Source organism: Burkholderia lata (genome assembly GCF_902499335.1).
Classification (GTDB): Bacteria; Pseudomonadota; Gammaproteobacteria; order Burkholderiales; family Burkholderiaceae; genus Burkholderia; species Burkholderia lata_B.
This window is the reverse complement of the sequence record NZ_CABVQK010000017.1, coordinates 115,344-172,380: the sequence shown is the minus strand read 5'-3', so window position 1 is coordinate 172,380 and position 57,037 is coordinate 115,344. Positions and strand designations below refer to the sequence as shown.

General features: G+C 66.2%; 55 protein-coding genes (2 of these 55 only partly in view). 19 read left to right on the top strand and 36 right to left on the bottom strand.

The window, feature by feature from the left end; genetic code table 11:
• A protein-coding gene (locus BCO18175_RS33800) for an RNA methyltransferase (protein WP_174987367.1) crosses the window boundary here: on the bottom strand, positions 1–106 show its start. 719 nt of this gene lie to the left of the window's left edge; the window shows 106 of its 825 coding nt (coding positions 1–106); it begins with the start codon at positions 104–106; the stop codon falls past the left edge of the window.
• A gap of 280 nt (positions 107–386) precedes the next feature.
• On the opposite strand from BCO18175_RS33800, the gene BCO18175_RS33795 reads away from it, so the two are divergent.
• The 6 genes from BCO18175_RS33795 (at position 387) to BCO18175_RS33770 (ending at position 9,079) form a co-directional block, all read left to right on the top strand.
• The gene (locus BCO18175_RS33795; protein WP_174967325.1) at positions 387–1,190 is read left to right on the top strand and encodes an inositol monophosphatase family protein; all 804 of its coding nucleotides are present in this window, start codon (positions 387–389) and stop codon (positions 1,188–1,190) included.
• Positions 1,191–1,496: 306 nt separating this feature from the next.
• Positions 1,497–3,119 (top strand): NAD(P)/FAD-dependent oxidoreductase, encoded by a 1,623-nt coding sequence (locus BCO18175_RS33790; RefSeq protein WP_174987365.1) that lies wholly within the window; start codon positions 1,497–1,499, stop codon positions 3,117–3,119.
• Positions 3,120–3,207: 88 nt separating this feature from the next.
• Positions 3,208–3,402, top strand: a complete 195-nt coding sequence (locus tag BCO18175_RS33785; protein WP_174987363.1) for a hypothetical protein — start codon at positions 3,208–3,210, stop codon at positions 3,400–3,402.
• A gap of 121 nt (positions 3,403–3,523) precedes the next feature.
• Complete coding sequence (locus BCO18175_RS33780) at positions 3,524–3,919, top strand: hypothetical protein (RefSeq protein ID WP_174987361.1); 396 nt, start codon at positions 3,524–3,526, stop codon at positions 3,917–3,919.
• 1,250 nt (positions 3,920–5,169) lie between these two features.
• Positions 5,170–7,827 (top strand): DNA mismatch repair protein MutS, encoded by a 2,658-nt coding sequence (gene mutS, locus BCO18175_RS33775; RefSeq protein ID WP_174987359.1) that lies wholly within the window; start codon positions 5,170–5,172, stop codon positions 7,825–7,827.
• Positions 7,808–9,079, top strand: a complete 1,272-nt coding sequence (locus BCO18175_RS33770; RefSeq protein WP_174987357.1) for a hypothetical protein — start codon at positions 7,808–7,810, stop codon at positions 9,077–9,079. Before mutS ends, BCO18175_RS33770 begins: the two co-directional genes overlap by 20 nt.
• Here BCO18175_RS33770 and BCO18175_RS33765 read toward each other — a convergent pair.
• Positions 9,059–9,601, bottom strand: a complete 543-nt coding sequence (locus tag BCO18175_RS33765; protein WP_174918552.1) for an FKBP-type peptidyl-prolyl cis-trans isomerase — start codon at positions 9,599–9,601, stop codon at positions 9,059–9,061. The two genes, BCO18175_RS33770 and BCO18175_RS33765, sit on opposite strands and share 21 nt — an antisense overlap.
• Positions 9,602–9,633: 32 nt before the next feature.
• Here BCO18175_RS33765 and BCO18175_RS33760 point away from each other — a divergent pair, with 32 nt between their 5' ends.
• Genes BCO18175_RS33760 through BCO18175_RS33755 form a run of 3 tightly spaced genes read left to right on the top strand, consistent with a single transcriptional unit; the run spans position 9,634 to position 11,349 of the window.
• The gene (locus tag BCO18175_RS33760) at positions 9,634–10,854 is read left to right on the top strand and encodes a cupin domain-containing protein (RefSeq protein WP_174987355.1); all 1,221 of its coding nucleotides are present in this window, start codon (positions 9,634–9,636) and stop codon (positions 10,852–10,854) included.
• 56 nt (positions 10,855–10,910) lie between these two features.
• Positions 10,911–11,156, top strand: coding sequence for a hypothetical protein (locus BCO18175_RS41055; protein ID WP_075122947.1), 246 nt, complete (start codon positions 10,911–10,913; stop codon positions 11,154–11,156).
• Positions 11,086–11,349 carry a hypothetical protein gene (locus BCO18175_RS33755; RefSeq protein WP_034195863.1) on the top strand — a complete coding sequence of 88 codons (264 nt, stop codon included), beginning with the start codon at positions 11,086–11,088 and terminating at the stop codon, positions 11,347–11,349. Before BCO18175_RS41055 ends, BCO18175_RS33755 begins: the two co-directional genes overlap by 71 nt.
• A gap of 113 nt (positions 11,350–11,462) precedes the next feature.
• Here the strand turns inward: BCO18175_RS33755 and BCO18175_RS33750 are convergent, their stop codons facing one another.
• The 10 genes from BCO18175_RS33750 to BCO18175_RS33705 form a co-directional block, all read right to left on the bottom strand.
• On the bottom strand, positions 11,463–12,239 hold the full coding sequence (locus BCO18175_RS33750) for an MBL fold metallo-hydrolase (protein WP_174918550.1): 777 nt from the start codon (positions 12,237–12,239) through the stop codon (positions 11,463–11,465).
• Positions 12,240–12,243: 4 nt separating this feature from the next.
• A complete protein-coding gene (gene bamC, locus BCO18175_RS33745) occupies positions 12,244–13,389 on the bottom strand; it encodes an outer membrane protein assembly factor BamC (protein ID WP_174987353.1) in 1,146 nt (381 codons plus the stop codon).
• 111 nt (positions 13,390–13,500) lie between these two features.
• A complete protein-coding gene (gene dapA / locus BCO18175_RS33740) occupies positions 13,501–14,406 on the bottom strand; it encodes a 4-hydroxy-tetrahydrodipicolinate synthase (RefSeq protein WP_089445923.1) in 906 nt (301 codons plus the stop codon).
• Between the two features lie 48 nt (positions 14,407–14,454).
• Positions 14,455–15,057, bottom strand: coding sequence for a class I SAM-dependent methyltransferase (locus tag BCO18175_RS33735; protein WP_174987352.1), 603 nt, complete (start codon positions 15,055–15,057; stop codon positions 14,455–14,457).
• Positions 15,058–15,065: 8 nt separating this feature from the next.
• Positions 15,066–16,268 (bottom strand): tryptophan--tRNA ligase, encoded by a 1,203-nt coding sequence (locus BCO18175_RS33730; RefSeq protein WP_011352534.1) that lies wholly within the window; start codon positions 16,266–16,268, stop codon positions 15,066–15,068.
• A gap of 8 nt (positions 16,269–16,276) precedes the next feature.
• Positions 16,277–16,939, bottom strand: a complete 663-nt coding sequence (locus BCO18175_RS33725) for a site-2 protease family protein (RefSeq protein WP_174918547.1) — start codon at positions 16,937–16,939, stop codon at positions 16,277–16,279.
• A 49-nt stretch (positions 16,940–16,988) separates the two neighbouring features.
• Positions 16,989–17,621, bottom strand: a complete 633-nt coding sequence (locus BCO18175_RS33720; RefSeq protein ID WP_174918546.1) for an L-threonylcarbamoyladenylate synthase — start codon at positions 17,619–17,621, stop codon at positions 16,989–16,991.
• Positions 17,622–17,694: 73 nt separating this feature from the next.
• Positions 17,695–18,525, bottom strand: coding sequence for a 3',5'-nucleoside bisphosphate phosphatase (locus tag BCO18175_RS33715; RefSeq protein WP_174987409.1), 831 nt, complete (start codon positions 18,523–18,525; stop codon positions 17,695–17,697).
• 81 nt (positions 18,526–18,606) lie between these two features.
• Positions 18,607–19,497, bottom strand: coding sequence for an alpha/beta fold hydrolase (locus tag BCO18175_RS33710; protein ID WP_174987350.1), 891 nt, complete (start codon positions 19,495–19,497; stop codon positions 18,607–18,609).
• Between the two features lie 177 nt (positions 19,498–19,674).
• Positions 19,675–20,532, bottom strand: coding sequence for a ferritin-like domain-containing protein (locus tag BCO18175_RS33705; protein ID WP_174987348.1), 858 nt, complete (start codon positions 20,530–20,532; stop codon positions 19,675–19,677).
• Between the two features lie 148 nt (positions 20,533–20,680).
• On the opposite strand from BCO18175_RS33705, the gene BCO18175_RS33700 reads away from it, so the two are divergent.
• The 3 genes from BCO18175_RS33700 (at position 20,681) to BCO18175_RS33690 (ending at position 22,678) form a co-directional block, all read left to right on the top strand.
• Entirely contained in the window at positions 20,681–21,205 is a 525-nt protein-coding gene (locus BCO18175_RS33700) for a gamma carbonic anhydrase family protein (RefSeq protein ID WP_071334714.1), read from the top strand.
• A 25-nt stretch (positions 21,206–21,230) separates the two neighbouring features.
• The gene (gene hslO / locus BCO18175_RS33695; protein WP_174987346.1) at positions 21,231–22,181 is read left to right on the top strand and encodes an Hsp33 family molecular chaperone HslO; all 951 of its coding nucleotides are present in this window, start codon (positions 21,231–21,233) and stop codon (positions 22,179–22,181) included.
• Positions 22,182–22,315: 134 nt separating this feature from the next.
• Entirely contained in the window at positions 22,316–22,678 is a 363-nt protein-coding gene (locus BCO18175_RS33690; protein WP_174987344.1) for a hypothetical protein, read from the top strand.
• A gap of 89 nt (positions 22,679–22,767) precedes the next feature.
• Here the strand turns inward: BCO18175_RS33690 and ftsB are convergent, their stop codons facing one another.
• The 9 genes from ftsB to BCO18175_RS33645 all read right to left on the bottom strand — a co-directional run bounded on the left by ftsB (position 22,768) and on the right by BCO18175_RS33645 (position 33,890).
• Positions 22,768–23,193: a cell division protein FtsB gene (ftsB, locus tag BCO18175_RS33685; RefSeq protein WP_174987342.1), complete on the bottom strand. Its 426-nt coding sequence runs from the start codon at positions 23,191–23,193 to the stop codon at positions 22,768–22,770.
• A gap of 81 nt (positions 23,194–23,274) precedes the next feature.
• On the bottom strand, positions 23,275–24,558 hold the full coding sequence (gene eno / locus BCO18175_RS33680; protein WP_011352544.1) for a phosphopyruvate hydratase: 1,284 nt from the start codon (positions 24,556–24,558) through the stop codon (positions 23,275–23,277).
• A gap of 106 nt (positions 24,559–24,664) precedes the next feature.
• Complete coding sequence (kdsA, locus tag BCO18175_RS33675; RefSeq protein WP_085039266.1) at positions 24,665–25,519, bottom strand: 3-deoxy-8-phosphooctulonate synthase; 855 nt, start codon at positions 25,517–25,519, stop codon at positions 24,665–24,667.
• A gap of 2 nt (positions 25,520–25,521) precedes the next feature.
• Positions 25,522–27,174, bottom strand: a complete 1,653-nt coding sequence (locus BCO18175_RS33670; RefSeq protein ID WP_089431257.1) for a CTP synthase — start codon at positions 27,172–27,174, stop codon at positions 25,522–25,524.
• A gap of 180 nt (positions 27,175–27,354) precedes the next feature.
• Positions 27,355–28,200 carry an alpha/beta fold hydrolase gene (locus tag BCO18175_RS33665; RefSeq protein WP_174987340.1) on the bottom strand — a complete coding sequence of 282 codons (846 nt, stop codon included), beginning with the start codon at positions 28,198–28,200 and terminating at the stop codon, positions 27,355–27,357.
• Between the two features lie 288 nt (positions 28,201–28,488).
• Positions 28,489–30,972 (bottom strand): DNA internalization-related competence protein ComEC/Rec2, encoded by a 2,484-nt coding sequence (locus tag BCO18175_RS33660; protein WP_174987338.1) that lies wholly within the window; start codon positions 30,970–30,972, stop codon positions 28,489–28,491.
• A 57-nt stretch (positions 30,973–31,029) separates the two neighbouring features.
• Positions 31,030–31,818 carry a TatD family hydrolase gene (locus BCO18175_RS33655; RefSeq protein ID WP_174987336.1) on the bottom strand — a complete coding sequence of 263 codons (789 nt, stop codon included), beginning with the start codon at positions 31,816–31,818 and terminating at the stop codon, positions 31,030–31,032.
• Positions 31,819–31,885: 67 nt separating this feature from the next.
• Entirely contained in the window at positions 31,886–32,644 is a 759-nt protein-coding gene (lolD, locus tag BCO18175_RS33650) for a lipoprotein-releasing ABC transporter ATP-binding protein LolD (protein ID WP_027784854.1), read from the bottom strand.
• Entirely contained in the window at positions 32,637–33,890 is a 1,254-nt protein-coding gene (locus BCO18175_RS33645; protein WP_043190315.1) for a lipoprotein-releasing ABC transporter permease subunit, read from the bottom strand. Before BCO18175_RS33645 ends, lolD begins: the two co-directional genes overlap by 8 nt.
• Positions 33,891–34,052: 162 nt before the next feature.
• Here BCO18175_RS33645 and BCO18175_RS33640 point away from each other — a divergent pair, with 162 nt between their 5' ends.
• From BCO18175_RS33640 to BCO18175_RS33620, 5 genes are all read left to right on the top strand, one after another.
• Positions 34,053–35,117 (top strand): regulator, encoded by a 1,065-nt coding sequence (locus BCO18175_RS33640; protein WP_254608216.1) that lies wholly within the window; start codon positions 34,053–34,055, stop codon positions 35,115–35,117.
• Positions 35,118–35,131: 14 nt separating this feature from the next.
• The gene (gene recJ / locus BCO18175_RS33635) at positions 35,132–36,829 is read left to right on the top strand and encodes a single-stranded-DNA-specific exonuclease RecJ (RefSeq protein ID WP_174987332.1); all 1,698 of its coding nucleotides are present in this window, start codon (positions 35,132–35,134) and stop codon (positions 36,827–36,829) included.
• A gap of 152 nt (positions 36,830–36,981) precedes the next feature.
• A protein-coding gene (gene prfB, locus BCO18175_RS33630) for a peptide chain release factor 2 (RefSeq protein WP_122945782.1) occupies positions 36,982–38,086 on the top strand; the annotation gives its coding sequence in 2 pieces (ribosomal slippage) (positions 36,982–37,062 and positions 37,064–38,086; 1,104 coding nt in all).
• 82 nt (positions 38,087–38,168) lie between these two features.
• Positions 38,169–39,695 carry a lysine--tRNA ligase gene (gene lysS / locus BCO18175_RS33625; protein ID WP_174918533.1) on the top strand — a complete coding sequence of 509 codons (1,527 nt, stop codon included), beginning with the start codon at positions 38,169–38,171 and terminating at the stop codon, positions 39,693–39,695.
• A gap of 348 nt (positions 39,696–40,043) precedes the next feature.
• A complete protein-coding gene (locus tag BCO18175_RS33620) occupies positions 40,044–40,778 on the top strand; it encodes a glycine zipper 2TM domain-containing protein (RefSeq protein ID WP_174918532.1) in 735 nt (244 codons plus the stop codon).
• A gap of 126 nt (positions 40,779–40,904) precedes the next feature.
• On the opposite strand, the gene iscX is transcribed toward BCO18175_RS33620, so the two are convergent.
• The 12 genes from iscX to BCO18175_RS33560 form a co-directional block, all read right to left on the bottom strand.
• Entirely contained in the window at positions 40,905–41,114 is a 210-nt protein-coding gene (gene iscX, locus BCO18175_RS33615; protein ID WP_034183561.1) for a Fe-S cluster assembly protein IscX, read from the bottom strand.
• A 19-nt stretch (positions 41,115–41,133) separates the two neighbouring features.
• Positions 41,134–41,475 (bottom strand): ISC system 2Fe-2S type ferredoxin, encoded by a 342-nt coding sequence (gene fdx / locus BCO18175_RS33610; protein WP_122945786.1) that lies wholly within the window; start codon positions 41,473–41,475, stop codon positions 41,134–41,136.
• 88 nt (positions 41,476–41,563) lie between these two features.
• Positions 41,564–43,432, bottom strand: coding sequence for a Fe-S protein assembly chaperone HscA (gene hscA / locus BCO18175_RS33605; protein ID WP_174987330.1), 1,869 nt, complete (start codon positions 43,430–43,432; stop codon positions 41,564–41,566).
• Positions 43,433–43,486: 54 nt separating this feature from the next.
• Complete coding sequence (gene hscB / locus BCO18175_RS33600; protein WP_174987407.1) at positions 43,487–44,014, bottom strand: Fe-S protein assembly co-chaperone HscB; 528 nt, start codon at positions 44,012–44,014, stop codon at positions 43,487–43,489.
• 97 nt (positions 44,015–44,111) lie between these two features.
• Entirely contained in the window at positions 44,112–44,435 is a 324-nt protein-coding gene (gene iscA / locus BCO18175_RS33595; RefSeq protein WP_014896627.1) for an iron-sulfur cluster assembly protein IscA, read from the bottom strand.
• A gap of 65 nt (positions 44,436–44,500) precedes the next feature.
• Positions 44,501–44,908 (bottom strand): Fe-S cluster assembly scaffold IscU, encoded by a 408-nt coding sequence (gene iscU, locus BCO18175_RS33590; protein WP_006481982.1) that lies wholly within the window; start codon positions 44,906–44,908, stop codon positions 44,501–44,503.
• A 68-nt stretch (positions 44,909–44,976) separates the two neighbouring features.
• A complete protein-coding gene (locus BCO18175_RS33585) occupies positions 44,977–46,200 on the bottom strand; it encodes an IscS subfamily cysteine desulfurase (protein ID WP_174918529.1) in 1,224 nt (407 codons plus the stop codon).
• Between the two features lie 64 nt (positions 46,201–46,264).
• The gene (gene iscR / locus BCO18175_RS33580; protein ID WP_174918528.1) at positions 46,265–46,804 is read right to left on the bottom strand and encodes a Fe-S cluster assembly transcriptional regulator IscR; all 540 of its coding nucleotides are present in this window, start codon (positions 46,802–46,804) and stop codon (positions 46,265–46,267) included.
• Between the two features lie 114 nt (positions 46,805–46,918).
• The gene (locus tag BCO18175_RS33575; RefSeq protein WP_174918527.1) at positions 46,919–47,401 is read right to left on the bottom strand and encodes a low molecular weight protein-tyrosine-phosphatase; all 483 of its coding nucleotides are present in this window, start codon (positions 47,399–47,401) and stop codon (positions 46,919–46,921) included.
• A 101-nt stretch (positions 47,402–47,502) separates the two neighbouring features.
• Positions 47,503–47,730, bottom strand: coding sequence for a hypothetical protein (locus BCO18175_RS33570; RefSeq protein ID WP_174967305.1), 228 nt, complete (start codon positions 47,728–47,730; stop codon positions 47,503–47,505).
• A gap of 129 nt (positions 47,731–47,859) precedes the next feature.
• Complete coding sequence (locus tag BCO18175_RS33565) at positions 47,860–49,272, bottom strand: lactate utilization protein B (protein ID WP_174918525.1); 1,413 nt, start codon at positions 49,270–49,272, stop codon at positions 47,860–47,862.
• 35 nt (positions 49,273–49,307) lie between these two features.
• Positions 49,308–50,030 (bottom strand): (Fe-S)-binding protein, encoded by a 723-nt coding sequence (locus BCO18175_RS33560; RefSeq protein ID WP_069248359.1) that lies wholly within the window; start codon positions 50,028–50,030, stop codon positions 49,308–49,310.
• 183 nt (positions 50,031–50,213) lie between these two features.
• Between BCO18175_RS33560 and BCO18175_RS33555 the strand changes: the two genes are divergently transcribed.
• Complete coding sequence (locus tag BCO18175_RS33555) at positions 50,214–51,023, top strand: IclR family transcriptional regulator (protein ID WP_034183553.1); 810 nt, start codon at positions 50,214–50,216, stop codon at positions 51,021–51,023.
• Positions 51,024–51,116: 93 nt separating this feature from the next.
• On the opposite strand, the gene pbpG is transcribed toward BCO18175_RS33555, so the two are convergent.
• Positions 51,117–52,283 (bottom strand): D-alanyl-D-alanine endopeptidase, encoded by a 1,167-nt coding sequence (pbpG, locus tag BCO18175_RS33550; protein ID WP_174967303.1) that lies wholly within the window; start codon positions 52,281–52,283, stop codon positions 51,117–51,119.
• Between the two features lie 653 nt (positions 52,284–52,936).
• On the opposite strand from pbpG, the gene BCO18175_RS33545 reads away from it, so the two are divergent.
• Positions 52,937–53,503 carry a phasin family protein gene (locus BCO18175_RS33545; RefSeq protein ID WP_174918823.1) on the top strand — a complete coding sequence of 189 codons (567 nt, stop codon included), beginning with the start codon at positions 52,937–52,939 and terminating at the stop codon, positions 53,501–53,503.
• A 202-nt stretch (positions 53,504–53,705) separates the two neighbouring features.
• Here the strand turns inward: BCO18175_RS33545 and lpdA are convergent, their stop codons facing one another.
• A complete protein-coding gene (lpdA, locus tag BCO18175_RS33540; RefSeq protein WP_174918824.1) occupies positions 53,706–55,472 on the bottom strand; it encodes a dihydrolipoyl dehydrogenase in 1,767 nt (588 codons plus the stop codon).
• Between the two features lie 277 nt (positions 55,473–55,749).
• Positions 55,750–57,037: the 3' portion of a dihydrolipoyllysine-residue acetyltransferase gene (gene aceF / locus BCO18175_RS33535; RefSeq protein ID WP_174987328.1), read on the bottom strand. It continues 362 nt past the right edge of the window; only the last 1,288 of its 1,650 coding nucleotides appear in the window; the start codon falls outside the window, past its right edge; it ends in the stop codon at positions 55,750–55,752.

Genomic DNA, 57,037 nt, shown 5'->3' with positions numbered 1-57,037 from the left:
TCGGCTCGACGAGCACGAAACGGGTGGACGTGAAGCCGCCGGACGGCGGCCGGGACGAGGCCGCGCCCGGCTCGGACGGCGCGGCGGTGATCTGCGGGGTTTCCACTACGATGCGACTCGGTTCATCAGAATGGCAGTATGGTATCGCCATCGCCGCGGCAAACCCACTCGTCCGGACGGATAGTGGGGGTTTCCCCGTATCCCGATCGCCTGAAACCGCCAAAAATCGGGTAAAATCATGCCTTTACGCGTCGCGCACCGTGCGGCGCGGGTCGTACCCCGTTCTTTGTCAATTCGCGTCTCACCTCGCCTGCCACGCTTGCGCCGTGCCGGGCGGTTGTTCCACTTCGTGGCGGCCCGTGCCGCCGGCTACAGGATCCAGGCTCATGCATCCCATGCTCAACATTGCTGTCAAGGCTGCGCGCCGCGCCGGACAGATCATCAATCGCGCGTCCCTCGATCTCGACCTGATCGAGATCCGCAAGAAGCAGCAGAATGACTTCGTCACCGAAGTGGACAAGGCCGCCGAAGAGGCGATCATCGAGACGCTGAAGACCGCCTACCCCGACCACGCGATCCTCGCGGAAGAATCGGGCGAATCGGAGAACGAATCCGAATTCAAGTGGATCATCGATCCGCTCGACGGCACGACCAACTTCATCCACGGCTTCCCGTACTACTGCGTGTCGATTGCGCTCGAGCACAAGGGCGTCGTCACGCAGGCTGTCGTCTACGACCCGAACAAGAACGACCTGTTCACGGCCACCCGCGGCCGCGGCGCGTACCTGAACGACCGCCGCATCCGCGTCGGCCGCCGCGACCGCCTGTCGGACGCACTGGTCGGCACGGGCTTCCCGTTCCGCGAAAAGGACGGCCTCGATGCCTACGCGCGCCTCTTCACCGAAATGACGCAGGCCTGCACGGGCCTGCGCCGTCCGGGCGCTGCGGCACTCGATCTCGCGAACGTCGCGGCCGGCCGCCTCGACGCGTTCTTCGAGCAGGGCATCAACGTGTGGGACATGGCGGCGGGCAGCCTGCTGATCACCGAAGCCGGCGGCCTCGTCGGCAACTACACGGGCGACGCCGATTTCCTGCATCGCCATGAAATCGTCGCTGCGAACCCGAAGATCTACGCGCAGATGATCCCGATCCTGAAGGGTTACACCCGCGTGCATCCGGCAGCGGAGTAAGCCCCGGCCGCGCCTGCATGGCGCGGCTTTCGCGCATACCGCTCGCGGGCATCGTCACGACGGCGCGCCGTTCGGTTGCCGGGAGGCGGGACAATCTTCCCGCACAAGGGTCGCGTCGTGCGCCTATCCTGAAGTTGCTTGAGTTGTTCGGGCCGGCCAGCGTACTGCCGCTTGCACCGCCTGCCCCGCAATGACAATGAATGGTTTGCGTCCGGCATGCCCGCACGGCGGACAACACTGCCGGCCTGCCGGCCCCCGCCCGTATCAACACCGCCACGACGCCGTGGCAATCGCATCCGAGTCCCCATGTTACGGCTAAGCGAAATTAAACTCCCCCTCGACCACCCCGAAAGCGCGCTCGAGGCCGCAATTCGCGAGCGCCTCGCGGAGCTCGGTGTGGCCGCAGACGGGCTCCTCCGTTACACCGTGTTCCGTCGCGCACACGATGCGCGCAAGCGCGCCGACATCAAGCTCACGTACATCGTCGATGTCGAAGTCACGGACGAAGCGGCCGCGATCAAGCGCCTCGCCGGCAAGCCGCATTGCGGCGTGACGCCCGACATGGCGTACCACTTCGTCACCAAGGCGCCCGAGCACGGCAATTTCCTGCGCCCGGTCGTGATCGGCATGGGGCCGTGCGGCCTGTTCGCGGGGCTGATCCTCGCGCAGATGGGTTTCCGCCCCATCATCCTCGAACGCGGCAAGGCCGTGCGCGAGCGCACCAAGGACACCTTCGGACTGTGGCGCAAGAGCGTGCTCAATCCCGAATCCAACGTGCAGTTCGGCGAAGGCGGCGCCGGGACGTTTTCCGACGGCAAGCTGTACAGCCAGATCAAGGATCCCAACCACTACGGCCGCAAGGTGCTGGACGAATTCGTCAAGGCAGGCGCACCGGAAGACATCCTGTACCTGAGCCGGCCGCACATCGGCACGTTCCGCCTCGTCAGCATGGTGGAAAAGATGCGTGCGTCCATCCATGAGCTGGGCGGCGAAGTGCGCTTTGAAACCCGGGTCGACGACATCGAGATCGATCAGGGCAAGGTGCGCTCGCTGAAGCTCTCGAATGGGGAAACGCTGCGGTGCGACCACGTGGTGCTGGCCGTGGGCCACAGCGCGCGCGACACCTTCGAGATGCTGCACGAACGCGGCGTCTACGTCGAAGCCAAGCCGTTCTCGCTGGGCTTTCGCATCGAGCATCCGCAGGGGTTGATCGATCGCAGCCGCTTCGGCAAGTTCGCAGGCCACAAGCAGCTCGGTGCGGCCGACTACAAGGTGGTCCACCACTGCAGCAATGGCCGGGCCGTCTACAGCTTCTGCATGTGCCCGGGCGGCACGGTCGTCGCGGCAACCTCCGAGCCGGGCCGCGTGGTCACCAACGGCATGAGCCAGTATTCGCGGGCTGAGCGCAACGCGAATGCAGGCATCGTCGTCGGCATCACGCCGGACGACTATCCCGGCGGCCCGCTGGCAGGCATCGCGTTCCAGCGCAAATGGGAAGAGCGCGCGTTCGAACTCGGCGGCGGCGATTACCGCGCACCGGGCCAGCTGGTCGGCGATTTCATCGCGGGCCGGCCGTCGACGTCGCTCGGCTCCGTCGAGCCGTCGTACAAGCCGGGCGTGAACCCGACCGATCTCAGCACCGCACTGCCGGACTACGTGATCGAAGCGATCCGCGAAGCCCTCCCCGAGATCGACAAGAAGATCGCCGGCTTCGCGATGCACGATGCAGTGCTCACCGGGGTCGAGACGCGCACTTCGTCGCCGATCCGGATCCGACGCAAGGACGATTACCAGAGCATGAACGTCGAAGGCCTGTATCCGGCTGGTGAAGGTGCGGGGTATGCCGGTGGCATCTATTCGGCAGCCATCGACGGGATCGAAGTCGCGCAGGCGGTGGCGCTCAGTGTGACGGCGGGGCAAACGGCCTGATATAGGAAACGAGTCGGCGCGCAAAGGTTCTCAACCTGAGCGACGCCGACTTTTGCATGGCCGCCCGGGAGCGCGGTCGGACAGCGGCGTGAGAACGACCGCCGCCGGTTGTGCAATCTCAGGCAGCCTGGTCGAATGGCGAGCTTCGCGCGTGCATGCCGAAGCCACTGGCAAACTCGGGCAACCAAAGCAACAACTTCACGCCCGACTTATGACCACGCTGTCGCCCGACGCCTTCGCCGGCCACACCCCAATGATGCAGCAGTACCTGCGCCTTATCTGACAAGGCTCGACACACAAAGCTACGCTAAGACCTACTCTCGCGCTTTTCCGGATTGGCTGTTGTCGACCAAAAGCAGCAGCTCCTGTATTTCGTGTAAATAGCGCTCCAGAGGATGCAACCAATGCCAAGAATGTTTGGGAGCAAGAAGCACGAGCAAAAGCCACACTTGTTTCGGCTTACGCTGCACATCAGGCGAGGCGTAAATCAAGAAATGCCAAGCAACATGGTCGGGGCGTATGTGCCGGTCTTTGTCGCGGGAGAAAATCACGAAGCAGGTGCAAGGAGTGCCGTGTCGGAAATCTCACGGCGTGGTTTCGAGTTCGTGGGCATTCCAGACGGCAAGATTTACGAACTCGACCCAGACATGTGGGATGAGTTCATTAAGGAAGCGTGGCCGGAGTTCACTGCGTATTTTCCCAGTCAGAGCGAAGTCTGCGACGAACTCTCGAAAGGATTCATCTTTGTAGGTCCATTTGCAGGTTATGACGCCAGCGAGTCACAATCAAGTAGCGACTGAACAGCCGCTATCGCCGGTAGCTGTCATTCGCCATCTCCAAGAACCGCCCGGATGGCGAACTTCGACCGATCCCGTGCAGGCCGCTGGTAAACTCGGGCAGCCAAAGCAACTTTTCCCGGTCACTTGAGCACCCAACCAACTGCAGCACCTGCACCCGTCACTCCAATGATGCAGCAGTACCTGCGCCTTGTCTGACAAGGCCCGAACTCGAAAACTACGCTGAGTTGTTTTGCCTGCGGCAACTACCGACCCGAAGCGGTCGGCCCTCATTCTCGATTGCGGACAGTCATCTCGACATTTGCGGAGGAACGTGTGGATTTAGCTCTATGAGTTCTCGGGCTAACTTGACAGTAACCACAACGCCGCAGCCTAGACAAACGCTATTGTTGGTCTGTTCACCACAACAGGGACAAAACCATCGCCCCAGGTGGAGCCGAGTTGATTGACCGGGCGTTCCACCGGTCCTGAGTGCTTCGAACTGCATTCGAACGGAGCGGCTAAAGAGTGCGCCCGTCGATGCACATTGAAGCTCTTCTCCCGCGACTATGACGAGTTCAGCGGAGCAATAGGGACAATGCATTAGCAGTGCGGTTGGGGTAGTGACTGGATTGCCCACAATCTTGGACGAGGCATCAAATGTCCGCATTGGCCGAGCCGATTACCGTCCCCGTGGCCCACGACCGGCTCAACCCGATCCGGAGGCACCATCAATTCGAGGCGGCCATTCGTCTTGCAACCTATCGCGGTAGAACCGTCCTGTGATTCCAGCCTCGCGCTTGTGTGAGCCATTGATCGTACATCGCTTGGCGGTCTACCATTTCCATGCTCAGCGCTGCTATGGCCATATACTCCAGCACGCGCCAGTTCGCATCGTCCCCCTTCCTGAAAGAGGCGTCGATTGCGTCCAATGCCAGTTCCAACTCGTTGTGCTTCAAGAACTCCTCAAATTCGGCGATCTCATCCGCGCAAACACCCTCGGCAGCTTCCGAGAGGTTGGCTCGCGCTTCGCGGAGATACTCTGAGGTCCTGCTCCAGCTCGAGTGGGAGTCGCGATCAGCCGGCATATGGGTTCTCTTTAGGTCGGACGTGCCCAATTGTCGGCAATTTCAACCCGAGTGTCGACCGACCGCTCCTGGCCGATAGCTAGTGACCGCCATCGCCGGCACCTGGCCGGATGGCGAACTTCGACCGATCCCGTGCGTGCCACTGGTAAACTCGGGCAACCAAAGCAACAACTTCACGCCTGACTTATGACCACGCTGTCGCCCGACGCCTTCGCCGGCCACACCCCAATGATGCAGCAGTACCTGCGCATCAAGGCCGACCATCCCGACACGCTTGTCTTCTACCGGATGGGCGACTTCTACGAGCTGTTCTTCGAAGACGCGGAGAAAGCCTCACGCCTGCTCGACCTGACCCTCACGCAACGTGGCGCGTCTGCCGGCACGCCGATCAAGATGGCCGGCGTACCGCATCACGCGGTCGAGCAGTATCTGGCCAAGCTCGTGAAGATGGGCGAATCGGTCGCGATCTGCGAGCAGATCGGCGATCCGGCCACGTCGAAGGGCCCCGTCGAGCGCAAGGTCGTGCGCGTCGTCACGCCCGGCACGCTGACCGATGCCGCGCTGCTGTCCGACAAGAACGACGTCTACCTGCTCGCGATGTGCACGGGCCACAACAAGCGCGGCGTGGCGGTGAACATCGGCCTCGCGTGGCTGAACCTCGCGAGCGGCGCGCTGCGGCTCGCCGAAATCGAACCCGACCAGCTCGCTGCAGCGCTCGAGCGCATCCGGCCGGCCGAGATCCTCACGCCGGACGGCGCGACCGACGCCGTGCCCGCAGGCGCAGGCGCAAGCAAGCGCGTGCCCGCATGGCACTTCGACATCGCATCGGGCACGCAGCGCCTGTGCGACCAGCTCGATGTCGCGAGCCTCGACGGTTTCGGTGCGCATTCGCTGACGAGCGCATGCGGTGCGGCCGGTGCGCTGCTGCTCTATGCAGCAGCCACGCAAGGCCAGCAGCTGCGGCACGTGCGCAGCCTGAAGGTCGAGAACGAAACCGAGTACATCGGGCTCGATCCGGCCACGCGCCGCAACCTCGAACTGACCGAGACGTTGCGCGGCACCGAGTCGCCGACCCTGTATTCGCTGCTCGACACCTGCTGCACGACGATGGGCAGCCGCCTGCTGCGTCACTGGCTGCATCACCCGCCGCGCGCGTCGGTCGCCGCGCAGTCGCGCCAGCAGGCGATCGGTGCGCTGCTCGATGCACCGGCCAACGCAAGCCTCGATGCGCTGCGCACCGCGCTGCGCCAGATCGCCGACGTCGAACGGATCACCGGGCGTCTCGCCCTGCTGTCCGCGCGTCCGCGCGACCTGTCGAGCCTGCGCGACACGTTCGCCGCCCTGCCGGCGCTGCGCGAGCGCATCAGCGCGATCGTCGAGAACGCGGACGCACTCACCCGCGTCGACGCAGCACTCGCGCCGCCCGCCGAATGCCTTGACCTGCTGACGAACGCGATTGCGCCCGAGCCGGCCGCGATGGTGCGCGACGGTGGTGTCATCGCGCGCGGCTACGACGCCGAGCTCGATGAGCTGCGCGATATCTCGGAGAACTGCGGACAGTTCCTGATCGATCTCGAAGCGCGCGAGCGCACGCGCACCGGCATCGCGAACCTGCGCGTCGAATACAACAAGGTGCACGGTTTCTACATCGAGGTCACGCGCGGTCAGACCGACAAGGTGCCCGACGACTACCGCCGGCGCCAGACGCTGAAGAATGCTGAGCGCTACATCACGCCCGAGCTGAAGACCTTCGAGGACAAGGCGCTGTCCGCACAGGAACGCGCACTGGCGCGCGAACGCGCGCTGTACGACGCGGTGCTGCAGGCGCTGCTGCCGTTCATCCCCGAATGCCAGCGCGTCGCATCGGCGCTCGCCGAACTCGACCTGCTCGCTGCATTCGCCGAACGCGCCCGCGCGCTCGACTGGGTCGCGCCGACCTTCACCGACGAGATCGGCATCGAAATCGAACAGGGCCGCCACCCGGTCGTCGAAGCACAGGTCGAACAGTTCATCGCGAACGACTGCCGCTTCGGCACCGAGCGCAAGCTGCTGCTGATCACCGGCCCGAACATGGGCGGTAAGTCGACGTTCATGCGGCAGACCGCGTTGATCGCGCTGATGGCTTACGTCGGCAGCTACGTGCCGGCGAAATCGGCATGCTTCGGTCCGATCGACCGGATCTTCACGCGTATCGGCGCGGCGGACGATCTCGCTGGTGGCCGCTCGACGTTCATGGTCGAGATGACCGAAGCCGCTGCGATCCTCAACGACGCGACGCCGCAAAGCCTCGTGCTGATGGACGAGATCGGCCGCGGCACGTCGACGTTCGACGGCCTCGCGCTCGCGTGGGCCATCGCACGCCACCTGCTGGCGCACAACGCGTGCTACACGCTGTTCGCGACGCACTACTTCGAGCTGACGCAACTGCCGGCCGAATTCCCGCAAGCGGCGAACGTCCACCTGTCTGCCGTCGAGCACGGCCACGGCATCGTGTTCCTGCACGCAGTCAACGAAGGCCCGGCCAACCAGAGCTACGGCCTGCAGGTCGCACAGCTCGCAGGCGTTCCGGCGCCCGTGATCCGCGCCGCGCGCAAGCACCTCGCGTATCTCGAGCAGCAGTCGGCGTCGCAGCACACGCCGCAGCTCGACCTGTTCAGCGCGCAGCCGGTGGCCGACGACGATCTGGAATGCGCTGACGCGCCGGCGCTGCCCGACACACCGCATCCGGCGCTGGAAAAACTGCGCGACATCGATCCCGACGATCTCAAGCCGCGCGAGGCGCTCGACCTGCTGTACGAACTGCGCACGCTGGTCCGGTCGCACGATGCCGACGGGCACGCGTAAGCGCATCGCGCGCGGCCTGCCGGCTCGCACGGCCGCCGCGCTCGTCGCGGCCGTGCTGGCGCTCGCGCAGGCCACTGCGCTGGCCGCGCCACCGAAGCGCAGCACCACGCCCTACTCGTTCGCGGTCGTGTCGGGTGTGATCAACGCCCCTGCGGACGAGCCGGCCGCCCAGCGGCTGCTCGATGCGATCGCGCGCGAGCGCAACCTCGCGTTCGTCGTCTATGCGGGTGACCTCAAGGGTTCGAAGGAAGCGTGCCGCGATGCACTGTATTCGCAGCGCGGCGCGATCCTGGATGCAGCACGCGTGCCGATCGTATTCATTCCCGGTCATGACGACTGGGTAACGTGCAACACCGCGACCGGCGGCGGCTACGATCCGGTCGAGCGGCTCGACTTCCTGCGGCAGACGCTGCTCGCCGATTCGGCACTGCCCGACCCCGGCGCGCTGCAGATCACGCGGGAAAGCGAAGTCGCACGGTTCCGGCCGTATCGGGAAAACACACGCTGGATGCGCGACGACATCGTCTACGTCGCACTCAACGCGCCTGCGCCGAACAACCACTACCTGACGGCCGGTGGCCGCAACGGCGAATTCGAAGACCGCATCATCGCGAACGGTTTCTGGATCGACCACGCGGCCGAATATGCGAAGCGGCGCGAGGCGCGCGCGATGGTGGTGATGTTCGAAGGCGATCCGCAGTTCGAACGCTACGAACGCGCGGAGCGCTTCGCATGGCTGCGTTTCAACCGGCCGCGCGTGCGCGACGGCTTCCGTGAATTGAAACGAACGCTGGTGAAGGCGGCGGCGACGTTCCGCGGCCCGATACTCGTGATGCACGCGAGCGGTGAACCGCTTGCGAACGGTTTTCTGATCGACCGTCCGCTACGCGCTGACGACGGTGAACTGGTAGGTAACGTGACGCGGGTCTCGATCGGGCCGCGCCATCCGACGAATCAGTGGATCAAGGTGAACGTGTCGCCGGCACGGCAGACGATCTTCAACGTGAGCCTGCAGGAAGTGCCGAAGAACCTGCCCATCCCGCCCGCGCTGCCGCTCGTGCCGCGTGACGACGTCCCGCTGCCGCAGATGCCGGAAATTCCTGCGTTGCCGGCGCTGCCCGACTCGTCGTCGGTCGCGCCGCCACTGCAGGGCGACGGCGCCGCCCCGGGCGGCGCGTCGTGGCCCGCGCCGGCCCCTGCATCGGGGCCGGTGCCCGGCCTGCCTGCGAGCTCAGTGCAGGGTACGCCCTGACGGCGCTTCGCCGTCTTCGTCTTCATCCTCGTCGACGATCTCGAGCCCTTCCGCACCGTGCGCGTGCTCATGCTCGATTTCGTCTTCGGTGGCTTCGCGGACGTCCTTCACGGTGAGATCGAAACGCAGCGCCATGCCTGCCAGCGGGTGATTGCCGTCCAGCACGACCTTGTCCTCGGCGACGTCGGTGACCGTGTAGATCAGCGAATCGACTTCCTCGTCGCCGTCTTCCGGCGTGCCTTCGAACTGCATGCCCACTTCGAGCGGCTCGGGAAAACGATCGCGCGGCTCGATCTTCACGAGTTCGGGATCGTAGTCGCCGAACGCGTCCTGCGGTTCGAGCTGAATCTGCGCCTGGTAACCCTGCTCATGGCCGTCAAGCTGTTCCTCGATCTTGGGGAACGTGCCATCATAGCCGCCGTGCAGATAGACCATCGGCTCGTCGCTTTCCTCGATCAGATTGCCCTGTGCGTCCGACAGCTTGTAAGTGACCGACACGACGGTGTTTTTTGCGATTTTCATCCAATTCTCCCAAATACAAGTCTCATTATACGATGCGCAACCGGTCTCAAGCCGAACCGCAGGATGCCGCTGCCGCCCCGCTCGGCGCGCCGCCTTCCGATCTTCCCACACCGCTGCTCGGCGGTCTTACGCCGGCGCAATTCATGCGCGGCTACTGGCAGAAGAAGCCGCTCCTGATCCGCCAGGCGATCCCCGGCATCGTATCGCCGGTCTCGCGCGACGCGCTGTTCGAGCTCGCAGCGGACTATGACGCGGAATCGCGACTGATCACCCATTTTCGTAACAAGTGGCAACTTGCGCACGGCCCGTTCGAGCCCGACGCGCTGCCTGCCGTCACGCGCAAGGCCTGGACCCTGCTCGTGCAGGGGCTCGACCTGCACGTCGATGCGGCGCGCGCGCTGCTCGATCGCTTCCGTTTCATCCCCGACGCGCGCCTGGACGACCTGATGATCTCGTATGCGACGGACGGCGGCGGCGTCGGCCCGCATTTCGATTCATATGACGTCTTCCTGCTGCAGGTCGAAGGCCGGCGCCGCTGGCGCGTCGGTGCGCAGAAGGACCTGTCGCTGCAGCCGGACGTGCCGCTGAAGATCCTCGAGAACTTCGAGCCGAGCGACGAATGGGTGCTGGAGCCCGGCGACATGCTGTACCTGCCGCCGCACATCGCGCACGACGGCGTGGCCGAAGGCGAATGCATGACCTGCTCGATCGGCTTCCGGGCCCCGTCCGCCGGCGAGCTGGGCGCCCAGTTCCTGTACTATCTCGCGGAGCGCGGCGGCCTGCGCGACGGGTGCGGCGACGATCTCTACCGTGATCCGAAGCAGCCGGCCGTCGACACGCCCGCGCAACTGCCTCCGGCGATGGTCGAGCGCGTTGCCGAGATCGTCGACGCGATCCGCTGGCGCAAGCGCGACGTCGCCGAATTCCTCGGCTGCTACCTGAGCGAGCCCAAGCCGAGCGTCGTATTCGACCCGCCTGCGCGCCCGCTGACCGAGGCCGCGTTCGTCACGCAAGCGTCACGACGTGGCGTATGTCTCGACAGAAAGGCCGCATTGATGTATAACGCGCGCTCGTACTTCATTAATGGCGAAGAAGGATCACTCGAGCAGGCCGGTGAATGGCTGCCCGAACTGGCCAATCAACGTCAGATGGAGGCGAAACGGTTTGTAACACTATCCCGGGTTCCCTCGATGACAGCCTTGTTGCACGAGTGGTATCGTGCGGGCTGGATACGGGTCGGAGACCGGAATTAGTGTGAGTCGCCCCGTATGCCCGTACGGATCAAATTCTGTATGGGAAAGACAACGTATTGACCCCGCATTTGTCGACGGTCGATAGGAAAGTGCATATAATTTCCGCCCAAGCCGTAGGGAAGATTCACGCTCTAGAAGTGCATCTCCACCAGCGGCCCAGGTCGGTGTTGGAGCACATTACCGGTATTGTTTCGCGCTGTTGCTTACCTTTAACCATAAAAGGACGTGATCATGAAGAAATCCCTCCTCGTAGCTTCCCTGTTGGCTGCTGTTGCACTGGCTGCTTGCAACAAGAGCGCTGATCAAGCTGCTTCGTCGGCTGCAAGCGACGCAGCTGCTGCTGCTTCGACGGCTGCTTCGGCAGTTGCTGGTGCTGCGAGCGACGCTGCTGCTGCTGCATCGTCGGCAACGGCTGCTGCGAGCGACGCTGCTGCTGCAGTGGCGTCGGCTGCTTCGGCAGCGACGGCTGCTCCGGCTTCGGGCGCAAGCCAGTAAGCCTCAGCGTCAGCTGAAAAAAAACCGGCCTGAGGGCCGGTTTTTTTACGCCTGTCGTTTCCGCGCCTGCCGCCGGGCAGTCGCACCGGGCCGCCGCAGCGGCCCTGCCCCGCTCAGCCGAGCGCCAGCCAGTCGAAGCCCGCGTCCTGCGTGGCCACGACCACGTCTTCCCCGCTCGTCCCCAGTACGCCGCCAAACGCCTGGCGGGCCAGTTCCGGCAGGTTGTTCTGCTGGCTCAGGTGCGCCGCGACCAGGTGCTGGAGGCGGCTGCGTTCGAGCGACGCGAGGATGTCCGCCGCCGCGTCATTGCTCAGGTGACCGTGGTTGCCGCCAATCCGTGCCTTCAGCGACTGCGGATAGCGGCTCGCGGCCAGCATTGCGGTGTCGTGGTTGGATTCGAGCACCAGCGCGTCACAGCCGCTCAGGACGGCCGTGATGTGCGGCGTGGCCATCCCGACGTCCGTCAGCACGCCGAGCCGGCTGGCGCCGTCCATAAAGACGAACTGGAGCGGTTCGCGCGCGTCGTGAGGGACCGTATAGGGCATCACGGCCAGATCGCCGATCGCGGCCGTCTCGTCGCCCCACAGTACGTGGAGGTCGACATCGGCCTCGTCCGCGCCGACCGCGCGCGCGGTGCCCCAGCTCATGTAGAGCGGCAGCGATGCGCGGCGGGCGAGCGTCAGCGCACTGCCGACGTGGTCGCTGTGTTCGTGGGTAATGAGGATCGCATCGAGATCGCCGATGCAGAGATTCAGTCGGCCGAGCCGCCGCTCGACCTCCTTGGCGGAAAAGCCGCAGTCGAGCAGCACGCGGGTGGTCGTCGTGCCGCTCGAGGCCTCGACGACCAGCGCGTTGCCTTCGCTGCCGCTTCCGAGGCTGGCGAATCGCACGCGCTCAGTTCAGCTGCGCGTGGAGCAGCGAAATGATCCGCTGCGCGTCCGACGAGTTGTCTACCTGGCCGTTTGCGCCGACCACCGCGACCTGCGTACCGCCGTTGCCCTGTGCGCGCACGTTGACGAGGTATTCCTTGCCCGGCTTCGCGGCCGCCGGGCCGCCGTAGAACAGCTTGCCGAACAGGCCGTCGCGCTTGAGCTCTTCCATCGTGTTCGCATAGCGCACGGTGTACACACCCTTCTCGCGGTCGCGATTGTCGACCGTGAAGTTGGTGCGGTCGAGCGCCAGGCCCACACGCAGCCATGCGCGGTCGAACGACTCGGCCAGTTGCAGCGTCGCCCCGCCGCTGCTCGTGTCGCTGACCTGCGCCGGCGCCGTCGCGGGACGCGCATCGGTCAGCAGCTGCTTCGCCTGCGCATCGGTCAGGCCGAACTTCTGCATCAGCTTCGACAGGAATACGGCTTCGAGCACCGGGTTGCGCGGACGCTCTTCCCAGCGCGACGACGTGCCGCCCTGCGGGCCGACCATCATTTCCTCCATCGCGCTGTGCGTGATCGAGATGTCGGTGTTGCCGTCCGACGTGCGGTTCACGAGCGTACGGAAGCGGTCGCGCGTGCCCGACGAGTACACGAAATCGATGACCTTGCCGATCGTGCGGCGGAACCAGTCGTCGGGGATGTTCGCGCGGTTTTCTGCCCAGTCGGTGGCCATGATGCCCGTCGACGGCGCATCGGTCTTCAGCGAGAAGCCGTTCTCCTGCCAGAACTCCTTCAGGATCGGCCACAGTTGCTCGGGCGTCCGGCCATCGACGACGAGCCAGCGGCGGTCGCCGTCGCGCTCGATGTGCATGCCGAGCGGATCCTGCGCGCTCGGGATGCCGTCGGTTGCGTTGCCGGCCTGCGTCGTGACCCGCGGCGGCAGCGTGCCGAGGCCCGCGTTGCTCGGCGGCGCGACGAACTGCTGCGTCGTCGGCACCGGCTTCAGGTCGCTCGGCACCGCGAGCGGCGGCGCCGACCCGGTGTTCTTGTAGTTGACCCGGTCAGGGGCCAGGTAGTCGTTCAGCGTATCGCAGCCGGCGAGCGCGCCCAGCGCCAGCGCCACCACCGACATCTGGATGGCGCGAGAAGAAAAGGCGAAACGTTTCATGAAATCCTTCGTCTTGCTAGAACGCTCGTCAGGAGCGGCGCCGGACGGAGCCGGCCGGTGCGGGTTGATCAGGGTTCGAGCCGGCGGCCGCAGGACGCGGCCGCCTCGGCATCAGGCGAGGACGCCGGCCTCGACGAGGGCCGAACGCACGGCTTCGTGGCAGCGCTCGTCGAGCGCCGTGAGCGGCAGCCGGATGCCGCCCTGCATCTTGCCCATCGCCTGCAGCGCCCACTTCACCGGAATCGGGTTCGCCTCGATGAACAGGTTCTTGTGCAGCGACAGCAGCTTCATGTGCAGCGCGCGGGCCGTCTGTACGTCGCCGGCCAGCGCGGCGCGGCACAGATCGCTCATCGCGCGCGGTGCGACGTTCGCCGTCACCGAGATGTTGCCGTGGCCGCCGAGCAGCATCAGCGCGATCGCGGTCGGATCGTCGCCGCTGTAGATCGCGAAGTGCTTCGGCGCGGCCTTGATCAGGTGCGCGGCGCGATCGATGTTACCGGTCGCTTCCTTCACGCCGATGATGCCCGGCACGTCCGCGAGGCGCAGCGTCGTCTCGTTCGCCATGTCCGCGACCGTGCGGCCCGGCACGTTGTACAGGATCACCGGCAGGTCGACCGCTTCGGCGATCGTCTTGAAGTGACGGTACATGCCTTCCTGCGTCGGCTTGTTGTAGTACGGCACGACCTGCAGCGTCGCATCCGCGCCGACAGCCTTCGCGTGCTTCGTCAGCTCGATCGCCTCGGCGGTCGAGTTGCCGCCCGCGCCCGCGATGATCGGGATGCGTTTCGCCGCATGCTCGACCGCCGTGCGGATCATCAGGATGTGCTCTTCGACGTTGAGCGTTGCCGACTCGCCGCTCGTACCGACCACGACGAGCGCATCGGTGCCTTCCGCGATGTGCCAGTCGATCAGTTTGCGAAACGCCGGCAGGTCGAGACTGCCGTCTTCGAGCATCGGGGTGACGATCGCGGGGATGCTGCCGCGGATTTGAATGCCGTCTTGGGTGCCGTTAGCCATGAAACGCGATTGAGAGTATGTACCGGTAAACGTTGAGATTGTAGCGGATTAGCCGGGCAGTTCGTAACGTGGAATTCCCGCCCCCGCCTTCGGGGTCGCGCCCTCGCGCACTGCGCAGAGACGCTGGACGAACGCCTCGCGCGGCGCGGCGACGAACCCGTCCTCGTACGCGACCACCCGCAGGTGGCCGTGCACGGCGTCCAGCAGCTCGCCCGGGGCGAGCAGGAACGCGGGGTTGGACGGTTTCCCGACCGTTTCGTTTCCTTGCGCGAAGGTTTCGTAGATGAGCACGCCGCCCGGCGCCACCGCATCGAGCAGATGGGGCCAGAGCGGACGATGCAGGTAATTCGTGACGATCACGGCCGCGAACCGCTCGCTGGCCGGCAACGGCCACGGCGCGCCTTCGAGATCGGCATCGCGGGCGTCGACGCCCGGAATCGCACGCAGCGCGGCCAGTGCGTCCGGGTTGCGGTCGAGTGCGACGACCGGATGCCCGTGCGACGCGAACCAGCGCGCATGGCGCCCGCCGCCCGCAGCGACATCCAGCACCGCGCCGCCTGACGGCACGAGCCGCGACCATTGCGCGACCCAGCGCGACGGCTCGGCCTGGGCGACGTGGCCGCCCGCGGCGGCAATGACGGATGCGCTCATGCGGTCGATCAGTTGTACGACAGGCCCATCGCGTCGCGCACGTCGCGCATCGTTTCCGTCGCGTACTTGCGCGCCTTGTCGCAACCGTCCGCGACGATCGCGCGCAGCAGCGACGGATCGTCCATGTACTTCTGCGCACGCTCGAGCATCGGCTGCTGCTCGCGCAGGATGCCTTCGACGACCGGCTGCTTGCAGTCGAGGCAGCCGATACCCGCCGAGCGGCAGCCCTTCTGCACCCAGTCGTGCGTCGCTTCGTCGGTATAGACCTGGTGCAGCTGCCACACCGGGCACTTGTCGGGATCGCCCGGATCGGTGCGGCGTACGCGCGCGGGATCGGTCGGCATCGTGCGGACCTTCTTCGTGATCGTCTCGGCGTCTTCACGCAGGCCGATCGTGTTGCCGTACGACTTCGACATCTTCTGCCCGTCGAGGCCCGGCATCCGCGATGCTTCGGTCAGCAGCGCCTGCGGCTCGACCAGGATGATCTTGCGCGCGCCTTCGAGATAGCCGAACAGGCGCTCGCGGTCGCTCATCGACAGGCTCTGCGATTCCTGCAGCATCGCGCGCGCCTGTTCGAGCGCCTCGTCGTCGCCCTCCTGCTGATACGCGTTGCGCAGCTCGTGATAGAGCTTCGCGCGCTTGCCGCCGAGTTTCTTCGCGGCGTCGAGCGCCTTCTCCTCGAAGCCCGGCTCGCGGCCGTACAGGTAGTTGAAGCGGCGCGCGATCTCGCGCGTCATCTCGACGTGCGGCACCTGGTCTTCACCGACCGGCACGAGCGAGCCGCGATACAGCAGGATGTCGGCCGCCATCAGCACCGGGTAGCCGAGGAAGCCGTAGGTCGACAGATCCTTGTCCTTCAGCTTCTCCATCTGCTCCTTGTAGGTCGGCACGCGTTCGAGCCAGCCGAGCGGTGTGCTCATGCCGAGCAGCAGCGCGAGTTCGGCATGCTCGGGCACCTTGCTCTGGATGAACAGCGTGGCCTGCGCCGGATCGATGCCGGAGGCGAGCCAGTCGATCAGCACGTCCCACACGTTCTTCTCGATGACCTCGGGAGTCTCGTAGTGCGTCGTCAGCGCATGCCAGTCGACGACGCAGAAGAAGCACGGGTACTCGGACTGCAGTTTCACCCAGTTTTTCAGCACGCCGTGGTAATGACCGAGGTGCAGCGACCCGGTGGGCCGCATGCCGGAGAAAATACGTTCAGGGAACATGATTGTCGTTAGAGGAGCGAGGCGAATGGGGACAGGATGGCGCTCAGGACGGCGTAGCCGACGTTGACGAGCGGGCGCAGCCAGAAGTTCGTCAGCACGCCCGTCGTGACCAGCACGAGGACGATGATGAAACCGTACGGCTCGATGCGCGACAGCGCGATCGATTGCTTCGTCGGCAGCAGCGCCGCCAGGATGCGGCCGCCGTCGAGCGGCGGCAACGGAAACAGGTTCAGCACGCCGAGCACGAGGTTCGCGCTGACGCCGGCAAACGCCATCCGCGTGAAGAACGGCTCGTCGATCCCGACGGCAGGCAGCACGAGGGTCAGCACGCCCCAGATCAGCGCCTGCACGAAGTTGCAGGCCGGGCCCGCGAGCGATACCCACAGGCTGCCCCAGCGCGGATTGCGCAGGTTGCCGAACGATACCGGCACCGGCTTCGCATAGCCGAACAGGAACGCGCCGCCCGTCAGGAAATACATCGCGAGCGGGATCGCGATCGTGCCGAGCGGATCGATGTGACGCATCGGGTTGAACGACACGCGCCCCATCATGTAGGCGGTGTTGTCGCCGAGCAGGCGGGCGGCGTAGCCGTGCGCGGCCTCGTGCAACGTGATCGCGAAGATCACGGGTAGCGCGTAGACGGCGATGGTCTGTATCAGAGAAGCATCCATATCGCGTTATTGTAACAAGCGCACTCGCGCAAAAAATGGAACGGCGCGCTTACGCCGCCGAGAGTCCGAATGGTTCGAGCGCGCCGCGCCCCGCGCGCACGAGCTCGGGCTCGTCGCCGGTCAGGTCGATCACCGTCGACGGCTCGCGCGGGCACGCGCCACCGTCGATCACGAGGTCGACCTGCTTCTCGAGCCGCGTGCGGATGTCTTCGGGATCGTTGAGCGGCTCGTCGTCCGGCGGCAGGATCAGCGTCGTGCCGAGCAGCGGCTGGCCGAGCGATTCCAGCAACGCGAGCGTGATCGCGTGATCGGGCACGCGCAGCCCGATCGTCTTGCGCGACGGGTGCGACAGCCGGCGCGGCACTTCCTTCGTCGCCTGCAGGATGAACACGTACGGGCCGGGTGTCACGGACTTGATCTGCCGGTACTGGCGGTTGTCGACCATCGCGAAGTTGGCAAGCTCCGACAGGTCGCGCACGAGCAGCGACAGGTGCTGCTTCTCGTCGAGGCCACGAATCCGGCGCACGCGCTCGACCGCATCCTTGTCGTCGAGATGGCACGCGAGCGCATAGCTCGAATCGGTCGGCATCGCGATCACGCCGCCCTTGCTGACGATCTCCACGGCCTGCTTGATCAGGCGCGGCTGCGGATTATCCGGATGAATCCTGAAGAACTGGGACATGGGGGGTCGTAAAGGGGGAGAAGTCGAATGTGCGTTGCCGGTGGCAACGCGGGCGGCAGTCCGCCGCCCGTTGTCAGAGCCAGCGCTCCCAGACCGGTGTCAGGTCGGGCGGCAACGGCGGCAGGCTGCCGAGCTCGACGCGGCCCTCGCCTGGCGCATGGAAATCCGAGCCGCGCGACGCTTCGAAGCCGAAGCGGCGTGCGACGTCCGCGTATTCGCGGTACTGGTCGGGCGAGTGGCTGCCCGTGACGACTTCGATCGCGCGGCCGCCCAGATCGATGAACTCGCCGAAGAACGCGTCGAATTCAACGGGCGTATAGCGGTAACGGCCCGGATGCGCGACCACGGCTTCGCCGCCGGCCGCCCGAATCCACGTGACGGCGTCGGGCAGCGTCGCCCAGCGGTGCGGGACGAACCCGGGCTTGCCGTCGCCGAGCAGGCGATCGAACACGTCGGACGTCGACGTGGCATGACCGTTCTCGACGAGAAAACGGGCGAAGTGCGTGCGCGAGATCAGGTCGGGATTCGACACGTACTTCAGCGCGCCTTCGTACGCCCCGGAAATGCCGAGCGTGGCGAGCTGATCGCCGATTGCCACCGCGCGCGCCGCGCGGCCGTGACGCGTGCGGTACAGGCCGTCGACGAGCACCGGATTCGCAGGGTCGACATTCAGGCCGACGATGTGCACGGTGCGCGACGCCCACGTGACCGAAATCTCGACGCCGCTCAGGTAGCGCATGCCGAGCGCTTCGGCCTCGCTGCGCGCCGCCGCCTGGCCGCCGATCTCGTCGTGGTCGGTCAACGCCCACAGGGTCACGCCGCCGGCATGGGCGCGGCGCGCGACGTCGGCAGGCGACAGCAACCCGTCGGAAACATTCGAATGGCAGTGGAGATCGGCGTTCATTGTCGGCATGGCAGGTAAGGCCTCATTCTACTGCAACGCGGCAATGCACCGCCCGCCTGCCCCGCCGCTGCCGCCGCGCGCCTACGCGCAGAACGCCTCGATCAGCGCCGCGATCTGCTCGGGTTGGTCGTGATGCACCATGTGGCCGGCATCCTCGACGAGCTTCTCGCGCCAGTCTGGGAACGCGTTGAAGCGCGCCTTGAATTCCGGTAGCGGAATGTCGCCGGCGATGTGCGCCAGCGTCGGCGAATTGACGGCCTCGACGTGCAGCACCTTCGCGCGCACCTGTGCCCAGGTGGCCATCACTTCGTCGAGCCGGTACAGCTGCGGGCCCGGCATCTTGTGCGCGGGGTCGGCCAGCAGGTGGTACAGGCCGTCGTCGCCGCGCTTCGACCAGTGCGCGGCGAGAAACGCCGCACGGTGCGGGTCGAGCCGCGGATTGGTCTTAGTCAGGCGTGCCGCCACGTCGTCGAGGGACGCGTAAGGGCGCAGCGCGGGCGTTTCGCGCAACTCGTCCAGCCAGCCGCGCAGCCGGCGCGGCGCCTGCTCGGCCCGCGCGGGCGCGAGCCCGAACCCCTCGAGATCGACCACGCGCCGCACCCGCTCCGGCCGCGCGCCGGCATACAGGCACACGACGTTCGCGCCCATGCTGTGCCCGACCAGGTTGACTTCGCCGGCCGGCGCATAGTGGTCGACGAGCGCATCGAGGTCGCTCAGGTATTCGTGGAACCAGTAGTGACCGCCGCCCTGCCGCGCGACCGGCCAGTCGGACAGCCCGAAACCGCGCGCATCGGGCGCGATCACCTGCCAGTCGCCCGCGAGCGCATCGACGACGAACTGGAACGACGCCGCGACGTCCATCCAGCCGTGCAGCATGAACAGCGTCGGCGCATCGGGCCGGCCCCAGCGCCGGACATGCAGCTGGACGCCGCGCACCGTGACGAAATCGGAAACTGAACTCGAGGCACTCATTGCAGCCGCCAAAAAAAGAATGGTCGTTCGATTATAGCGGCGACGCCTTCTTTCCGGTGTCCGGCAATCGAGGCACCGCTCTAGCGGCGCCACTGCGCAAGGGGCCGCCGGGAAGTGCCATCTGCCGGGCGCACGGGACGCATGGCGGTAGTCGAACCGCAGCCGAACGCGAGCCGGCTAGCGCGGCGCATTGCCGTCCGCCCCATCCTGCGCGGCCAGCTCATCGAGTTCGGCCTGCTCGAATCCGGCATCGCGGCGCGCGTCGAAATTGAACGGGCCACGCAGCCGCGGCGCATGATATTGCTCGGCGAGCTGCCGGTAGGTCGGCACGGGATCGCGGCCGGCTTCGTCGCACAAATGCCGGAACCAGCGGTTGCCGATCGCGACATGGCCGATTTCGTCGCGCAGGATCACGTCGAGGATCGCGGCCGACGCATCGTCGCCCGCCTGTACGAGCCGTGCGCGGATCGGCGGCGATGCGTCGAGCCCGCGGGCCTCGAGCGTACGCGGCACGAGCGCCATGCGCGCCAGCACATCGCCCTTGGTCCGCTCACACATTTCCCACAGACCGTTGTGCGCGGGAAAATCGCCGTACGCATGCCCGAACGCCGCCAGGCGGTCGGACAGCAGCGTGAAGTGATAGGCCTCCTCGGCCGCGACCTTCAGCCAGTCGGCGTAGAACGCGTCCGGCTGGCCCGCGAAGCGCCAGACCGCGTCGAGCGCCAGGTTGATCGCGTTGAACTCGATATGGGCAAGCGCGTGCAGCAGCACGGCGCGCCCTTCGGGCGAACGCATGCTGCGCCGCTCGAGCTGGCGCGGCTCGACGAGCGGCGGGCGCGCGGGGCGCCCGGGCAGATCGGCAGGTTCGGGCAATTCGAGCGACGGGGCGATCGCCGCCTGCCCGGCCAGCAGCGCATCGTAGAGCGCGCGCACCTGCGCGGCCTTGGCCGCGGGTTCGGCGTCACGCAGCGCGGCAAGCGCGGTGCGGCGCACGCAGGCGGGTGCATTGCCGAAAGAAGAAGACGCCATGTTCATAAACGGGGACACCCTGCGTGCGCATCGCGGGAGCGCACGCACGCGACGGTTTACAATATGCGATTGTTCCGCGGCGCATGCGAATGCGCCGGGCAAACCAGACGCGCCATTCTACCGGCGCCCTTCATCGAAGAGACAAGGAGACTCCGTGACGATCTACAAGCTGGGCGATACGGCCCCGACGATCCACGAAAGCGTATTCGTCGCCGATACGGCGGCCATCATCGGCAAGGTCGTGCTCGAGGAGAACGCGAGCGTCTGGTTCGGCGCGACGATTCGCGGCGACAACGAGACGATTACCGTCGGTGCAGGCAGCAACGTCCAGGAAGGCGCGGTCCTGCACACGGATCCCGGCTTTCCGCTGACGATTGCCGAAAACGTAACGATCGGGCACCAGGCCATGCTGCACGGCTGCACGATCGGCGAAGGTTCGCTGGTCGGAATCCAGGCGGTGGTCTTGAATGGAGCGGTGATCGGCCGCAACTGTCTGGTTGGTGCCGGCGCGGTCGTGACGGAAGGCAAGACGTTCCCGGACAACTCGCTGATTCTCGGCGCACCGGCGAAAGTCGTGCGCGAGCTGTCGGCGGAAGACATTGCGCGGCTGCGCACGAACGCGAAGACGTACGTCGAGCGGCGTGCGCATTTCAAGGAGCAACTCGTGCGGATCGGGTGATTCGCACGGATTTCAAGGAAGAAGAGTGAGCGACCAGTTACAGAAATTCATGTTCAATGCGGCGCCCGTGCGCGGCGAGATCGTTTCGCTGCGCAATACGTGGCAGGAAGTGCTCTCCCGCCGCGACTACCCCGCCCCCGTGCGCACGGTGCTCGGCGAGATGATGGCCGCGTGCGCGCTGCTGTCCGCGAACCTGAAATTCAACGGCACCCTGATCATGCAGATTTTCGGCGACGGGCCGGTCCAGATGCTGGTCGTCCAGTGCGGTTCGGATCTGTCGATGCGGGCCACCGCGAAGTTCGCCGGCGACGCCGCACAGACGATCGGCGACGACACGAGCTTCCCGTCGCTCGTCAATGCGAGCGGTCACGGCCGCTGCGTGATCACGCTCGACCCGGCCGCCAAGCTGCCGGGCCAGCAGCCGTACCAGGGCATCGTGCCGCTGAACGGCGTCGACGGCCCGCTCGAATCCGTCTCGCAGGTGCTCGAGCATTACATGCATCACTCGGAGCAGCTCGACACGCGGATGTGGCTCGCAGCGGATCGCGACCGCGCGGTCGGCATGCTGCTGCAGAAGCTGCCGGGCGACGGCGGCATCGTGCCGCGTAACGCCGAAACCGATACCGATACGTGGGACCGCGTCTGCACGCTCGGCGGCACGCTGTCCGCGCAGGAACTGCTCGAGGTCGAACCGGAGGTCGTGTTCCGCCGGCTGTTCTGGCAGGAAAACGTGCAGCACTTCGAACCGGCCGGCACGCGTTTCCAGTGCTCGTGCTCGCGCGAGAAGGTCGGCGCGATGCTGCGCATGCTCGGCCGCGAAGAAGTCGACAGCGTGATCGTCGAACGTGGCCACGTCGAGATCCATTGCGAGTTCTGCAATCAGCGCTACGAGTTCGATCCGGTCGACGTCGCGCAGCTGTTCGCCGCCCCCGGCGTCGAGACGGGCATCGCGCCCGCGACCGACCAGCGTCACTGAGCGGTGGCCCGATGCCCGCCATCCGGGCACGGGCGCATAATGACGCACGAGCGTCGCACGCACGGCTCCTGCGCCGAAGTCACGCACTTCGGCGCAAGCCGCTTCCCGTCGTCGGCGCGCTGCAGGAGAAACACATGAATCGCCCGCTTCATCGACCGTTTCGCACCATCGTCCTGACGAGCGTTGCAGCCGGTACGCTCGCCCTTGCCGGCTGCGCGATGCCGCCGCCGACTTCCACGATCCTGAGCCGCCTGCCCGAACCCGCTGCATCGGGCGGCCAACCGCGCACGCTGTCGAGCGCCGAACGCAAGCGCTATGACGAGATCGACCAGCAAGTGCTGCGCGAACAGAACAGCGCGATGGCCGCCGAGGCCGCCGCGCGCGCGTGGGCCTATTACTCGCCGCCGCCCGTGACCGTCTACGGCGGGTATTACGGCGGATGGGGCAATCGCTGGGGCACGGGTATCGGCTACGGCTACCCGGGATGGTGGTGGTGAGCGCGCCTCGCTCAGCGGATTGATTACCGGCAGGAAATAAAAAAGCGCGGCATTTCCCGCGCTTTTTCAATGGATTCGAGCAATCGTGCTCAGTGAAGCGCGGCCTTGGCCTTGTCGCCGCCATGATGCCGCGACGGCTTCGCGATCGACTGCGGATTCGGCACGACACGCACCGGTGCCGCGGATACGGCGCCGCGCGTCGACGTATTCGACGGCGTGTTGTTCAGCGGCACGGCCGGCGCATTCGGCGACACGAACTGCACGAATACCTCGCCGTCCTTCACCATGCCCATCTCGTAGCGCGCGCGCTCCTCGATGGCCGCGGTGCCGCCCTGCAGATCCTGCACTTCGCCCGCGGTGCGCTCGTTGCGCAGCTTCTCGTCCGCATTCTTCTGGAGCTGGTCGTCGAGCTGCTGACGCAATTCATGCACCCGCAGCCAGCCGCCGTGTCCCCACCATAGGGGGTACTGAATGAGCGCCAGCAAGGCAATCAGGACGACAGTGACAAGCCGCATGTAAGAACCGCAGATATAAGAAGCGCCGCTCCGCGCACATGCACAGAGCGGCGTCGATATGACGAACCCGATAGTAGCGCGTTAGCGCAGGTTATAGAAAGCCGATTTACCCGGGTAGCTTGCGATGTCGCCGAGATCTTCCTCGATGCGCAGCAGCTGGTTGTACTTCGAGATACGGTCGCTGCGCGACAGCGAACCCGTCTTGATCTGACCGGCGTTCAGACCGACCGCGATGTCCGCAATCGTCGAATCTTCCGTTTCGCCCGAGCGGTGCGAGATCACGGCCGTGTAGCCTGCGCGCTTCGCCATTTCGATTGCCGCGAACGTTTCGGTCAGCGTACCGATCTGGTTGATCTTGATCAGGATCGAGTTCGCGATGCCCTTCTCGATGCCTTCCTTCAGGATGCGCGTGTTCGTGACGAACAGGTCGTCGCCGACCAGCTGCACCTTCTTGCCGAGGCGGTCGGTCAGCAGCTTCCAGCCTTCCCAGTCGCTTTCGTGCATGCCGTCCTCGATCGACACGATCGGGAACTTGTCGGCGAGCGTCGCGAGGTAGTCGGTGAATTCGGCCGACGACAGTTGCAGGCCTTCGCCCGCGAGCTGGTACTTGCCGTCGTGGTAGAACTCGGATGCCGCGCAGTCGAGCGCGAGCAGCACGTCTTCGCCCGCACGGTAGCCAGCCTTCTCGATCGCCTGCAGGATCGTCGACAGGCACTCGTCGTTGCTGCCGAAGTTCGGCGCGAAGCCGCCTTCGTCGCCGACTGCCGTGCTCATGCCGCGGTCGCTCAGGATCTTCTTCAGTGCGTGGAACACTTCCGCGCCGCAACGCAGGGCTTCACGGAACGTCGGCTGGCTCACCGGGACGATCATGAATTCCTGGATGTCGAGGCTGTTGTTCGCGTGCGCGCCGCCGTTGACGATGTTCATCATCGGCACCGGCAGTTGCATTGCGCCCGAACCGCCGAAGTAGCGGTACAGCGGCAGGCCGGCCTCTTCGGCGGCTGCCTTCGCGACGGCCATCGACACGGCCAGCATCGCGTTCGCGCCGAGACGCGACTTGTTGTCGGTGCCGTCCAGCTCGAGCAGCGTCTTGTCGAGGAACGCCTGTTCCGACGCGTCGAGGCCCATGATGGCTTCGGAGATTTCGGTGTTGATGTGCTCGACTGCCTTCAGCACGCCCTTGCCGTTGTAGCGGCCGGCTTCGCCGTCGCGCAGTTCGATCGCTTCACGCGAGCCGGTGGACGCGCCCGACGGCACCGCCGCGCGGCCCATCGTGCCCGATTCGAGCAGCACGTCGCATTCGACGGTGGGGTTGCCGCGCGAATCCAGAATCTCGCGGCCGATGATATCTACGATTGCACTCATGGGTTTCCTCTGAGAATGACGATGGATTCTTCAAACTGCGACGGCGCGCGCGCCTGAACCGCTTTCGCTACTGACGCGCGAAGCCGTCGCAAGGTTCATTCGATCTTTAATTGAAATCGTTTTCCAGGAACGGATTGCGCTTCACCGCCTGGTCGAGCGTGACGAGGGTCTCCAGCAGCGCACCCATCCGGTTCAGCGGCACCGCGTTCGGGCCGTCCGACTTTGCCTCGGCCGGATTCGGGTGCGTTTCCATGAACAGGCCCGCGACGCCCGTCGCGACCGCTGCACGCGCGAGCACCGGCACGAATTCGCGCTGGCCGCCCGAGCTCGTGCCCTGCCCGCCCGGCAACTGCACCGAGTGGGTCGCGTCGAACACGACCGGGGCGCTCGTCTCGCGCATGATCGCGAGCGAACGCATGTCCGACACGAGATTGTTGTAGCCGAACGAGACACCGCGCTCGCACGCCATGAAGCGGTCTTCCGACAGCCCCGCCTCACGGGCCGCTTCGCGCGCCTTGTCGATCACGTTCTTCATGTCGTGCGGCGCGAGGAACTGGCCCTTCTTGATGTTGACGGGCTTGCCCGAGCGCGCGCACGCATGGATGAAATCGGTCTGGCGGCACAGAAACGCGGGCGTCTGCAGCACGTCGACGACCGACGCGACCTGCTCGATCTCCTCGATCGAATGCACGTCGGTCAGCACCGGCAGGCCGAGCTGGCGCTTCACCTCGGACAGGATCCGCAGGCCCTCGTCCATTCCGAGGCCACGAAACGACTTGCCCGAGCTGCGGTTCGCCTTGTCGTAGGACGACTTGTAGATGAACGGAACGTTCAGCTTCGCGCAGATCTCCTTCAGGCGGCCCGCCGTGTCGATCGTCATTTGCTCCGATTCGACGACGCAGGTACCCGCGATCAGGAAGAAAGGCTTGTCGAGACCGACCTCGAAATCGCACAGCTTCATGCTTACACTCCGCGCGCTTGCTTGTTGGCAAGCGCAGCTTCGACGAACGACTTGAAGAGGGGATGACCGTCACGCGGCGTGGACGTGAATTCCGGGTGGAACTGGACGCCGACGAACCACGGGTGCATCGAACGCGGCAATTCCATCATTTCCGGCAGATCCTCGCTCGGGGTACGGGCGCTGATGATAAGGCCGCCGGCTTCGAGCTGGGGCACGAAGCGGTTATTGACTTCATAACGGTGGCGATGGCGCTCGTTCACGTCCTTGCCATAGATTTCTTCCGCCATCGTGCCGGGCTTGATCGGGCAGCGCTGCGAACCCAGGCGCATCGTGCCGCCGAGATCGGATTCCTCGGTGCGCGTCTCGACCTTGCCGTCGCGGTCGTACCACTCGGTGATCAGCGCGACCACGCGTTCCGGCGTGTCCGGCTCGAATTCCGTGCTGTTCGCCTGCTTCAGGCCGACGACGTCGCGCGCGAACTCGATCACCGCGAGCTGCATGCCGAGGCAGATGCCGAGATACGGCACCTTGGCTTCACGCGCATAGCGGATCGCCGCGATCTTGCCTTCCGTGCCGCGACGGCCGAAACCACCCGGCACCAGCACGGCGTCGAGGTGCTTCAGGCTGTCGACACCGTTCGTCTCGATCTCTTCCGAGTCGATGTATTCGATGTTGACCTTGGTCGACGTGTGCAGCGATGCGTGGCGCAGCGCTTCGATCAGCGACTTGTACGACTCGGTCAGGTCGACATACTTGCCGACCATGCCGATCGTCACTTCGTGCTTCGGGTTCTCGAGCTTCTCGACGAGCTCCGACCACATGGTCAGGTCGGCGTCCTTCGGCGACAGCTTCAGTTCCTCGCAGATGATGCGGTCGAGGCCCTGGTCGTGCAGCATCTGCGGAATCTTGTAGATGCTGTCGGCGTCCCACACCGAGATCACGGCGTCTTCCGGCACGTTCGAGAACATCGAGATCTTCTTCGATTCGTCGTCCGGAATGCGGCGGTCCGCACGGCACAGCAGCACGTGCGGCAGGATGCCGATCTCGCGCAGCTTCTGCACGCTGTGCTGGGTCGGCTTCGTCTTCAGCTCGCCGGCCGTCGCGACGTACGGCACCAGCGTCAGGTGCACGAAGCACGCGCTGTTGCGGCCGAGGCGCAGGCTCATCTGGCGCGCGGCTTCGAGGAACGGCAGCGATTCGATATCGCCGACCGTGCCGCCGATCTCGACGATCGCGACATCCGGCTCACCGCAGGTGGCCGACGCGGCCCCGCGCTCGATGAACGCCTGGATTTCGTTCGTGATGTGCGGGATGACCTGCACGGTCTTGCCCAGATAGTCGCCGCGGCGTTCCTTGCGGATCACCGATTCGTAGATCTGGCCGGTCGTGAAGTTGTTGGCCTTGCGCATCTTCGTGCTGATGAAGCGCTCGTAGTGGCCGAGGTCGAGGTCAGTCTCCGCTCCATCTTCCGTCACGAACACTTCGCCGTGCTGGAACGGGCTCATCGTGCCGGGGTCGACGTTGATGTAGGGATCGAGTTTGAGGAGGGTGACTTTCAGACCGCGCGATTCGAGGATCGCGGCGAGGGAAGCGGCGGCAATACCCTTGCCAAGGGAAGAAACTACGCCGCCGGTGACGAAAACATATTTGGTCATCGCTGGATGCTCGCGGGAAAAACGGATTATACCGTAAAGCCCGCCCTTCTCTCAGCAATTGACTCGATGATCGCGCCCTTTCGCGCCGACCCGCACCGGCCGTGCGCGCCGGGACGAAACCGCCCGCCGACCACCGCGATCGAGCGCGCCGGAGGTATGCCCCGGCCGCCAGACCATGCGTCAGGCGCGCCTCGCGAGCGGGGTACCGCCCTGCGACGCATCGCCCTCCACCGCCCTCAGCGAATTCAGCATCCGCTGCAATGCGCGGGCGGTCTCGAGCGGCCGCTCCATCGGGAACAGGTGGCTGCCTTCCAGCCACTCGACGCGGCCGCGCGCTGCGCGTCGCGTCGCATCGAGCCCGACCTGGCGCACCTCGCGCGAACGCGTGCCGGCGAGAAAGCCGAGCGGCACCGGTGCGCCGTGCGCGAGCCGCGGGCCGAGCGTGTGCGGCAGCGTCCGGTAGATCAGGTATTCGACCTGCCGGTCGAATGCGAGCGCCCGCTCGCCGTCGGCGCCGGCCTGCGGAATCCCGTAGTCGATGTAGTCGGCCAGCATCCGTTCGTCCCAGCGCGCGAACGCCGGTTTCTCGCGGAAGTGCCGCCAGACTTCGTCGCGGCTCACCCAGCGCGTGCGCCGGTTGCGCGTCGCGGCGGCCGGCGACAGCCGCTCATCGAGCCCTGCCCACTGGCTCGCACGCAGTGCGCCGGCGCGCCAGCCCGCGATGATCGGCGAATCGATCATCACGACACCGCGCACCCATTGCGGCTTCTTCAGCGCGGCCATCAGCGACAGGTAGCCGCCGAGCGAATGGCCGACCAGCCAGACGGGACGCTCGTAGTGGCTGCCGATGTCGTCGAGCAGTTGCTCGACGAGATGCGGCCAGTCGCGCGTCACCGGGTAGCGGCGGTCGTGGCCGATCCGTTCGATGTAGCGCAGCTCGTAGTCGTCGGCCAGTTCGGCGAAGATCGTGCGGTACGTCGATGCCGGAAAGCCGTTCGCATGCGAGAAGTGGAGGATGTCCTTCAAACGCCGATGTCTCCTTTGTCGACGGGAGTTAGTGCTTTAGCACTTACTCCTGTCCCATGCTTCGCGGTCGACCGGAGTTGGCGCTTTAGCGCTTACTCCTGTCCCATGCTGCGCGGTCGACCGGAGTTAGCGCTTTAGCACTGACTCCCGTCCCATGCTTGGCGATCGGCCGGAGTCAGTGCTTCAGCCCCTGCTCCGGTCTCATGCTTCGCGTTCTGCCGGGCCCATGCTTCGGCATTGAGCGCGGGTCCCGGGCCTTGTTTCTCGATACGCCGGCTCCCGCCGCGCTCACCGATCCATCCAGTACCGCCGCCGAACGTCGCGATGACGCTCGAAGGCAAACCCGCCGTCGGCCGGCGCGACGTCGAACCGCACGGCGCCGTCGCGATCGGTGCGCGGCAGCGGAATCCCGCGCGCCTCGTAACGGGCGAGAACCGTCCGGTGCGGATGTCCGAAACGATTGCGATAGCCTACAGGAAATACCGCGACGCGCGGCCCGACCGAATCGAGGAAAGGCTCGACCGACGACGTGCGGCTTCCGTGGTGCGGAACGACCAGGATCTGCGCAGCCAGCGCGTCGCGCGCGGTGTCCACGAGCCGGCGTTCGCCGCGCGCTTCGACGTCGCCCGTCAGCAGTGCGGACGTATCGCCCGCGTCGATGCGCAGCACGCACGACTGCCCGTTCGACGAGCCCGTGCCCGGGCCACCCTGCGGCCACAGCATCGTGAACGTGACACCATCCCAAGCCCAGCGTTGCCCGGCCGCGCACGGCAGCCGGTCGGCGACGCCAGCGGCGGCCGCATCGCGCCACAGCCGGCTGTTCGGCGCAATGCCGGCCAGCAACTGGCGTACGTCAGCGGCCGCATAAACGGCCGGTGCACCGCCCGCGTGATCGGCATCCGCGTGACTGAGCACGAACGAATCGATCACCGTGATGCCGCGAGCACGCAACGCCGGCGCGACGATCCGTGCGCCTGCGTGGGTCGACTCCGCACCCGGCCCGGCATCGAACAGCAAGGTGCGCCGCGCGGTTTCCACCAGCACCGACGCACCCTGACCGACGTCGAGCACGGTCAGCCGGAAACCGCCCGGCGGCGGCACATCGGCTGCCGGCGCGACGAGCGGCAGCCACGTGAGCGGCGCCGCCCAGCGCAACGGCCAGCCGCGCGGCATCAGCGCCCATGCGACGCCCACGCAGGCCAGCACCAGCACCGGCCAGTCGGGCATGCGCAGCCAGAACACGCCGGCCGGCCAGTCGGCGAGGTATCCGAGCAACGTCATCATCGGTTCGAGCGCCGCGTGCGCAAGCCGGAACGCATACGCATCGAACGGCGCGGGCAGCGCGATGCCGGCCAGCACGACCGGCGTCACGACCGAGCTGACCCACGGAATCGCGAACGCATTGCCGAGCGGGCCCGACAGCGATATCTGCGCGAACAATGCAGCCGTCAGCGGCGCGAGACCGATCGTCACTGCGTACTGCACGCGCGTGGCCTCGGCGATGCGCCGCCCGGCGCGTGCGCCCCACGCGCGCAACCGGCTCGACAAGCCGACCGTGCCGTCGCCCTCCTCGCTTTCCGCATCGGTCTCACGCGCGGCGCGCCAGCCGGCCACGGCCATCAGGATCACGGCGACCGCCCCGAACGACAGCCAGAACCCGGCCGACAGCACCGCCCACGGATCGGCAAGCAGCACGCCGCCAAGCGCCGCGCACAGCACCGCGGAAGTCGGCACGCTGCGCCCGGCCAGGTACGCGATGCCGCCGGCCGCGATCATCCACCACGCGCGCTGCGCCGGCACGTTGAAGCCGGCGAGCGCCGCATAGCCGGCCGCGGCCGCCAGCGCGGCGAGCGCGGCCGCGTACGGTGCCGGCAACACGAGCGTCGCGGCCCGCGCGCGCCAGCGCAGGCGGCGCCAGACCATCGACACGAGCCCGCCCGCGATCGCGCCGACGAGCCCGACATGCAGGCCGGAGATCGCGACCAGGTGGCTCGTGCCCGTGCTGCGCAGCACGCGCCAGTCGTCGCCGCCGATGCCCGACTGGTCGCCAATCGCGAGCGCGGCGACGATGCCGCGATGGCCGGCGTCGCCGCCCAGCGTCTCGCCGATACGCGAGCGCAGCGCGTCGCGCAGCCGATCGATCGACGCACGCCATCCCGTGGCGCGCACATCGAGCAATACCGCCCGCCGGGGCGCGCTGACATAACCGATCGCGCGAATGCCTGCGGCAAGCCACGCCGCCTCGCTGTCGCGCACGCCGGGATTGGCCTCGGCATGCGGGCGCTTCAGGCGCACGACGAACCGCCAGCGCTGTGCGGCGCGCAGATCGGGAAGCGGATCGCGTGTCGCCGATGCGCCGTAGGCGCGCCACGACAGCCGGATCAACGGCGGAAAACGGGCCAGCCCCGCATCGTTCGACTCGACCGCGAACAGCAGCCGTGCGCCGCTCTCGTCGACCACGGGCAGCCCGCGAATCACGCCGGTGACGACGATGTCGCGCCCTTCCCACTCGACGGGCAGGCTGTCGCCCAGCCGCCATTCGGCCCGCGCGGCCGCGTAGCCGAACCCGACGACGCAGGCCGCGAGCGTGCACAGCATCCATCCGAATGCGACGGTCGTACGCGTACGCCGGCGACGCACACGCCACGCCCCCAGCACGACGCAGCCTGCGAACACGGCCGCACCGATCGTCCATGCGAGCGCACCCGGCAGCGCCGCCTGCCGCTGCAGCACGACCACGCCGAGCGCGAACGCGATCCACCACACGCGCATCGCCCCTCCTCGTCGACCCGGCACCGCCATTGCGAATGCGGCGCCCTCCGGCAACGATTATGCGGATGAAAGTGCGAGTCGCGGCAGCGCGGCGAGCGCGTTAGCCGAAGTGCATAGGGACACCGCACCGGCGTCGAGTCCGCGCAGTTCGGCGAGCACGTCGCCGATGCGCGGCACCTGGTCGGGCGTGTTACGGGATTTGTAGGCCCATTCGGGCGCGATGTCGGGCGCGTCGGTCTCGACGACGAGCGCGTCGAGCGGCAACTCAGTGGCGAGCCGGCGGATCTGCAGCGCGCGCGTGAAAGTCACGTTGCCGCCGAAGCCGAGATGCAGCCCTTGCGCAAGATACGCTTCGGCCTGCTGGAAACTGCCGTTGAATGCATGCGCGATGCCGCGCCGCACGCCCAAACGGCGCAGGCCGGCCAGCACGCGATCCTGCGACTTGCGCACGTGGCACAGCACGGGCAGGTCGAATTCGCGCGCGAGCTTCAACTGCCCCTGGTAGAAGAACTGCTGCCGGTCTTCGTCGAGCCCCGGCACGAAATAGTCGAGACCGATCTCGCCGATCGCGACGAAGCGCGGATCGTCGAGGCTCGCCTCGATCTCCATGCGCAGCAGATCGAGATCCTCGTCCCGTGCGCGTGGCGTATACATCGGATGGATGCCGAGCGCGTAGACCGCGCCCGGCGTGCGTTGCGCGAGCTCGCGCACCGTCGTGAAGTTGTCGCGCCCGACGCTCGGGATCACGATGCGCGACACGCCGGCCGCGCGCGCCGCGTGCGCGACCGCGTCGCGGTCGGCGTCGAACTCGGCGGCATCGAGATGGCAGTGCGTGTCGATCCACATGGCGGCAGTCCTGCGCCCCGGCGCCGCACCGGGACCAACCCGGCAGCAGGCCAAGCGCGTTCGCTTGTTACACCGGCAGCGCCGGCTCCTCGTGCAGCACGCCGTCACGCAGCCGCATGATGCGGTCGCAGCGCGCGGCGAGATCGGGATCGTGCGTGACGATCACGAAGCTCGTTTCGAGCGTCTCGGACAGTTCGAGCATCAGGTTGAACACCGTATCGGCCGTCGTGCCGTCGAGGTTGCCGGTCGGCTCGTCGGCGAGCACGCACGCGGGCTTCGTGACCAGCGCGCGCGCGATCGCGACGCGCTGCCGCTCGCCGCCCGACAGCTCGCCCGGCCGGTGCTTCGCACGCGGGCCGAGACCGACACGCTCGAGCATCGTCTGGGCCTGCTCGCGCGCGTCCTCGGTCGTCATCCGGCGAATCCGCAGCGGCATCGCGACGTTGTCGAGCGCCGTGAACTCGGGCAGCAGGTGATGGAACTGGTAGACGAAGCCGAGCGCGCGGTTGCGCAATTCGTTGCGCTCGCGCTCGGCGAGTTGCGTGAACGGCTTGCCGAGCAGCGACACCTCGCCAGCGCTCGGCTCGTCGAGCCCGCCCAGCACGTGCAGCAGCGTGCTCTTGCCGGAACCCGACGCACCGACGACCGCGAGCTTCTCGCCGCGCCGCACCGTCAGCTCGGTATTGTTGAGCACCTGCACGTTGAAGCCGCCCTGCACGAACGCCTTCGTGATCCCGCGCGCCTGAAGCACGTATTCCTGCATACCTGCCGAATCCTGTTTGTTGTGTTGTCGTGAATCCGCGAATGCGGTCGCGCGATCATTCATAGCGGAGCGCCTCCGCCGGCTTCACCTTCGCGCCGCGCCAGCTCGGATAGAGCGTCGCGACGGCCGACAGCGCGAATGCGATCAGCCCGATCCGGATCACGTCGCTCGCGACGAGTTCGGACGGCAGCTCGCTGATGAAGTACACGGACGGCGGCAGGAACTGCACGCCGAACAGGTGCTCGATCATCGGGATCAGCCACGGGATGCTCCACGCGATCAGGCAGCCGAGCGCGACGCCCGACGCCGTGCCGACGAAGCCGATCGTCACGCCCTGCACGACGAAGATCTTCATGATCGACCCCGGCTGCGCGCCGAGCGTGCGCAGGATCGCGATGTCGGCCTGCTTGTTGGTCACCGTCATCACGAGCGACGACACGAGGTTGAACGCGGCCACCGCGATGATCAGCGTGAGGATGATGAACATCATCCGCTTCTCGATCTGCACAGCCGAGAACCACGTCTTGTTCTGCTGGGTCCAGTCGCGGATGTACAGGCTGCCCGACAGCGTATGCGACAGCTCGACCGCCACGTCCGGCGCCTTCTGCATGTCCTTCAGCCGCAGCCGCACGCCGGTCGGCGCAGCCATCCGGAACAGCGCCTCGGCGTCGCGGATGTTGATCATCGCGAGCGTGCTGTCATATTCGTAGTGCCCGGACTCGAACACGCCGACGACCGTGAACTGCTTCAGCCGCGGCATCATGCCGGCCGGCGTGATCGACCCTTCCGGCGCGACCAGCGTGACCTTGTCGCCGACCGTCACGCCGAGGTTGCCCGCGAGCGCGTCGCCCAGCACGATGCCGAACTGGCCCGGCACCAGCGCGCCGAGCTGGCCCGCCTTCATGTCCTTGCCGATGTCCGACACCTGCGGCTCGAGCGTCGGCTCGACGCCGCGCAGCATCACGCCGCTCACCGCGTCCTGGCGGGTAAGCAGCGCCTGCGCGTCGACGTACGGCGCCGCGCCGATCACCGACGGATTGCGGCGCGCTTCCTGCGCGGTCAGTTGCCAGTCGGGCATCGAGCCCGTCGGCGAGAACACCTCGACGTGCGCGAGCACCGACAGCATCCGGTCGCGCACTTCCTTCTGGAAGCCGTTCATCACCGACAGCACGACGATCAGCGCCGCGACGCCGAGCGCGATGCCGAGCATCGACACGAGCGCGATGAAGGAAATGAAGCCGTTACCGGTCGTGCGTTTGCCGGCGCGCGTGTAGCGCCAGCCGATCTGCCATTCGTACGGAAGTTTCAAGCGAATCCTTTCTGCTGGTTACGGCGGGGAGGCGCCCCGCGGCCGGACCGCCGCCCGGTGGCGGCCACCGGCCCGGGCACGGTCGAAAAACGGCCGCCGGACGCGAACGGGCCGTCAGCCGGCCCGATCACGCGCGCAGTTTGCCATACAATGCGCACCATCATGCACGACCGACGCCTCCATTTTCTCGTTCCGTTCGCGCTGCCGTCGGCGGCCGATGCGGCCTCGTCCCTGCACACGCTGGACAGCCCCGCGCTCGAAAAGTTGCTCGCCCGCGCCAACCTCGTCGAGCGCGTGGCCGGCGAAGACTTCCAGCGCACGCTGCCGCACGAGCGCTGGCTGGCCCGCCAGTTCGGCGCAACCCAGGGCAACGCCGCGGACGAGGCGCCGCTCGCACCCTACATGCTGCTGGCGGACGGCGGCACCCCCGGCACACACGCGTGGGCCTGCGTCGAGCCAGTCCACGTCGAAATCGCGCACGATCACCTGGTGCTCGTCGATCCGGCGGCCCTCGCGCTCGACGAAGGTGACGCAGCCGCGCTGCTCGCAGTCGCGCGGCCGCTGATCGAGGAACTCGGCGTCCGGCTCGAGGCGCCGAACCCGTCACGCTGGTATCTGTCGAGCGAGCAGCTCGCCCGGCTCGCCGGCGCTGCACCGCTGCGCGCGAGCGGCCGCAACATCGAAATCTGGCTGCCGCACGAAGCCCATACGGGCGAGCGCTCGCGGATGTGGATGAAGCTGCAGAACGAAGTGCAGATGGCGTGGTTCCAGCACCCGGTCAACGAGGCCCGCGAGGCGCGTGGCCTGCCGGCCGTCAATTCGATCTGGTTCCACGCGCAGGGCACGCTGAAGCCGGTCGGCAAGCCGTTCGCATGCGTGCTGTCCGCGTCGCCCGCCGCGCTCGGCCTCGCACGCGCCGCGCAAGCCGACGCCGGTGCGCCGCCAGCCGCGCTCGGCGCGCTGCCCGCCGCCGATGGCGCGACGCTCGTCGAACTGCCGGCGCTGACCACCCCGTTCATCGAGCAGGACTGGGCGCGCTGGCACGACGGACTCGCCGCGCTCGAGCGCGACTGGTTCGCGCCGGCCCTCGCCGCGCTGCGGAACGGCGAGCTCGCGAGCGTCGATTTCACGCTGTGCGGCGACACGAGTTCCGTCACGCTGCACGCGACGCGCGGCGACCTGCGCAAGTTCTGGCGCCGCCGCGCGCTAGCCTCCCTGTTCGAATAACAAGCAGACCCCGTATGACCCGGATCGTTACCCGCCCCGTCGCGCCCGCCGACGCCGAAGTGCTCGCGCGCCACGGCCTGCACCCCGTCCTTGCGCGCCTGTACGCGTCGCGCGGCGTGCAGTCCCCCGCCGACATCGAGACCGCGCTGGCCCGCCTCGTCCCGCCCACCGAGCTGAAAGGCTGCGCCGACGCTGCGGCGCTGCTCGCCGATGCGATCGCCGACAAGCGGCGCCTGCTCGTCGTCGCCGACTACGACTGCGACGGCGCGACCGCGTGCGCGGTCGCGGTGCGCGGCCTGCGGATGTTCGGCGCGCAGATCGACTACCTGGTGCCGAACCGTTTCGAATACGGCTACGGCCTCACGCCCGAGATCGTCGAACTCGCCGCCGCGCGCAAGCCGGATCTGCTGATCACCGTCGACAACGGGATCGCGAGCGTCGCGGGTGTCGAAGCCGCGAACGCGCGCGGCATCGACGTGCTCGTGACCGACCACCACCTGCCCGGCGACGCGCTGCCCGCCGCGCGCGCGATCGTCAACCCGAACCAGCCAGGCTGCGCGTTCCCGAGCAAGCACCTCGCCGGCGTCGGTGTGATGTTCTACGTGCTGCTCGCGCTGCGCGCCGAGCTGCGCCGCCGCGGCGCGTTCGCGAGCAAGGAAGCCGAGCCGCGCCTCGACGGCCTGCTCGACCTCGTCGCGCTCGGCACCGTCGCCGATGTCGTGCGGCTCGACGGCAACAACCGCGTGCTCGTCGCGCAGGGGCTGCAGCGCATCCGCAACGGCCGCATGCAGCCGGGCGTCGCCGCGCTGTTCCGCGCCGCCGCACGCGAAGCCCGCACGGCGTCGGGCTTCGACCTCGGCTTCGGTCTCGGCCCGCGCCTGAACGCCGCCGGGCGGCTGTCCGACATGTCGCTCGGGATCGAGTGCCTGATCACCGACGACATCGGCCGCGCGTGGGATCTCGCGCAGCAGCTCGACGTGATGAACCGCGAGCGCCGCGAGATCGAGGCCGGCATGCAGCAGCAGGCGCTCGCCGATCTCGCCGACGTCGACCCGGCCGACGCGTGCACGATCACCCTCTTCAACCCCGAGTGGCACCAGGGCGTGATCGGCATCGTCGCCGGCCGGCTCAAGGAAAAATTCCACCGCCCGTCGTTCACGTTCGCGCACGCGGACGAGGAAGGCAAGCGGGTCAAGGGGTCGGGTCGGTCGATCGCCGGCTTCCACCTGCGCGACGCACTCGACCTCGTGTCGAAACGCGAACCGGACCTGATCGTTGCGTTCGGCGGCCATGCGATGGCGGCCGGCCTCACGCTCGACACCGAGAACGTGCCGCGCTTCGCGGCCGCGTTCGAGGCCGTCGCGCGCGAATGGCTGTCCGACGACGCGCTCGCTCGCGTGATCGAGACCGACGGCGAACTCGAGGACGCGTACTTCACACCGCAGTTCGTCGGGCTGCTCGACGAAGCCGTCTGGGGACAAGGCTTTCCGGCCCCGCTTTTCTCGGGCGAATTCGACGTCGTGTCGCAGTCGCTCGTGAAGGAAAAGCACCTGAAACTGCAGCTCGCGCGCGGCCGCCAGCGCTTCAGCGCGATCTGGTTCAACCACACGGAGCCGCTGCCGGCGAGCGCGCTGGTCGCGTACCGGCTCGTCGCCGACACGTGGAACGGCGTCACGCGCGTCCAGCTGATCGTCGAACACGCGGCCGGCTGAGCCCGGGTCGCCCGGCCCGCGATGCCCGCCGATGCATGCGCACCGCGCCGGACGGGGCCGCGGCGCGCGTGCAAGCACCGTCTGCGTCACCGGGCAACCCCGCCGATCGGCTATAATTCCGCTTTTTTACGAAGCAAGAAAAGCGAACGATCATGGAAGCGGAACGTCTCAACGCGATCGAAAGCTCCCTGCTCGACCTGCGCAACCGCGCGGGCGAGCTCCGGGGGTATCTTTGACTACGACGCCAAAGCTGCGCGTCTGACCGAAGTCAACAAGGAACTCGAAGACCCGAACGTCTGGAACGATTCGAAGAACGCCCAGGCGCTCGGTCGCGAGAAGAAGCTGCTCGAGGGCGTCGTCACGACGCTCACCGTGCTCGATAGCGACCTGCGCGACGCGCTCGACCTGTTCGAGCTGGCCCGCGAGGAAGGCGACGAGGACACCCTCGTCGCGTCGGAAGACGACGCCGCGAAGCTCGAGGCACGCGTCGGCGACATCGAGTTCCGCCGGATGTTCTCGAACCCGGCCGACCCGAACAACTGCTTCATCGACATCCAGGCCGGCGCCGGCGGCACCGAGGCGTGCGACTGGGCGTCGATGCTGCTGCGCCAGTACCTGCGCTACTGCGAACGCAAGGGCTTCAAGGCCGAGGTGCTCGAAGATTCCGACGGCGACGTCGCCGGTATCAAGAACGCGACGGTCAAGGTCACGGGCGAATACGCATACGGCTTCCTGCGCACCGAAACGGGCATCCACCGCCTCGTGCGCAAGTCGCCGTTCGACTCGTCGGGCGGCCGCCACACGTCGTTCTCGTCGGTGTTCGTCTATCCGGAAATCGACGACTCGATCGAAGTCGAGATCAACCCGGCCGACCTGCGCATCGACACGTACCGCGCATCGGGCGCGGGCGGTCAGCACATCAACAAGACCGACTCCGCGGTGCGGATCACGCACATGCCGACCGGTATCGTCGTGCAGTGCCAGAACGACCGCTCGCAGCACCGCAACCGCGCCGAAGCGATGGCGATGCTGAAATCGCGCCTGTACGAAGTTGAAATGCGCAAGCGCCAGGCCGAACAGGACAAGCTCGAATCGAGCAAGACCGATGTGGGCTGGGGCCACCAGATCCGTTCGTACGTGCTCGACCAGAGCCGCGTGAAGGACCTGCGCACGAACGTCGAAATGAGCAACACGCGAGCTGTCCTCGACGGCGACCTCGACGACTTCATCAGCGCGAGCCTCAAACAGGGCGTGTAAGCGCCGCGGCGCGGCCCTGCCGGGTCGCGCCCCCTTGCCCTCCCCGTTTGCGTTGCCGCACCCACTCCGAATTCCGACCATCATGACCGAACCGACCCAAACGCAGCCCGCCGTCACCGCGGACGAAAACCAGATCATCGCCGAGCGCCGCGAGAAGCTGCGCGCGTTGCGCGAGCAAGGCGTCGCCTACCCGAACGATTTCCGCCCGACGCATCACGCAGCCGATCTGCAGACGACCTTCGCCGATTCGGACAAGGCCGCGCTCGAAGCGAACCCGGTCGAGGTGTCGGTCGCCGGCCGCATGATGCTCAAGCGCGTGATGGGCAAGGCAAGCTTCGCGACGGTGCAGGACGGTTCGGGCCAGATCCAGTTCTTCGTGACGCCGAACGACGTCGGCGCGGAAACCTACGACGCATTCAAGAAGTGGGACCTCGGCGACATCGTCGCCGCGCGCGGCGTGCTGTTCCGCACCAACAAGGGCGAGCTGTCGGTCCAGTGCAAGGAACTGCGCCTGCTGTCGAAGGCGCTGCGCCCGCTGCCGGACAAGTTCCACGGCCTGTCGGACCAGGAAATGCGCTACCGCCAGCGCTACGTCGACCTGATCGTCACGCCGGAAACGCGCGACACGTTCCGCGCCCGCACCAAGACGATCGCGTCGATCCGCAACTTCATGGACAACGCCGACTTCATGGAAGTCGAGACGCCGATGCTGCACCCGATCCCCGGCGGCGCGGCCGCGAAGCCGTTCGTCACGCATCACAACGCGCTCGACATGCAGATGTTCCTGCGCATCGCGCCGGAGCTGTACCTGAAGCGCCTGATCGTCGGCGGCTTCGAACGCGTGTTCGAAATCAACCGTAACTTCCGGAATGAAGGCGTTTCGCCGCGTCACAACCCGGAATTCACGATGATGGAGTTCTACGCCGCGTACACCGACTATCGCTGGCTGATGGACTTCACCGAGCAACTGATCCGCCAGGCGGCGATCGATGCGCTCGGCACCGCGACGATCCAGTACCAGGGCCGCGAGCTCGACCTCGCGAAGCCGTTCCACCGCCTGACGATCACGCAGGCGATCCAGAAGTACGCGCCGGACTACACCGCCGGCCAGCTGTCGGACGACGCGTTCCTGCGCACCGAACTGAAGCGCTTCGGCGTCGACGTGTCGCAGCCGGCGTTCCTGAACGCGGGTACCGGCGCGCTGCAGCTCGCGCTGTTCGAGGAAACGGCCGAAGCGCAGCTGTGGGAGCCGACCTTCATCATCGACTACCCGATCGAGGTGTCGCCGCTCGCACGCGCATCGGATACGGTGCCGGGCATCACCGAGCGTTTCGAGCTGTTCATGACCGGCCGCGAAATCGCGAACGGCTTCTCGGAGCTGAACGATCCGGAAGACCAGGCCGCGCGCTTCAAGAAGCAGGTCGAACAGAAGGATGCAGGCGACGAGGAAGCGATGTTCTTCGACGCCGACTACATCCGCGCGCTCGAATACGGGATGCCTCCGACCGGCGGCTGCGGGATCGGCATCGACCGTCTCGTGATGCTGCTGACCGACAGCCCGACGATCCGCGACGTGCTGCTGTTCCCGCATCTGCGCCGCGAAGACTGATCGCTGCGCCCGCGTGTGCGCCGCGCCCTGCGGCGCGCACGCGTCAGCTTTGTAACGACGCGTAAATCCCGCCAGCCGGCGTCCGCCGGCTTTCGATCCTCCCCCGTTTTATCCCCTCGTCGCGACGGCCTTCTCCGGGTTTTCCCTGTCATGGCTGCCTGCGCCCTGCTGCAATTCGTTACACCTTGATACGGCGCGCCGCTTGCCGGTGGACGACACTCCTCTTGCGTCACCACGCATGACCACGGGACCAGAACAAGGCGCAGGAACGCCAAGTCTGCGCGAGCCCGCAGCGTGGGATCCGGCCCGGCGCCGCAATGCCGGTCCGGATCGACATCGGAGAAAAAAATGGACAACCAGAATCAGACCACGCCGCAAAAGCAACGCCTCCACCCGCTCATCGCCACCGCCGCCGGCGCCGTCATCGTCGCCAGCCTCGCAGCGACGGCCGCGATTACGGGCGTGTTCCCGAAGGCCAGCAGCAGCAACGAACAGAACGGCCAGACCCAGGCCGCGCTGATCGCATCGCAGCCGGCCGTCGATACGGCCGCAGCCGCCAGCGCCGCGCTGGCCGCCCAGGCCAAGCAGCAGGCGGCTGAACAGGCCGCCGCGCAGCAGAAGGCGCTCGCAGCGCAGGCCGAACCGAAGCCCGCTCCGCGTCCGGCCCCGGTGCACCGTCGCCATACGACGGCGCCGCAGCCGCCGCAGTACGCGCAGCAATCATCCGGCCCGGCACAGCCGGCTTACTGCCAGACCTGCGGCACGGTCGTCGCGATCACGCCGGTCCGCACGCCCGGCCAGAGCTCGGGCATCGGTGCAGTCGGCGGCGCTGCAGCCGGCGGCCTGCTGGGCAACCAGTTCGGCCACGGCAACGGCCGCACCGCGATGACGATCATCGGCGCACTGGGTGGCGGCCTGGCCGGCAACCAGGTCGAAAAGCAGGTGCGCGCGGAAACCGACTACCAGGTGCAAGTACAGATGGAGAGCGGCGCGACGCGCACGTTCACGTACCACAATCAGCAGCCGCCGTTCGGCCAGGGCCAGCGCGTACGGATCGAGAACGGTACGCTGGTCGGCGCGTGATTGCATGACGCCCCTGCCCGCGTAACGTGCGGGCAACCGGCGGAAAATGAAAACGGCTCGTGAGCGATTGCTCACGAGCCGTTATTTCATTGCCAGCCGAGTGCGCCTTTGCGGCGCAAACGCTGTTCAGTCTTCGTCGTCGAAGTCCGATTCGTCGATCCAGTGCGCCTGGATCGCTTCGAGGATCTTCTCACCGGAATGCTTCGGATCGTCGTCGAAGCCGTCGAGCTCCAGCACCCACTGGCGCAGGTCGACGAAGTTGATCCGCTGAGGGTCGATGTCCGGGTACTTGTCCGCCAGCGCAATGGCTAGTTCACGCGAATCGGTCCATTTCATCGCCTGCCTCCGGTTCCTGTCAGTGGTTTTCCTTCGCGTGGTTGATCGAGTACTTCGGAATCTCGACCACCAGGTCCGAATCTTCCTTCACGAGCGCCTGGCACGACAGGCGCGACGTCGGCTCGAGGCCCCACGCCTTGTCCAGCAGATCGTCCTCGTCCTCTTCGGACGGCGTCAGATCGTTGAAGCCTTCGCGGATCACCACGTGGCACGTCGTGCACGCGCACGACTTCTCGCATGCATGCTCGATCTCGATCCCGTGTTCGAGCAGGTTGTCACAGATACTCTTGCCGGGCGTCGCGTCGATCACTGCGCCATCCGGGCACAGTTCGACGTGAGGCAGCACCACCAGTTGAGGCATGTCCGTTCCGTCAGTCAGGGTGCGGCGCCAGGCGCCGCACGGTTCATTATCGCGCGGGCCGTCACCGGCCGATGCGCAGTTCGTGAGTTCAGATCTCGTCGAGCCGGCGGCCCGACAGCGCGCGCTTGATGCTCTTGTCCATCCGGCGCGCCGCGAATTCGTCGGTGCCGTCGGCCAGCGCCTTGGTCGCCGCTTCGATCGCGTTCGTATCGTCGCCCTGCGCCACCGCGCGCAGCGCCGCAGCCAACGTGTCGACGTGCGTGCGCTCGTCCGCGTCGAGCAGTTCGCCGTCGGCCGCCAGCGCGGCCTGCGTCGCCTCGAGCATCCGCTCGGCCTCGACCTGCGCTTCGCGCAGCGCGCGTGCGCGCATGTCGATTTCGGCGGTCTTGAAGCTGTCCTCGAGCATCTTGGCGATGTCGTCGTCGGCAAGACCGTACGACGGCTTCACGACAACCGACGCCTCGACGCCCGACAACTGCTCGCGAGCGAACACCGACAGCAGGCCGTCCGCGTCGACCTGGTAGGTCACGCGAATGCGCGCGGCGCCGGCCGTCATCGGCGGAATGCCGCGCAGCTCGAAGCGCGCGAGCGACCGGCAGTCGGCAACGAGCTCGCGCTCGCCCTGCACGACGTGGATCGCCATCGCGGTCTGGCCGTCCTTGAAGGTCGTGAATTCCTGCGCGCGCGCGATCGGAATCGTCGAGTTGCGCGGAATGATCTTCTCGACGAGGCCGCCCATCGTCTCGACACCGAGCGACAGCGGAATCACGTCGAGCAGCAGCCAGTCGTCGCCGGTGCCGCGATTGCCTGCGAGCAGGTCGGCCTGGATTGCCGCGCCGAGCGCGACGACCTGGTCCGGATCGAGGTTCACGAGCGGCGGCTGGCCGAAATGCTTCGCGACCGCATCGCGAATCACCGGCATGCGCGTCGCGCCGCCGACGAGCACGACACCCTTGATGTCGGCCGGCGTCACCTGCGCGTCGCGCAGCGCCTTGCGGGTCGGCGTGAGCGTGCGCTGCACGAGCGGCTCGACGAGCGACGCGAACGCGTCGTGCGAGATCGTCTGCACGAGGTGCGCACCACCCGACAGCGTGACGTCGAGCGACGCCTGCTGTGCGGACGACAGCGCTTCCTTCAGCACGCGCACGCGGTCGAGCAGCAGGCGCACGTCCTCGGGTGCGAGCGTCTTCGCATCGATGCCGGCCTGCGCGAGCACGTGATCGAACAGCGCATGATCGAAATCGTCGCCGCCGAGCGCGGAATCGCCGCCCGCGGCCAGCACTTCGAACACGCCCTTCGTCAGCTTCAGGATCGACAGGTCGAACGTGCCGCCGCCGAGGTCATACACCGCGTAGAGGCCCTCGGCCCCGTTGTCGAGACCATAGGCAATCGCCGCGGCGGTCGGTTCGTTCAGCAGGCGCAGCACGTTGAGGCCCGCGAGGCGCGCGGCATCCTTGGTCGCCTGGCGTTGCGCTTCGTCGAAATACGCGGGCACCGTGATCACTGCACCGACCAGATCGTCGCCAAGCGAATCTTCCGCGCGATAGCGCAGCGTCGCGAGAATCTCGGCCGAAACCTCGACCGGGCTCTTCACGCCGTCGATGGTGCGGATCTGCACCATGCCCGGCGCGTCGACGAATTCGTACGGTGCGTTAGCCGCGCCTTCGACCTCGGCCTTGCCGCGGCCCATGAAGCGCTTCACCGACACGATCGTGTTGCGCGGATCGGTCGCGGCCTGCTCTTTCGCCTCGTGACCGATGCGGCGGCCGCCCTTTTCAAGGTAGCGGACCACCGACGGCAGCAACACGCGACCCGCTTCGTCCGGCAGGACTTCGGGCACGCTGTTGCGCACGGCCGCGACGAGCGAGTTCGTCGTGCCGAGATCGATCCCGACGGCGAGTCGCCGCTGATGCGGCGCCGGCGCCATGCCCGGTTCGGAAATTTGCAGTAAAGCCATCTTGGTTCGTTCGGGCGCTCGGCCCGTTTGCTGCGCGTGCCGCAAGGCACGCGGTTAAGTTTCGAGGCGCTCGATCTGCGCGCCCACTTCCGACGCGACCCGTTCGATGAACATCAGCTGGCGCACGGCCTCGGCGGCCGCCTGATCGGCGCCGCTGTCGAGCAGCGTGCCGAGACGCTCCACACGCACGCGCCGCTCGTCGCGCAGCTCGGCGAGCAGCGCATCGAGCGCGTCGACGTTGCGGGCGGCCGCGGCATCCTCGATGCCCTCGCGCCACTCCATCTGCTGCATCAGGAACGCAGGCTCCATCGCGGTGTTGTTTTCCGCGCCGATGTCGACACCGCGCAGCGACAGGAGATACGACGCGCGCTTCAGCGGATCGCGCAGCGTGCGGTACGCCTCGTTCGCGCGGGTTGCCCATTGCATCGCGATGCGCTTCTGCGCATCGCCGGCCGCCGCGAAGCGGTCCGGATGCACCTGAGTCTGCACCGTTCGATAGGCGGCGTCGAGCACCGTCTCGTCGAGCGCGAATTGCGCCGGCAGGTGAAACAGGTCGAAATGGCTGTCTTTCAGCGAGACCATCGTCGCGTTCAATTCCGGTTCGTCGCGCGGCAAACGCCGCACATTAAAAAGGCGGCCCGTGCCGCCTCTTGCCCGCATCGCGCGGTGATTCGCGTGGTCACACGCGGAACGATTCGCCGCAGCCGCACTCGTCCTTCACGTTCGGGTTGTTGAACTTGAACCCTTCGTTCAGGCCTTCGCGTGCGAAGTCGAGTTCGGTGCCGTCGATGTAGGCAAGGCTCTTCGGATCGACGATGACCTTCACGCCATGGCTCTCGAACACCTGATCCTCGGGAGCCAGCTCGTCGACATACTCGAGCTTGTACGCGAGCCCCGAGCACCCGGTCGTGCGAACGCCAAGCCGCAGGCCCACACCCTTGCCGCGACGGACGAGGTATTTCTGGACGTGCTGTGCTGCTTTTTCGGTCAGTGTAATTGCCATGATGTCCTTGCCGCGGCGCGCCACGGAGGCCCGCCGCGTTCCTTCACTCGCGTGCTCGATGCCGCTCAGGCAGCTGCCTGATCGCCTTCCTTGGTGTCGTGACGCTTCTTGTAGTCGGCCACGGCTGCCTTGATCGCGTCTTCCGCGAGGATCGAGCAGTGAATCTTCACCGGCGGCAGCGCGAGTTCTTCGGCGATCTGCGTGTTCTTGATCGACAGTGCTTCGTCGAGCGTCTTGCCCTTCACCCACTCGGTGACGAGCGAGCTCGACGCGATCGCCGAACCGCAACCGTACGTCTTGAACTTCGCGTCTTCGATCACGCCGTCCGCGCCGACGCGGATCTGCAGCTTCATCACGTCGCCGCAGGCCGGCGCGCCGACCATGCCCGTGCCGACCGTGTCGTCGTCCTTCGCGAACGAACCGACGTTGCGCGGGTTTTCGTAGTGATCCAGAACCTTGTTGCTGTAAGACATGACTCAGACTCCTTGACTCGTTACGTCTGCGTGCGCGAATCCGCCCGCGGGTATGTTCAATCCGGCGCTCAGTGTGCGGCCCATTCGATCGTCGACAGATCGATGCCTTCCTGGTGCATTTCCCAGAGCGGCGAGAGTTCGCGCAGCTTCGCGATCTTGCTGTTCAGCAGGTTGATCACGAAGTCGACTTCCTGCTCCGTCGTGAAGCGGCCGACCGTGAAGCGGATCGAGCTGTGTGCCAGCTCGTCGTTGCGGCCGAGCGCACGCAGCACGTACGACGGCTCCAGCGACGCCGACGTGCATGCGGAGCCCGACGACACCGCGACGTCCTTGATCGCCATGATCAGCGACTCGCCTTCGACGAAGTTGAAACTGATGTTGAGGTTGTGCGGGACACGGCGTTCCATGTCGCCGTTCACGTACGTTTCCTCGATCTGCGACAGGCCGCGCAGCAGCTTGTCGCGCAGCATGCGGACGCGCTCGTTTTCCGTCGCCATTTCTTCACGTGCGATACGGAACGCTTCGCCCATGCCGACGATCTGGTGCGTCGCCAGCGTGCCCGAACGCATGCCGCGCTCGTGGCCGCCGCCGTGCATCTGCGCCTCGATGCGCACACGCGGCTTGCGACGCACGTACAGCGCGCCGATGCCCTTCGGGCCGTAGGTCTTGTGCGCCGAGAACGACATCAGGTCGACCTTCAGCTTCGCGAGGTCGATCACGACCTTGCCGGTCGACTGTGCGGCGTCGACGTGGAACACGATGCCCTTCTCGCGGCAGATTTCACCGATCGTCTCGATGTCCTGGATCACGCCGATCTCGTTGTTCACGTGCATCACCGACACGAGGATCGTGTCCGGGCGCAGTGCGGCCTTGAACACGTCGAGGTCGATCAGGCCGTCATCCTTCACGTCGAGGTAGGTGACTTCGAAACCGTCGCGCTCGAGTTCGCGGCAGGTATCGAGCACGGCCTTGTGCTCGGTCTTCACCGTGATGATGTGCTTGCCCTTGCCCTTGTAGAAGTTCGCGGCACCCTTGATCGCGAGGTTGTCCGATTCCGTAGCGCCGGACGTCCAGATGATCTCGCGCGGATCCGCGTTCACGAGCGCGGCCACGTTCTCGCGCGCTTCCTCGACTGCACGCTCCGCATCCCAGCCATATGCGTGGCTGCGCGACGCCGGGTTGCCGAACTGCTCGCGCAGGTACGGCACCATCTTGTCGACCACGCGCGGATCGACCGGTGTCGTCGCGCTGTAATCCATATAGATGGGCAGGTGGAGAGTGTCTTGGGTCATCTGTCGCTCCGGGAATTCTGTGCAGGGACTATGTGCGTTATGGGGTATGGCGGCGCCTTCGCGCTCACGAACTCGCGATGTTGAACACCGAGTTGGGGCCGAGCGGCATCGTGCGCGCCGGCTCGGCCGGTGCCGCGACGGGCTCCGGCGTTCGACGGTCGCGCAGCACCGCGGGGGCGCCCTCACGAGCGCGCTGCTGATCGACGAGATCCTGCAGCGACACCGAATCGAGGTATTCGACCATCTTCTGGTTCAGCGTCGACCACAGCTCGTGCGTCATGCAATGGCCGTCGGGCTGCTTCGAGCCGTCGCACGTGCCTTTGCCGCCGCACTGCGTGGCGTCGAGCGGTTCATCAACCGCGATGATGATGTCGGCAACGGTGACGTCCTGCGCGCGACGCGCGAGGTTGTAGCCGCCGCCCGGGCCGCGCACGGATTCGACGATTTCATGCCTGCGCAGCTTGCCGAACAGCTGTTCGAGATACGAGAGCGAAATCCGCTGGCGCTGGCTGATGCCTGCAAGCGTCACCGGGCCCTGCTCCTGGCGCAGTGCCAAGTCAATCATCGCCGTGACGGCGAAACGGCCTTTGGTGGTGAGTCTCATGGTGTCTAGGGGACTGCAATCTTGACGATTTTGGTCAAGTATAAATATTTGACGTTTTTAGTCAAGTATCCATGTCTTTGAAAGGGTATTCGCAGACCGCTGAATTCCGCGCGATCAGCGCTCCGTGCGGGCCCGGAGCGTCTCCAGCAGGCCCGCGCACGCGCGCTCGACCTGATCGAGCACCTGCTCGAAGCCCTGCGTACCGCCGAAATAGGGATCGGCCACTTCGGTTTCGGTCGAATCCGGCGCGAACTCCATCAGCAACCGCACCTTGTCGCGATGCTGCGGCGGACAGCGGCGGCGCAACTCCGCGAGATTCGCCTCGTCCATCGCGAGCAGCAGGTCGAAGCGCTCGAAATCCGCCGCGCTCACCTGTCGTGCGCGCAGCGCCGACAGATCGTAGCCGCGACCGAGAGCGGCAGCCTGCGCACGCGTATCGGGCGGCTCGCCGACGTGCCAGTCGCCGGTTCCGGCCGAATCGATCGCGATCCGGTCCGCCAGCGCGGCCGCGTCGACCTGGTGACGCATCACGCCTTCCGCGGTGGGCGAACGGCAGATGTTGCCGAGACAGACGAAACAGATCGAAACGCGGGTCATCGTGCTATCGGAAAGCCGCGGCGGACCGCGTGGCAGAAGAACACGCCATTATACAAAGGCGGCCGAAATCGCGCCGCCGCGCAAAGCGACGGCGCCGTGCCTTACAGCGCCTTCGGCGCGGCGAGCACGACGTCACCGGACGCCGCCGGCAGCGGCTTCGCCGCGTCGTCGACCAGCCCGAACGACACCGCACGCGCCAGCTCGGCAGATGCCTGGTGTGCCGCGAGCGGGCCACGCGACGGCGCATCGGCCATCGCATGCAGATAGGCAGCCGCAGCCAGCGGAACGACGATTGCCAGCGGCCAGTACATCGATATTGTCTTTCTCATGATGCGGACCTCCTTGACCTCGTACCCCGGAACCCAATTCCGGGGACTACAGACAGGATTCTATAGACCGCACCTATCGAGATAAATATACAAATAGCGAACGCACTGTTGTCGCCGGATGAACAGTCGTCAGCCGAGGTGGCTTTGCGACGCCGCGTACAGCTCGCGGAACGTGCGCCCGGTCGGTGTCGGCATGTCGCGCGTATCCATCCAGCCGCCCATCATCGGCAGACGCCGCAGCGTGCCGCCGTTGCCGCCCAGCCGCTCGAGGATGCGCACCGCGAGCTTGGTCGTCAGCGCGTACAGCATCGGCCGGCGCGCGACGAAGCCCCATGCGGCGAGCGCCGCCCGCTCGCGCCACGGCCGCAGGTGCCGCTCGACCTGCTTCTCGCGCAGCGTGCGTAACAGATTCGACAACGGAATCCCGGCCGGGCACACGCTGTCGCATTCCCCGCAGAGGGTTGCGGCCTGCGGCAGGTCGAGCGCGCGGTCGAGTCCGACGTAGCTCGGCGTCAGCACGGACCCCATCGGCCCCGGGTAGACCCAGCCGTACGCATGGCCGCCTACCTTCTGGTAAACCGGACAATGGTTCATGCATGCGCCGCAGCGGATGCAGCGCAGCATCTCCTGGAATTCGCCGCCGATCAGCCCGGTGCGGCCACCGTCGACGAGCACCACGTAGTTGTGCTCGGGGCCGTCCTCGTCGCCCGGCCCGCGCGGCCCGGTCAGCAGCGAGAAATAGTTCGACGTCTTCTGCCCGGTCGCGGAGCGCGGCAGCAGGCGCATCGCGGTCGCGAGATCCTCGAGCGTCGGCAGCACCTTCTCGATGCCCGTCACCGCGACGTGCACGCGCGGCATCACCGTGCACATCCCCTCGTTCCCTTCGTTCGTCACGATCGCGACCGAACCGGTCTCGGCGATCACGAAGTTGCCGCCCGTCACGCCCATGTCGGCCGACATGAAATGCGGGCGCAGCACCTCGCGCGCCTCGCGCGTCATGTCCGGAATCTCGGTGAGCCGCTCGCGATGGTGCGTGCGCGCGAACAGGTCGGCGATCTCGTCCTTGTCCTTGTGCACGACGGGCGCAATGATGTGGCTCGGCGGCTCGTTGTCGTTGATCTGCAGGATGTATTCGCCGAGATCCGTTTCGATCGACTGCACGCCCATTTCCGCGAGCACCGCGTTCAGGCGCATTTCCTCCGACACCATCGACTTGGTCTTGATGACCTTCTTCACGTCGTGACGGCGCGCGATGTCGGCCACGAGCCGCGCGGCATCCGCGGTCGTTTCGGCGAACAGCACCGTCGTGCCGCGCCGCGTCGCCTCGCGCTCGAACGCCTCGAGCCACACGTCGAGGTTCTCCAGCGCGCGGTTGCGGCGAGCCTTCAGCGCGGCGCGCGTGGCCGGGAAGTCGATCGCGGTCATCGCGTCGGCGCGCGCGGACACGAATTTTGTCGACAGCTTCTTCAGGTTCTGCTGCAGGCGCTGGTCGGCCAGCTTCTGGCCGGCGCGCGCCTTGAAATGCATCGATTGGACTTGCATCGCGGTATCGGGGGAAAAGTGAGCGGAACCGGGCGTCAGACGTCGCCCGCCAGCACCTGCGCGACGTGCAGCACGCGCGTGTCGCGGTCGCCGGTGCGGCGCAACCGCCCTTCGATGTTCAGCATGCAGCCGAGATCGCCGAGCACGACGGCACCCGTGCCCGACGCGCGCACGTTCGCGCATTTCTCGTCCGCGATGGCCGCCGAAATGTCGCCGTACTTGACCGCGAACGTGCCGCCGAAGCCGCAGCAATGCTCGCAGTCCTTCATCTCGGTGACCGCGATGCCGCGCTGCGCGAGCAGCGCGCGCGGCTGTGCCTTCACGCCGAGCTCGCGCAGGCCCGAGCAAGAATCATGGTAGGTGACGGGCCCGGTGAATTCGCCCGGTGCGAGCGACACCTTCGCGACGTTCGCCAGGAAATCGGTCAGTTCGTAGACCTTCTGCTGGAACCGCGTGTAGCGCCCCATCAGCTCGGGGTCGTCGCGGAACAGGTCGCCGTAGTGCGCGCGGATCATCCCGCCGCACGAACCCGACGGCGCGACGACGTAATCGAACTGCTCGAACTCGCGCAGCGTCTTTTCCGCGAGATCGCGTGCGAGCGCGCGGTCGCCCGAGTTGTAGGCCGGCTGGCCGCAGCAAGTCTGCGCGGGCGGCACGATCACCTCGTAGCCGGCGTCGCGAATCAGCTTGAGCGCCGAAAAACCGATTTCGGGGCGCATCAGATCGACCAGGCAGGTCACGAACAAACCGACTCGCATACGTGCTCCTTCGAGAAAACGGCTCTCATTATCCGCCGTTTGGCCGGCAAGACCAACGCCAGCTCTCGCGCAAGCCCGCACTGCGCGAAACGAGGGTTTCCTCGAACGGCGTTCGCTTTTTTCACGATACGAGATACAATCATTCCAACACCGCTTGACGCGTCAACCGATTTCTCCCCCGACATGAGCCAACCCACCCCGGATTCAAAAACGTCGATCCAGGTGATCGAACGCATGATGCGGCTGCTGGACGCGCTCGCCGCGCACAGTGACCCTGTCAGCCTGAAGGAGCTTGCGCAGCGGACGGAGCTGCACCCGTCGACCGCGCACCGCATCCTCAACGACATGGTGACCTGCCGTCTCGTCGACCGCTCCGATCCCGGCACGTACCGCCTCGGCATGCGGCTGCTGGAGCTCGGCAACCTCGTGAAGGCGCGCCTGTCGGTACGCGACGCGGCGCTGATGCCGATGCGCGAGCTGCACCGTCTCACCGGGCAGACCGTGAACCTGTCGGTGCGCCAGGGCGACGAGATCGTCTACATCGAGCGTGCGTATTCGGAGCGCTCGGGGATGCAGGTCGTTCGCGCGATCGGTGGCCGCGCGCCGCTGCACCTCACGTCGGTCGGCAAGCTGTTCCTCGCGGCCGACGAAACGTCGCGCGTGCGCGCCTATGCGACGCGCACGGGGCTGTCCGGCCATACGCAGAACAGCATCACCGACATCGCGAAGCTCGAGCGCGAGCTGACGATCGTGCGCCAGCAATCGTGCGCGCGCGACAACGAGGAGCTGGAGCTCGGCGTGCGCTGTATCGCGGCCGGCATCTACGACGATTCGGGCAAGCTCGTCGCGGGCCTGTCGCTGTCGGCGCCGGCCGATCGTCTCCAGGATGCGTGGCTCGGCCAGTTGAGCCGCACGGCCCTCACCATTTCGGAATCGCTCGGCTACCGGCCGGCGCCCGCGAAGGATGCGGACGGGCTGCAGCGGCAGGCGTAAGCCCCTCCCGCGCACCCAATGAAAAAGCCCCGCGATTGCGGGGCTTTTTTTTCAGCCAACGGCGCGGCGGTGAACCGCCACGCCACCGTGCGATCAGGTCCCGCCGTTCGGCGTATTGGCCGCCGTCAGGCGCTCGCCGCCACCGGCATCGAGCCAGTTGCGCAGGCGCGCCGCATCGGCGAAGCGCGAATACTTGCCGAACGAATCGAGCAGCACCATCACCATCGGCTTGCCGTGGATCGTCGCCTGCATCACGAGACATTCGCCCGCTTCGTTGATGAAACCCGTCTTCTGCAGACCGATGTCCCACGAGCCGTTGCCGCGGATCAGCGCGTTCGTGCTGTTGTAGACGAGATTGCGCTTGCCCGTGTACACCTCGTAGGTGCGATCGGTCGAGAACTGACGAATCATCGGGTACTGGTACGCCGCATTGACCATCTTCACGAGATCGCGTGCGCTCGACACGTTCGAGCTCGACAGACCCGTCGAATTCTCGAAGTGCGTATCGGTCATGCCGAGCGACTTCGCCTTCGCGTTCATCGCGGCGATGAACGCCGGACGGCCGCCCGCGTAGTAACGCGACAGCGCGGCGGCCGCGCGGTTTTCCGACGCCATCAGCGCGATGTGCAGCATGTCTTCACGCGACAGCACCGAGCCGACCGACAGGCGCGAACCCGTGCCCTTCTCGTAATCGCGGTCTTCGTCGGTGACTTCGATCTGGTCGGTCATCGGCGTCTTCGAGTCGAGGACGACCATCGCCGTCATCAGCTTCGAGATCGATGCGATCGGCACGACGGCGTGCGAATTCTTGTCGAACAGCGGCTCGCCCGAGTTCTGGTCGACGACGTACGCGACGCTCGAACGCAGCGCGAGCGCGTCCGGCGTGTCGTGCAGGCCGAAGGCCTGGCCGACGGTCGGCCGGCGCGGCTGGAACGCGACCTTGCGGACTGCGCCGTGATGGCCGCCATGCACGTTCGACGCGAGCGTCATGCGCTTGCGCGATGCCTTCGCGCGCGGCGCGTCGGCGGCCGCGACCTTCGCGGATTTGTCGGAGCTGGCCTTGGCCGACTTCTTCTTCGCGGACGAAGCAGGAGCGACAGCCTTTTTCTTGGCGGCTTGTTGGGTCTTCGCAGTGGCGGCAAAGGCGTCAGCGGGCGCGACGGTCGCGGTGGTCGCCAGCAAGGCGACTGCGACCGACACAGCCGTGCCGAGCGTCATGCTCTGCAACAATCTGCGCGGTGAAAACGATTCGGCTTTCATTGGGGTCTGGACAAAGCGGGCGGGAGGTTTCCGCAAGTGTAGTTAAAGCTGAAAAAAAGAGCAATATTAGGCACTTACCGATCGTCGTTAAACCGGAATGTAAGGGTCGGCCAACCTCTGACCAATGAACCCTCCCGCTCCCATCGAAAAAATTCATGGGATGCGCTGCCCGACAGTACCCGTCTCCCGATTACACACGGTTAATTGAGATAACGTCACTTCGGAGGCGATTTAAAGCGGGGAAACTACGTATCCGGCGCTCGGGGTGCCATGGGCGCCGGTCTCGGCCGTGGCGGCGGCACGTCGCCACGGTACGCGCATCGAAACGGCGCGTTTTCGACAGGAACAGAAGGATAACGTTCCACAGGCCTGTCAGGTTTACCTGTGCATGATCATGGTGCGCCGCGCCTGCCCCGCAGCCGTGCGCACCATGTGGGAACCGCGCCTGAAACCGATTCCGAACGGCCACGATAACTCATTGTTTTATCGATAATTTGTCACGGTTGTGCAACGCACAAAAAATACTTGACATCCATTTTCTCTGCCCTAAAATACGCTTCATTGCTGCGTTGCACAAAGCACGCACGTCCGAGATTCCCCAGCGTAGTGCCCTTCACTCTGCGATCGACGCGATCGCTTTTCAGGAGCTTGACATGTCCTTGCTGACCCCCGAGCAAATCGCCGCTGCACAGAAAGCCAACCTCGAAAGCCTGTTCGGTCTGACCGCCAAGGCGTTCGAAGGCGTCGAAAAGCTGATCGAACTGAACCTGCAAGTCGTGAAGTCGACGCTGGCAGAGGGCCAGGAAAACGCACAGCGCCTGCTGTCGGTGAAGGACGCGCAGGAACTGATCGCGCTGCAAGCCAGCCTGTCGCAGCCGGCCGCGGAAAAGGTCCTGTCGTACAGCCGTCACCTGTACGAAATCGCATCGTCGACGCAAGCCGAGTTCGCGAAGGTTGCCGAAGCGCAATTCGAAGAGCAGAACAAGAAGGTCCAGGCACTCGTCGACAACGTCGCGAAGAACGCCCCGGCCGGTTCGGAAACGGCTGTCGCCGCACTGAAGTCGGCACTGAACGCTGCGAACACCACGTACGAAACGGTTCAGAAGGCAGCGAAGCAAGCCGTCGAAATCGCTGAAACGAACTTCAACGCTGCTGCTGCCGTCGCAACGAAGGCTGCTACCGCCGCTGCTGCACGTCGTACGAGCAAGCCGGCCGCGTAAGCGTCCCCTGCTCCTGAAAGAGCCGCGCCCAGCGCGGCTTTTTCGTTTCTGGCGTCGGAACACGCTGGAACCGGCACATTGCCGGTCGTTCTCGAACGGTCGTTTGAGCATCGGCCGCAAATAAAAGAAAACGCCGCCGCCCGGATTGCCCGGGAAGCGGCGTTTTTTCGTGGCCGGCAGATTGCCGGCCGTGCCGGCTGCGTTACTTCTTGCGTTGCGGCGGCAGGTCCGTACAGACGCCTTCGTACAGCTCGGCGGCCATGCCGACCGATTCGCCGAGCGTCGGGTGCGGATGGATCGTCTTGCCGATGTCTTCCGCGTCCGCGCCCATCTCGACGGCGAGGCACACTTCGCTGATCAGGTCGCCCGCGTTCAGGCCGACGATGCCGCCGCCGATCACGCGATGGGTTTCCTCATCGAAGATCAGCTTCGTGAAGCCTTCGTCGCGGCCGTTCGCGATCGCGCGGCCCGAAGCGGCCCACGGGAACACGGCCTTGCCGTACTTGATGCCTTCGGCCTTGCACTGCTCTTCCGTCTTGCCGGCCCAGGCCACTTCCGGATCGGTGTAGGCCACCGACGGGATCTGCAGCGCATCGAAGTACGACTTCTCGCCGTGCGCGGCTTCCGCTGCGACGTGGCCTTCGTGCACGGCCTTGTGCGCGAGCATCGGCTGACCGACGATATCGCCGATCGCGAAGATGTGCGGGACGTTCGTGCGCATTTGCTTGTCGACGTCGATGAAGCCGCGATCCGTCACGGCCACACCGGCCTTGTCGGCGCCGATCTTCTTGCCGTTCGGGCTACGGCCCACCGCGACGAGCACGAGGTCGTAGCGCTGCGGCTCTGCCGGCGCCTTCTCGCCCTCGAACGTCACGTAGATGCCGTCTTCCTTCGCTTCCGCGCCGACCGTCTTGGTCTTCAGCATCACGTTGCCGAAGCGCTTCGCGTTGTACTTTTCCCAGACCTTGACGAGATCGCGGTCCGCGCCGTTCATCAGCACGTCGAGCATTTCGACGACGTCGATCTCGGCGCCGAGCGTCGAGTAGACCGTCGCCATTTCGAGACCGATGATGCCACCGCCGATCACGAGCATCCGCTTCGGCTGCTGGCGCAGTTCGAGCGCGCCGGTCGAATCGACAATGCGCGGGTCTTCCGGCAGGAACGGCAGCTTCACCGATTGCGAACCGGCCGCGATGATCGCCTGCTTGAAGCGGACGACCTTCTTGCCATTCTCGCCCTGCACTTCCATGTGATACGGATCGACGAACGACCCGACGCCCGTGACGACTTCGACCTTGCGTGCCTTCGCCATGCCGGCGAGGCCCGTCGTCAGTTTCTTGACGACGCCCGACTTGAAGTCGCGCAGCTTGTCGAGGTTGATCTCGGGCTTGCCGAACGTGATGCCGTGCGACGCGAGCGCCGCGGCTTCCTCGACGACGAGCGACGTATGCAGCAGTGCTTTCGACGGGATGCAGCCGACGTTCAGGCACACGCCGCCGAGCGTCGAGTAGCGTTCGACGAGCACGGTCTTCATGCCGAGGTCGGCAGCGCGGAACGCGGCCGAGTACCCGCCGGGGCCGGCGCCGAGCACGAGCATGTCGCACTCGATGTCGGCTGCACCTGCGTAGCTGCCGGCTTGCGGCGCGGGCGCCGGAGCGGCGGCGGCCGGTGCCGGCGCAGCTGCTGCGGGCTTGGCCGGTTCCGCTGCTTTCGCGGGAGCGGCGGCGCCTGCTGCTGCTTCGACGATGGCGATGACGGTGCCTTGCGAGACTTTCTCGCCGGCTTTGACCTTGATTTCCTTGACGGTGCCGGCGACGTCGCTGGGCACTTCCATGGAGGCTTTATCGGATTCGAGCGTGATGAGCGTTTGCTCTTTTTCGATCACGTCGCCGGGTTTGACGTTGACTTCGATGACATCGACGCCGCTGAAATCGCCGATATCCGGAACCTTGACTTCGATGAGACTCATTACTGTCCCCTTCTTGATTAGCTGCAGACAGAGGGGGAGAAACCCGCGAAAGAACCCAAGACTACGGCCTGAAGGAAAACGCGAACCTGGGGCAGGACCACCTTTGCCGTCCGCCCAAGGACGCGCCTTTCTTTTGGTTACTTTTCTTTGGAAGACAAAGAAAAGTGACCGCCGCCCCGCGCAGGGGCGACGCTAATAGACCGTTAGCAAAACAGGTTCAACGACAGGGCGCGGATAACAAACAAAACCCCCACGCCCCCGCGAGCTCCCCCGCTCATCAAAGAATGATGCGACGGAAATCCGCGAGCAACGCGCCGAGATACGCATTGAACCGCGCGGCTTCCGCGCCATCGATCACGCGATGGTCATACGACAGCGACAGCGGCAGCGTCAGACGCGGCACGAATTGCTTGCCGTCCCACACCGGCTTCATCTGGCCGCGCGACAACCCGAGGATCGCCACTTCCGGCGCGTTGATGATCGGCGTGAAGTTCGTGCCGCCGATCCCGCCGAGCGACGAGATCGAGAAGCAGCCGCCTTGCATCTGGTCCGGCTTCAGCTTGCCGTCGCGTGCGGCCTTCGACAGCTCGGCCATTTCCTTCGCGATATCGACGAGACCCTTCTTGTCCGCATCGCGGATCACCGGGACGACGAGACCGTTCGGCGTGTCCGCGGCGAAACCGACGTGGTAGTACTGCTTGAACACCAGGTTGTCGCCGTCGAGGCTCGCGTTGAACGTCGGGAATTTCTTCAGCGCGGCGACGACCGCCTTGATCACGAACGCGAGCATCGTGAACTTCACGCCCGCCTTCTCGTGCTCCTTGTTCAGCTGCACGCGCAGCGCTTCGAGCTCGGTGATGTCCGCTTCGTCGTTGTTCGTGACGTGCGGGATCATTACCCAGTTGCGATGCAGGTTCGCGCCCGAGATCTTCTTGATGCGCGACAGCGGCTTCGCTTCGAACGGGCCGAACTTCGAGAAGTCGACCTTCGGCCACGGCAGCAGGTTCAGCTCGCCGCCGCCTGCCGGCGCGGCTGCCGCGGCCGGTGCTGCGCGCTGGCCGGTCATCACGCCCTTCACGAAGCCCGTGACGTCTTCCTTCGTAATGCGGCCCTTCGGACCCGAACCCTGCACGCGAGCGACTTCGACGCCGAGCTCGCGCGCGAACTTGCGCACCGACGGCGATGCGTGGCTGGCGCGGTATTCGCCCGACGGCGCGGCGGCCGGAGCCGGCGCGGCAGCAGCCGGTGCCGGTGCGGCCTGCGCGGGTGCTGCGGCGGGTGCCGGCGCCGGAGCGGCAGCGGCCGGAGCCGGTGCGCTCGCCTGCGGTACGGCAGCCGCCGCACCTGCGGCTTCGAGCAGCACGATCAGTGTGCCTTCCGACACGGAATCGCCCACCTTGACCTTGATTTCCTTCACGACACCTGCTGCCGGGCTCGGCACGTCCATCGTCGCCTTGTCCGACTCGAGCGTGACGAGCGACTGCTCCTTCTCGACCGTGTCGCCGACCTTCACGCCGATCTCGATCACCGGCACGTCCTTGTAGTCGCCGATGTCCGGAACCTTC

Coding starts and splice junctions, on each gene's coding strand:
- ftsB (WP_174987342.1), bottom strand. CDS start 23,193: ATGCGGCTTGTCACTGTCGTCCTGATTGCCTTGCTGGCGCTCATTCAG.
- BCO18175_RS33660 (WP_174987338.1), bottom strand. CDS start 30,972: ATGCGCGTGTGGTGGATCGCGTTCGCGCTCGGCGTGGTCGTGCTGCAG.
- dapA (WP_089445923.1), bottom strand. CDS start 14,406: ATGGCTAACGGCACCCAAGACGGCATTCAAATCCGCGGCAGCATCCCC.
- hscA (WP_174987330.1), bottom strand. CDS start 43,432: ATGGCTTTACTGCAAATTTCCGAACCGGGCATGGCGCCGGCGCCGCAT.
- BCO18175_RS33730 (WP_011352534.1), bottom strand. CDS start 16,268: ATGTTCCCTGAACGTATTTTCTCCGGCATGCGGCCCACCGGGTCGCTG.
- fdx (WP_122945786.1), bottom strand. CDS start 41,475: ATGCCTCAACTGGTGGTGCTGCCTCACGTCGAACTGTGCCCGGATGGC.
- BCO18175_RS33640 (WP_254608216.1), top strand. CDS start 34,053: ATGCACGACCGACGCCTCCATTTTCTCGTTCCGTTCGCGCTGCCGTCG.
- BCO18175_RS33705 (WP_174987348.1), bottom strand. CDS start 20,532: ATGAACATGGCGTCTTCTTCTTTCGGCAATGCACCCGCCTGCGTGCGC.
- BCO18175_RS33710 (WP_174987350.1), bottom strand. CDS start 19,497: ATGAGTGCCTCGAGTTCAGTTTCCGATTTCGTCACGGTGCGCGGCGTC.
- BCO18175_RS33715 (WP_174987409.1), bottom strand. CDS start 18,525: ATGAACGCCGATCTCCACTGCCATTCGAATGTTTCCGACGGGTTGCTG.
- BCO18175_RS33560 (WP_069248359.1), bottom strand. CDS start 50,030: ATGCGAGTCGGTTTGTTCGTGACCTGCCTGGTCGATCTGATGCGCCCC.
- BCO18175_RS33565 (WP_174918525.1), bottom strand. CDS start 49,272: ATGCAAGTCCAATCGATGCATTTCAAGGCGCGCGCCGGCCAGAAGCTG.
- lolD (WP_027784854.1), bottom strand. CDS start 32,644: ATGAATGATCGCGCGACCGCATTCGCGGATTCACGACAACACAACAAA.
- BCO18175_RS33795 (WP_174967325.1), top strand. CDS start 387: ATGCATCCCATGCTCAACATTGCTGTCAAGGCTGCGCGCCGCGCCGGA.
- kdsA (WP_085039266.1), bottom strand. CDS start 25,519: ATGAAGCTGTGCGATTTCGAGGTCGGTCTCGACAAGCCTTTCTTCCTG.
- iscR (WP_174918528.1), bottom strand. CDS start 46,804: ATGAGACTCACCACCAAAGGCCGTTTCGCCGTCACGGCGATGATTGAC.
- BCO18175_RS33670 (WP_089431257.1), bottom strand. CDS start 27,174: ATGACCAAATATGTTTTCGTCACCGGCGGCGTAGTTTCTTCCCTTGGC.
- BCO18175_RS33655 (WP_174987336.1), bottom strand. CDS start 31,818: ATGTGGATCGACACGCACTGCCATCTCGATGCCGCCGAGTTCGACGCC.
- BCO18175_RS33585 (WP_174918529.1), bottom strand. CDS start 46,200: ATGACCCAAGACACTCTCCACCTGCCCATCTATATGGATTACAGCGCG.
- recJ (WP_174987332.1), top strand. CDS start 35,132: ATGACCCGGATCGTTACCCGCCCCGTCGCGCCCGCCGACGCCGAAGTG.
- eno (WP_011352544.1), bottom strand. CDS start 24,558: ATGAGTGCAATCGTAGATATCATCGGCCGCGAGATTCTGGATTCGCGC.
- BCO18175_RS33725 (WP_174918547.1), bottom strand. CDS start 16,939: ATGGATGCTTCTCTGATACAGACCATCGCCGTCTACGCGCTACCCGTG.
- BCO18175_RS33780 (WP_174987361.1), top strand. CDS start 3,524: ATGCCAAGAATGTTTGGGAGCAAGAAGCACGAGCAAAAGCCACACTTG.
- BCO18175_RS33735 (WP_174987352.1), bottom strand. CDS start 15,057: ATGAGCGCATCCGTCATTGCCGCCGCGGGCGGCCACGTCGCCCAGGCC.
- BCO18175_RS33790 (WP_174987365.1), top strand. CDS start 1,497: ATGTTACGGCTAAGCGAAATTAAACTCCCCCTCGACCACCCCGAAAGC.
- BCO18175_RS33760 (WP_174987355.1), top strand. CDS start 9,634: ATGCGCAACCGGTCTCAAGCCGAACCGCAGGATGCCGCTGCCGCCCCG.
- iscX (WP_034183561.1), bottom strand. CDS start 41,114: ATGAAATGGACCGATTCGCGTGAACTAGCCATTGCGCTGGCGGACAAG.
- BCO18175_RS33570 (WP_174967305.1), bottom strand. CDS start 47,730: ATGAGAAAGACAATATCGATGTACTGGCCGCTGGCAATCGTCGTTCCG.
- BCO18175_RS33545 (WP_174918823.1), top strand. CDS start 52,937: ATGTCCTTGCTGACCCCCGAGCAAATCGCCGCTGCACAGAAAGCCAAC.
- BCO18175_RS33555 (WP_034183553.1), top strand. CDS start 50,214: ATGAGCCAACCCACCCCGGATTCAAAAACGTCGATCCAGGTGATCGAA.
- BCO18175_RS33690 (WP_174987344.1), top strand. CDS start 22,316: ATGAATCGCCCGCTTCATCGACCGTTTCGCACCATCGTCCTGACGAGC.
- BCO18175_RS33720 (WP_174918546.1), bottom strand. CDS start 17,621: ATGTCCCAGTTCTTCAGGATTCATCCGGATAATCCGCAGCCGCGCCTG.
- BCO18175_RS33770 (WP_174987357.1), top strand. CDS start 7,808: ATGCCGACGGGCACGCGTAAGCGCATCGCGCGCGGCCTGCCGGCTCGC.
- bamC (WP_174987353.1), bottom strand. CDS start 13,389: ATGAAACGTTTCGCCTTTTCTTCTCGCGCCATCCAGATGTCGGTGGTG.
- BCO18175_RS33620 (WP_174918532.1), top strand. CDS start 40,044: ATGGACAACCAGAATCAGACCACGCCGCAAAAGCAACGCCTCCACCCG.
- BCO18175_RS33755 (WP_034195863.1), top strand. CDS start 11,086: ATGAAGAAATCCCTCCTCGTAGCTTCCCTGTTGGCTGCTGTTGCACTG.
- hscB (WP_174987407.1), bottom strand. CDS start 44,014: ATGGTCTCGCTGAAAGACAGCCATTTCGACCTGTTTCACCTGCCGGCG.
- BCO18175_RS33765 (WP_174918552.1), bottom strand. CDS start 9,601: ATGAAAATCGCAAAAAACACCGTCGTGTCGGTCACTTACAAGCTGTCG.
- pbpG (WP_174967303.1), bottom strand. CDS start 52,283: ATGAAAGCCGAATCGTTTTCACCGCGCAGATTGTTGCAGAGCATGACG.
- mutS (WP_174987359.1), top strand. CDS start 5,170: ATGACCACGCTGTCGCCCGACGCCTTCGCCGGCCACACCCCAATGATG.
- lysS (WP_174918533.1), top strand. CDS start 38,169: ATGACCGAACCGACCCAAACGCAGCCCGCCGTCACCGCGGACGAAAAC.
- iscU (WP_006481982.1), bottom strand. CDS start 44,908: ATGTCTTACAGCAACAAGGTTCTGGATCACTACGAAAACCCGCGCAAC.
- iscA (WP_014896627.1), bottom strand. CDS start 44,435: ATGGCAATTACACTGACCGAAAAAGCAGCACAGCACGTCCAGAAATAC.
- lpdA (WP_174918824.1), bottom strand. CDS start 55,472: ATGAGTCTCATCGAAGTCAAGGTTCCGGATATCGGCGATTTCAGCGGC.
- BCO18175_RS33575 (WP_174918527.1), bottom strand. CDS start 47,401: ATGACCCGCGTTTCGATCTGTTTCGTCTGTCTCGGCAACATCTGCCGT.